Origin of the sequence: Halapricum desulfuricans (assembly GCF_017094465.1) — an archaeon.
GTDB lineage: Archaea > Halobacteriota > Halobacteria > Halobacteriales > Haloarculaceae > Halapricum.
In genome coordinates, this window is record NZ_CP064791.1 from 562,561 (window position 1) to 615,975 (window position 53,415).

Sequence of the window (53,415 nt, forward strand, 5' to 3'; positions counted from 1 at the left end):
CTGGCCGCGGCGACGGAGGCGGGTGTCGATCGGCAGGCCGTCAGTGCTGATTTTGATCCCGAGAGCGCGGTCTGGACGCCGGTGCAGATCCGGAACGAATTCGGGACGGTCGAATGGCGCTCGCCTGACACAGCGCTCCCGAGTCACGTTCTGCAGTTGGCCGACGGGCTCGCCACTGTCGTCCAGCGGCTCGTCCAGACAGACGTCCGTATCGGTGGCAATCGCGGGGAAGTCACTGAGTCTGCAGTCCTGTTGCCCGAATTTGACGCTGTCCTCGAATACGTCGAGGCCGCGATCCGGGACGGACTGCGGTCCAAGGCAGTACGCTCGTATCTCGACCGGATGGGTCTGGATGTCGCGTCCTACGAACCGACTGCAACCCGCATCGATGAGGGTGGAGCTATCGATCCGCACGCAGCCCGCCAGCTGCGACTGGAATACGCGGACCGACTTGAACGCGAAGTGCACCAGCGTTCACCAGCGGTCGCAGATTGATCAGCCACATCCAAGTGGATCGGTTTGTCCGAGCACGGAATACCGGCCGTCGACTTGGACGGCCCGTCGTAGGGACCTTATTGGATCTAGTGTTCACATACTGTCTACCACCAGCTTAGGGTCAGATACAAATACAACGATTGGGAAGAGAAAACCGTACTATGAGTTCGAACGTAGAATCGAATTCCGATATTAGTGTAGAATCTTCAATTGAAGCTGACGAAAAGACTGGTTCTTCAACGAAAATACTCTGTTTCTGGTCGAAAACTGACCCGGACTGGAACGCTGACTGACTGCCTCGGTCACACGAGGTCCGGCAGCGCGTCCAGCGATTCGATATGGTGGGTGGGTTCGGACTCCCCGTCGGGGACGTTTCCGTCCCGGGCCAGCAGCGCGCTATCGATTCCAGCGCGGTCGGCGGCTGCGATGTCCGTGCGCCGGTCGCCGACGAACAGCGCTTCGCCGGCGTCGAGACGGTCGAGCATCCATCGGAGCAAGTGGGCGTCGGGCTTGCGCTTGCCGAACTCCGTCAGCGTCGGATACCGACCGCGGACGGCGTTCAGTGGCCAGTCGAAGTACTCGGCGGCAAACCGAACGGTTCCCTGGCGGTTGTTGCTGACGATGGCAAGTGGATGGTCGTCGGCGAGATCCGCGAGCACGGTGGTATCGTCGAACGGAACGCGATCACCCGCGGCGATCCGTTCGTTCTCGATCGTCGTCGCGGCCCGCTCCCGGTAGGCCCAGACCGATGTGGCTGGCAGCGAGAGATCGTCACAGGTCGTTCGAACTTCCGAGATATCGTCGGGATCGACCAGTCCCGGCGGCGGCTCTCCTTCGTAGTCGATCCCGAAATCCGCGAGCGTCGCGGCGGCCGCCTGGCGGTATACCTCCCGGTCGGTGTGGTATCCGGTCAGCAGCACGCCGTCCATGTCGAACAGGATCGTTTCGTATGTCACAGACTCACTCCGGACGAGGAGGATAAATCAATTCCGCCCACGGTACTGACTGCACGGTCGGCGGTCGATGTCTGCGGCCGCACGACGAGAAACATCCGGTACTCGCCGGTGTGCGGGGACTTATCACGGTCGACCCCTTTCGGAGAGTGATGCGCCCGACCCCGCCACAACCCAAAGGGGAGCCACTGTTCGGCAACGCCAGGCAGTACGCTGACGATCCGTTTCGGTTTCTGACGGCTTGTGAGCGTTCGTACGGTGACGTCGTCAGCCTGGATCTCGGCCCGCTGGAGACGTATCTGCTCACCGACCCCGACGAAATCCAGCGGGTGCTCGTCGCTGACGCAGACAGTTACGTCAAGCCCGATTTTCAGGACGACGCAATCGGCGATCTCCTCGGTGAGGGGCTGCTGTTGAGCGAAGGCGATACCTGGCAGCGCCAGCGCGACCTCGCCAACCCCGCGTTTGCGATGGCGCGGCTGGGTCAGTTCACCGATACTATCGCCGGTCACGCAGAAGCGATGGTCAACGAGTGGCGCGATGGAGACAGCCGCGACATCGAACTGGAGATGACACAGGTGACTTTGGATGTCATCTGTGATCTGATGCTGGACGTCGAGTTGACCGACAGCCAGCGCGAAACCATCCGGGAGAACCTCGGGCCGATCGGCGCGCGGTTCGAACCCGATCCGATCAGGTTTATCACGCCCGACTGGGTGCCGACGCCGGACAACCGGGAGTACCAGGCGGCCATAGACGAGCTGGACCGGGTCGTCTCGGAGATTGTCGCCGAGCGTCGCGGGACTGAGGGTCACGAGGATGACGAGGACCCACCGATGGACGTACTGTCGATTCTGCTGCGAGCGCAGAACCGCGGCGAACAGACCTCCAAGCAGCTGCGTGACGAGGTCGTGACGATGCTGTTGGCCGGCCACGACACGACAGCACTGACGCTGACCTACAGTTGGTATCTGCTGGCGAACCACCCGGAGGTCGAGCGGGCAGTCCAGGCCGAGGCCGATGCCGTCGAAGGGCCGGTCACCTTCGAGGCTGTCCGGGAGTTGGACCTGATTGAACGCGTGATCCAGGAATCGATGCGGCTGTATCCACCTGTCTACGTAATCTTTCGCCAGCCGACGCGAGACGTCGAACTCGGCGGCTACCGTGTCCCGAAAGGGGCGTCAGTTATGCTGCCACAGTGGGCAGTTCATCGGTCGCCCGATTTCTGGGACGAACCCGACCAGTTCGATCCCGACCGCTGGCTTGACCAGGGTGATCGGCCTCGATTCGCGTATTTCCCGTTCGGGGGCGGGCCACGCCACTGTATCGGCAAACACCTCGCGATGCTGGAAGCCCAGGTCATCCTGGCGACCGTCGCCCGTGAGTTCAGCCTCGACACCGACCGAGAGGGGGAACTCGATCTCCTCCCGTCACTGACTGCCCACCCGCGTGGCGGGATGCCGATGACGCTCCGACGACGGTAGTTAGACACTTGCCGAACCGTCGGCACTGGACGGGTCGACTGCGCGTGCGAGCAGGGGCCGCAGCATCTTCACCAGGGGTGCGCGCTCGCTGTCGGTCCAGACCGCACGATGGTTGCTCACGCCGGGCAACGACGAGGCCGCGTCCGCGCTGACGAGCATCGACTCGCCGTCGACCATTAACACTGCACTGACCGCGCCGGGCCGGACGGGATACTCTTCCCACCAGGTCCAGGTCTCGACGACCCGGCTGGTCGCGGCGGTTTCGGCTATCCGGTCGCGGATCGGCTCCCCCGGGGAGCCGACGGTGACCGCGACGCCGCGCTCGGCCGCCGCGTCGATCGCGTCCAGGAGTTCGTCGGTGAGTAACTCCTCGACGGCCAGCGCGAGCAGTACCTCGTCGTCCGCTGCGGAGACGAGTTCACGTAGTCGCTCGCTGACTTCCGTCGATCCCTCCATGACCCAGACGTCGACGCTCTCGTCGTCCCGAGTGGGGGATTCGAGACGGGGAAACAACTCCCGCAGACGGTCGAGATGGCGGGTGTACTGTCGTTCGAGCGTCGCGACCGCTTCGTCCGGATCGGACGCGCGAAAGCGCCGCGGCGTCGACTGCTGGATGTCGACTAGCCCGCGGTCGCTCAGCGTCTCCATACAGTCGTAGACGCGTGCCTGGGGGATGTCGGCGACGTCCGCGATCTCCTTGGCCGTGCCGGTGGCGATCCGGGACAGCGCGACGAAACTCTTCGCCTCGTATTCGGTAAATTCGAACCGTTGAAGCAATCCGACCGATTCCTCGACGACCGCGTCGATCCCGTCCGCTGTGTTCGGTCCTGACATTGTTGTCTCCCCGGTGGTCTGCGCGCCTTTCGGCAGGGATCGGTAAAATCGCTTTGATGTTTCTACTATCTTCGAAACGGACTTCTAGATCCATAGACCGCCACTAACCGCCTGATTACGCCGATCGCGGTGTATGACATCTCCACTGTGTGTCGATCGTCATCTCCGGCGTTGCCGATAGGGATAGACTTATGCCGAAACAGATCTTTTTCTACGATAAGAAAAAATGCCTGGGCGGACCGGGCGCAACTGACCCACAATGTCAGAGACCAACACCCGATTTCGATCACACGCACAGACGCGTACCGCACGCGACGAGCAGCTTGAGCGCTCCGAAGAGACGGACGGCGAGTTGATCTGTCCCGAATGCGGTGCGACCGGGATCGCCGTCGAGAAGCGCGGTGAAACCGTCTGCGAGGAATGTGGCATCGTCATCGAAGACGACATGATCGATCACGGACCCGAGTGGCGGGCCTTCGACTCCCGGGAGCGCGATCGGAAATCCCGCGTCGGCGCGCCCTCGACGAACACGCTGCACGACAAGGGGCTCTCGACGAAGATCGACTGGAAGGACAGCGACGCGACCGGCTCGTCGCTGTCGGCACGCAAGCGCTCCCAGATGGTCCGGCTGCGCACCTGGGACGAGCGGTTCCGAGCCAAAAGCGCCCGCGAGCGCAACCTCAAGCAGGCGCTCGGCGAGATCGACCGCATGGCCTCGGCACTGGGCCTGCCGGAGAACGTTCGCGAGACCGCGGGCGTCATCTACCGGAAGGCACTGTACGACGACCTGCTGCCCGGCCGGTCGATCGAGGCGATGGCGACGGCGTCGCTGTACGCCGCTGCGCGGCAGGCCAACACGCCACGCAGCCTCGACGAGTTCCAGCCGATCAGCCGCGTCGACCGCCAGGAGTACGCCCGCGCGTATCGCTACCTCGGGCGCGAGCTTGGACTCGCGATCGAGCCGGCCGATCCCGCGAAGTACCTCCCCCGGTTCGCCTCGGAACTCGACGTGCCGGAGGCAGTTGAACGCCGCGCCAGGGAGCTGATCGAGACCGGGAAGGCCCAGGGCGTCCACTCCGGAAAGTCACCCGTCGGACTGGCCGCCGGCGCGCTGTACGCCGGTGCCCTGTTGAGCAACGAACGGATCACCCAGCAGACGATCGCCGAAGCGACTGACGTCAGCGAAGTGACGATCCGAAACCGGTATCAGGAACTCCTCGACGCACACGAGCAAGCCGAGCAAACCGGATAGCGGCGACTGCCCGTCCAAACGATAACGACGACCGGAACGCCCGATCAGCGCATCTCCTCGAGCGAACAGAAGTCCTCGGCGTCGGCGGTGAGCCAGTGGGTCGAGCGGTCGTCGTCACTCATCCCCGGTGCGTCGAGATACAGCGTCACGCGATCACCGTCGCGTACCACCCGCACCGTGCCGGTCGACACACTCTCGCTGTCGAACGATCCGTCCTGCGGCGCGTGGTGGATTTCACCCATACATGTGGATTCTTCAGGAACGTTGATAATGATATCGAAACGGGACCGTCGATCCGGACTCGCTTTCCCGTCACTCGAAGTCGCCGAGTCCCGTCTGTCGATCCGGGGTAACCTTTTCGATCACGCCGGGATCGTCGTTCGTCGGATCGTTGACTCGCGTCGAGATCGGATACGACTGCCACTGTTCGGCCGGTGAGGGCTCAAGTAGTCCCTGGTGTGTTTCGGGATCCGCGTTGGACAGCCACGTCGCCTCCTCGTCGGGATCCAAGACGGCTGCCATCCGGTCGTGTAACGGCTCGACGACGGCGTTCGGCTCGGTCGTGACGACGGTGACGGTCTCTTTGACCTGCTCTCCCGATTCCCAGCGTTCGAACAACCCCGCCATCGCGAAGGGCTCGCCGTCCACCCGTTCCACGCGATAGGGCTGGCTCCCGCCGCGAGTATCCCGCCACTCGTAGAACCCGTCTGCCAGGACGAGACAGCGACGCCGTTCGAACGCCTCGGCGAACGTCGGTTTCTCGGTGACCGTCTCTGCGCGGGCGTTGATCGGTTGCGGAGCACCGTCGGGGTCGTCGACCCAGGACGGGATCAGTCCCCACTCCAGCAGGTCGATCGTGTCGGGCGCGTCGTTGCGGACGACGGCAAGATCTTCACGCGGAGCGATGTTGTATCGCGGCTCCAGGGGCTGGTCGGCCGTCGCGTCGAAGCGGGCTTGCACGACCGACTGGGGCGCGAACAGTGAGGTACGACCACACATATCTCGCCGTTAGGTTCGTGGCTCAATAGAGCCGTCGCTACCCCCTATCAGCGAACGGCAGAAGTACCGAGACCGCCCTACAGCAGTTCGGTGACGTCGTCGTGGTCCTCGATCTCGACGCCCTCGTCGGTGACGACGGCGAAGTAGATGCCGTTGCCGGAGCCGGTGTCGCGTTCGGTCGCGGCGTTGACCGCCCGCGCCGCCAGGTCCTTGGCCTCCTCGATGGACAGCTCCGGATCGTACTCGCCCTCCAGCGCACCGTGCGCCAGCTGCATCCCGCTGCCGGTGACGGTGTAGTCGTCCTTCATGACGCCGCCGGCGGGATCGATGCTGTAGACGTGACTGCCGTCCTCGTCGACGCCGCCGAGGATCGGGTTGATCGCGATGAACGGGCCGCCGCGGGCGAAGTTACCCGCGAGCGTCGCCAGCGCGTGGATGCTCATCGGTTCGTCCCGTCGTGCCTCATAGAGGTTCGACTCGACGCGGAGCGAGCGAATGAACGACTGTGCGCCGCCGACGCTGCCCACGAGCGTCAGGGCTGCGGTCGGGTGGATCTGCTCGACCTTCTGGACGTTCTTGTTCGAGACGAAGCGTCCGCCGAGGCTGGCGCGCTTGTCCGTGGCGATCACGACGCCGTCGTCGGTCGCGATACCGACGGTCGTCGTCCCGGTCTTTGCGACCGGCTCGTCGTCGGCTTCGGGGACGTCCTCGAAGCCGCCGAGTTCGGGTTCGTAGGGTGCGAAGTCGTTATTCATCGTCGTCACCTCCGAGGTCGCGGTCGTCGATGTGCTCGGCCAGCGTCGCCTCGTCGACCGCCTCGACCTGTGCGGACTCGACTGGGACGGTCGTCATCTCGACGCCCGAGGCGGTAAGGCCGTCCTCGCTGGCTTCCGCAAGTGCTTCCAGCGCGAGGCCGATTCCCTCCTCGAGCGTCAGATCGTCCTCGTAGTTGTCCTCGAGGTGGGATTGGCTGTCCTCGCGGCCGCCGCCGACGGCGGTCGCCTGCCACTCGTAGGGCGTCCCCGACGGGTCGGTCTCGAACAGACGCGGCTCGCCGTCCTCGACGCCACCGATCAACAGCGCGACGCCGAACGGTCGCGCGCCCCCGGTCTGAGTGTACTCCTGGATGTGGTCGGTGACTGCCTTCGTCAGCGTCTCGACGCCGATCGACTCGTCGTAGCGGAGGTTGTCGATCTGTGCGCGACGCCGGGCGAAGTCGATCAGCTTCCGGGCGTCGGCCACGTGGCCCGCGCTGGCCAGCGCGATGTGGTCGTCGACGCCGTGGATCTTTTCGATACTCTCCTGTTCGATCAGCGGGGATCGAGCCCGCCGGTCGGCCGCCAGGACGACGCCTTCGGGCGTTCGGACGCCGACGCTGGCACTGCCGCGTTTGACTGCCTCGCGTGCGTACTCGACCTGATAGAGCCGGCCGTCCGGCGAGAAGATAGTGATCCCCCGGTCGTAGGCCTGCTGTTCGTGATTTCCTTGCATTGTGACGGTGTTCACTCCGGGTTAGGGGGCGACGTACATAAATCTTTTAGAAAGGTATAAGTATTTGGTTGGGTTGCGGTCGCTAGTACAACGAGAGGTCACCGGTCACGGCGTCGACGCGATCCTCGGCGGCCGGACCCACGGCCAGTGCTGTCACGGTTCCGGGTTCGAGTTGGGTGTGGCCGGCGTCCCGGACGATGGCGTGGGGGATCCCCTCGGTTTCGGCTTTGTCGGCGAGTTCGAACAACTGGGATTCGCCGTCGGCCTGGAGGACGATCTTCTTCTGGCCGCTGCCTTTCCATTCTTTGCGCGTGCTCGCAGTGGCGTCCTCGTAGGCCGACAGCGAGGCGTGGGCGACCTGGGCCGCCAGCTTGCCCTCGCCCATGCCCAGATCGGCGCGAGCGACGATTGCCTGTTTCATACATACGGATACCGGCGGCTCGGTATATCTGTGTTCACTTGGCGCGTCAGGCGGTCGCGGATATCGATAATTTTTCCTTTGTATTCGATATTTGAATAGATATGATCGATCGGGCGCTTTGGATCCCGGAAGGGTTCTTCGAAGCCCGCCGTGATCGGATGAACGGCTTTCGGGCTACTGGTCTCGCGTTCGGCGTCGCCTTACTGTTGACAGCGTTGTCGGGTGTGGCCCTACGGCTGCTCGCCCGCCAGATGACGGGAACGACCGAAATCGACAATCCCGGTCGTCCGTCTGAAATGACGTGTGAAGCGTTTCACGGGGACACACAGCCGAGCGGCTGTGACGAACCGGCAACGATAACAGTCGAGGTTGGAGAGCTGTTCTGGGAGACCGCTGTTGAGCAACTTCCGGCACTGTTCTTTGGGGTGTTACTCCTCTGGTTGTTCACCGGTGTCGGGCTACACCTCCTTGCCGGTGGACACGTCGGAGAGGGATCGTTCGGACAGACGCTGGAGGTTGTCGCGTGGTCGATGCTGATCAACGTCCTCTCAGTTGCGATCAGTGCTGGTCTGTTGTGGCTTGCCTCACAGCAGGTCGATCTCGCCGTCTCTTCCCCCGGGCGACTGCTCTCACAGATGCGGCGAGTGACCACGACACTGCCGGGAATCGGTGCTCGGGTGGTCCAGGGTCTCGCACTCGTCGCCCAGGTCGGCGTCTGGACCGCCGGACTTACAGTTGTCCACCGCAACGAGCGTGCGGTCGCCGCTGTCGGTTCAGTCATCGTCGGCACGGTATCCCTTGCCCTCCTGTTCATTTGATAATCGGTCTGTCCGGTGGTCCTCATGCGGACCTGTCTGACACTCCCTCTGCCCTCTGTCTGAGTCTATCTTTTCTCGGCATCGAGAGCGGGACGCTTTAGACCGCTGGGGTTCCGAATACGGGTATGATCCTCTCCGACGCGGACATCGTCCGTCGCCTCGAAAACGGCGATCTGGTCGTCGAACCGCTCGACGATCCGGACATCCAGATCCAGCCCGCGAGCGTCGACCTTCGGCTCGGCCGGGAGTTCCTGGAGTTCCAGCGGACGAACATCCCGAGCATCCATCCGAACAGCGAGCAGGAAGTCGAGGAATACGTCGAGGAAACCGTCGTCGAGGACGGCGAGGAGTTCATTCTCCACCCCGGCGATTTCGTGCTCGGGACGACCTACGAGCGCGTCGAGATTCCGCCGGACCTGATCGCCCACGTCGAAGGCCGGTCGTCGCTGGGCCGGCTGGCGATCGTCGTCCACGCGTCACTCCCGCACGACGAGGAAGTGTTCCTGTGGACACCGACGGATGGGTTCGGGTTTTACGAGATCGGTGACATCGTCGAAAACGAACGCCCAGCACGAGCTGTGGCGTTCGATCCGCAGACACTTCGGGTCAGCACGCACCGTGTTACCGATTACATTACGAATCCAACACAACGAATATACCGGGTTACGCTCGACTCGGGACGACAGGTTCACGTGACGAAAGATCACAACCTGTTTACACTCGATAGAGACGGTGGCGTCACCCGGATACCTAGTGAAGACGCTGAAGGAACGCAGGTTATGGTCCCGAAACAACTGCCAAGATCACCGACCGAACAGCGTTCGGTCGACATTCTCGATCACGTTGAGCCGACGGAAACGACGCTATATGCCACAGACGGGTTCGGATGGGTCGATGCTGCGGGCATGGCACAGGGTTCGGAGCGACATTACGATGCCAACGGAAGCGCGCCGATGGAAGCGGTACCGAAGATCACGATGCCGGACGATGTTGAAGTCGCGTTCCGACAGAGCGACTATCGTCTCCCGCGTGAACTCCCATTGACCCGCGAATTCGGCTGGATGCTCGGGTTCTATATCGCGGAAGGGTCGGCTCGACGAAAGCAGATCCAGGTGGCAAACACCGAACGACAGTACCTCACACGATTTAGAGAGTTCTTCGAACAGTACGACGCGTCGATTTCGATTCGAGAAACTGATCGTCTCACACGACTTACTATCTGTTCAGCGCTCTGGTCTGCGGTTATTCGTAGTCTCTCAGGTGCCGGCAGCGAGAAAACGATCCCCACGTCGGCATTTAGCTGGCCCCGTGATACCCTCGAAGGGCTACTTGAAGGGTTGCTCGATGGAGACGGCTGCCGTCGCGATGAGCGTGATACCTTCTATACTGCCAACGAGGAGTTAGCGAACAAGGTCATGTATCTCGCGGCTCGCCTTGGAAAGGTCGGCTCCCTCTACAGCAGGGAGCGGAAACAGTATATCGAAATGAGCGATGTCGAATGGGAAGGTGAGATGTGGAGCGTCGACGTGAGTGGTGAACGGCACAAGCGAGGTCAGTATGTACCCGTTCCGAGTCGCTATCTACGCGAACTCCGGAAGCAGGCTGGTCTCACGATGGACGAAGCGGCAGAGCTGATGGGCTATTCGTCGAAGTCCAGTATTTCCAACGTCGAGAACGAGGAGTACGATACCATCAAGCGCGATACGCTCCGTCGGTTCTGTGACGCGTACAGTGAGGCTGGCGTCGATACGGCCCGATTGGATCAGATACTCGATGGTGGTGTACGGTTCGAGGAAGTCGTATCCGTCGAAGAGACCGAACGTGTCGAACCGACGTATGACCTCGAGGTCCAGCCCAACGGCAAGACGATCGAGAACTTCCTTGGCGGGCGTGGCGGCGTATTCCTCTCGAATACGGCCGGACTCTGCGATCCCGGATACAAAGGCCAGATCACCCTCGAACTGTCGAATCTCGGGACCGCGCCGGTGGCGCTTTCCCCCGGGATGCGGATCTCACAGCTCACCTTTACCGAACTGAAGTCACCGGCTGACCGCCCGTACGGCGAGGAACGCGGCTCGAAGTACCAGGACCAGGAGGGGCCGCAGGCTTCGAAGATACAGGGGGACCGGGAGTTCGGAGGCGATCAATGACAGGCGTCTCGTCTCGCGGATCTATCGCCGAGAAGCGACGTGGAGTTCGGAGGCGATCAATGACAGGCGTCTCGTCTCGCGGATCTGTCGCCGAGAAGCGACGTGGAGTTCGGAGGCGACCAATGAGCCGGAGGTGTCTGTAATGCGTTTCATCGAGGAAGTCGTCGTCGAGGAGTTCCTCCCGACGTTCCGATCGATGCTGGCAGAGGAGTTGCGCGATCAGGGACTGACCCAGAGTGAGGTCGCCGATCTGCTGGGAATCAGCCAGAGCGCGGTCTCGAAGTACGTCCACGGGGAAGTCGAGCGCAACGAGCGCCTGCTCGGCGACGACCGATTGGGCGACCTCGTCGAACGGCTGGCCGACGGACTGGCCGGCGGCGAGATGACGTCCGTCCAGGCGCTGATCGAGGCGGAGGTGTTCGTCCGTCGGCTCGAACGCGGGGACCTGCTGGCGGCGCTGCACGAGGAAGCGTTTCCGCCGCTGGCCCAGTACGAGGAGGACTTCGACATCCACGATCCCGAGAGCCAACTCCGACAGACCGAACGGGTGCGTTCCTCGCTGCGACGCGGGCTCCGCGTCCTCGAGAACACGAGCGGCTTCGCCGGGCTGATCCCGGCGGTCGGCTCGAACCTCGTGGAGGCGCTGCCCGACGCCGACGGGATCGACGACGTGGCTGCGGTCCCGGGCCGGATCCTGGATCTGAAGGGGCGCGCTCACGTGCCGGGCGACCCCGAGTTCGGCGTGAGCGAACACGTCGCCAGCGTGTTGCTCGCTGCCCGAGCCGCCGGCAGCGACGCAAGCGCCGCCCTCAACGTCCGCTACACGCCCGAGACGATCGAGCAGCTGCAGGGCCAGGGCCTGACGACGGCGCAGTTCGACGCCGAGAACGAGCCCGAGGCGGCGGTCGGCGAGGCCCTGGCCGAGGTGCCCGACGCGGACGTGCTCTATCAGACCGGCGGGTTCGGCGTCGAGCCGGTCGTCTACGTCCTCGGCCCGGACGCCACGACCGTGGCGACGACCGTCCGCGAGCTGGTATGACCAACTCCGGCGTCGAGCGGTTCTACCGTCGGATCGCCCCCCGCTACGATCTGCTTGCGACGGCACCCGTCGTGCGCCGCTGGCGGGAGACCGCGGTCGAAGCCCTCGACCTCTCTCCCGGGGATACCGTCGTCGAGATGGGGTGTGGCACGGGCGCGAACTTCCCGCCCCTTCGCGAGCGCGTCGGCAGCGAGGGGCGGGTCGTCGGGATCGACCGCACGCAGGGAATGCTCGCGCAGGCACGCGATCGGGTCGAGCGGGCGGGCTGGGCGAACGTCTCGCTGGTTCGGGGTGACGCCACTTCACCGCCGGTTGAGGCGGCCGACGCCGTGCTCGGCTCGTTCGTCGTCGGGTTGCTCGACGATCCGGGGGCGGCCGTCGATCGCTGGCTCGACGTGCTCGAACCGGGCGGTCGGATCGCGATCCTCGAAGCGGGCCGAAGCGACCGTTCGGCTGCCCTGCCGCTGAACCTGGCCTTTCGGGCGTTCGTGCGCGCGTCCTCGCCGGGCGGGTTGACCCGGTGGCGCTCGCCTGCCCGACAGCTGGATCGGAAGATCGCCGCGGCCCAGGACGCGCTCGTCGCCCGGACGGTCGACCGCCGTCACGAGGCTGCCGCGCTGGGGCTGGTCGGTGTCACGTCCGGTCGATCGCCTGTCGACTCCCCGTGACGCTGTCGGCTGTGTCGCTGTCTCGCCCCTCGTCCGGTGTCCGAAACCACTGGATCCGATACAGTTTCCGAGCGAGATCAGGTCGATACGTCCGTACCACGGTTCTCGTCGGTTAGCAGCGTGTGCACCGTCTGTAGATCGTCGAGTTCGGATTCGGCGAGTACGGCGTCCGGTCCTGCGAGGACGCCCGCAGCGATCGCCGCGGCCGTCTCCGCGAGGACTGCTCTTTGCTCGTCGGTGAGGTTCCGCTTCGATTCGAGTCGTGTGATCGCGCGGTCGAGCTCTCGCCGTTCGATCTCGCAGGCCCGCCGCTGCATCGCCCGACGGATAGCTCGCCGATCGAGGTCGGAACCGTCGGCGTCGGACCGCTCTGTGAGTGTCGCCATACTTAGACGTGGACGCGGGTGACGTACCCGCCACAGCCACATCGCTCGACGTATTCGATCTCGACGCTGTCGACGCGTGCTTCGAGCGCCTCGAAGAGGTACGATTCGGGATGGCCGTGATTCTCGTGCGTGACGAGATTGACGTGATGGCCGGACGCGGTCCGTTCCACGGCCTCGACAGCCTGCGAAACCACGAGCTCCCGGTCGTCGGCGTGTTCGGGCCCTTCGAGGTTCGCTGACCACGAGTTGTGATGGACGTGGTCGGTCACCGGGTCGGCGGTATCTGACATATCTACCAGGTCGTCGCGTGTCCGCAAGTGACCGTTCCCGAATGTGTTCGCCCGCCGGGGCTGTGTATCCGGGTCTGTCGACTACGAGACTGCTCTCCGGAGGTACTCGAATTGCCCGGTGATCTCCTTGCGGCGCTGGCGCTTGACCACGGTTCCGTCCAGGATCGACCCGCCGGGTGCGTCGAGAGCGAACTCGGTCCTGGCAGTGACGACCGTCTGTCCGTCCCGATCGGCCAGCGAATACGATGTCGTCATCGACTCGAAGATGCCATCGACCTGCTCGAAGGCCAGCACGGACTCGGGATCGTCGAGACGACGCAGCGTCAGAGAGATCTTGAGCAGTCCGAGCGCTTTGCTGATCTCGAGTACGTCGCCGTCGATCTCGATCTCGTCGAACCCCGACGCCAGCATGAACGGTTCGAGGTCCAGCATCGCCGCTCGCACGTCCCCGATCGGCGCGTCGACCGTCTGTTGGAGTTCGAACGTTTCCATCGTCCGATCACTGCTTGGGCAACGTCGCGACGAAGGTCCTCTCGTCACGCTGTTCGACCTCGTACCCGTCGGCGTCGAAGGAATCGACCTCCGCCTGGAACTCGTAGAACAGCGGTTTCGGTTCGTGATCGTTGACGATCGTCAGCGCTTCGCCACTATCCAGTGCCTGAAAGGCGTCGTGGATCTTCGGATGGCGCTCCGGCGGCGGAACGTCCCTGAGGTCGAGTTCGGTCTCTGTCATCGTCTTAGGCTTCCTGGCCACATCTGCAAGGCCCTTTGCCCGAATGTGTTCGACGACTGACCGGCGCGACGAACACGGTCGTGGGACCGGCGGTGATCGATTGTCCGAACGAGTACGGGCCGAGCGACACCGACCCCGATAGCGAACGCTAGTCGTCAGCGACCGCAGCACTTGGGCTGCTCAGCTCGACCGGCTCGGCCTCGACATCGAGTTCGTCAAGTGCGACCTGAGCAGCGCGTTTCCCGGAGACGAGCATCGCACCGAAGGTCGGCCCCATCCGCGGCAGACCGTACGTGGTCGCGGTCGCCATGCCGGCCACGATCAGTCCGTCGTGGGCAAGTCCCGTGTTCTCGACGACGGCGTCCTCGCTCTCGCCGACCCACATTGAGTCGTGGCCCGGCGAGTCGTGACCGGGTGCACCGTACGCGTCCTCGTCGGTGCTGTCCATCCCGGTGGCCGACTCGGCGGCGTCGCCGATCCCGGGCGCGTCCAGGACGCCACGCTCCTGCAGTTTCGAGACGGCCATCGCCTCGTGACCGGTAGCGTCGATGACGAGATCGGCCTCGACGGCGATGGGGTCGACGCAGGTGATCTCGCGGGGCAGCGAGTGGACCGGCGTCCAGTTCATCACGATCCCGCCGACACGGTGGTCCTCGCGGATCACGATGTCGGTGAACTCCGTCATGTTCTGCATCTTCGCGCCGGCGTCACAGGCCGCCTTGATCAGTCCCGAGCAGGCCTCGGGCCCGTTGGCGACGTACAGCCCCTCGCTCTCCTGGGATTGTTTGTACTCGACTGCCAGTTCCTCCAGCACTTCCTGTGCCGGATCTCGGACGGTGACCTTGTTCATCAGGAAGCCGCCGAGCCAGAACCCTCCGCCGAGGTAGTTGTTCTTCTCGACGACCATCGTCTGCACGCCGCGTTCGGAGAGCTCTTTCGCGGCCATCAGCCCCGACGGGCCGCCCCCGACGATGATCACGTCGCTGTCCGAGAAATCCATGAACTCGTCGGTCCACTCCTGACCGATCGCGCGCGTTACTTCCACTTCGCCGACGTCACTGAACTGGTCGAATCCGTCCATATCACTTGGTGGTACCATTTGGTAGTTAATAGAAGTTTGGAAACGGCAAGCGAGATTTGTGAGGTGAATGAGCAACCGGTATCGGTGCTGTAGGGCCCGATTAGCGACGCCGTCTGCCGGCCATCTCAGGATTGGGCGGCCCCAGAAGCGGTCGGAACAGACCGGGACACTGCTAGAACAGGCCGAACAGGTTCGCGAGAGCGAAGCCCAGCACGGCGGCGAACGCGAAGTGCAGCCCCACTAGCACGAGCGTCGGGACGACGTCGAGGTCGTAGACGCGACTGATCGCCAGCGCGTCGGCCACGAGCGTCGCGACGATGACGATCAACGCGCCGAGTCCGCGCGAGACGAATCCGACGCTTTCGAGCCCGTAGCGACCCAGCAGAATCGAGACGGCCGCCGGAGCGGGAGCGACGGTCGCGGCGCGCTGGGTCGGGACCGAGCCGATGAAAAACGTCGCCGCGAGGTGCAGCGTGACGGCGTAGAACAGCGTCGCCACCACGAACGTCACGAGAAACGCGAGGAGTCCGCGACCGACCGGCGCGGATTGCAGAACGGACGGCTCAACAAGCACGGACAGACCGACCGTAGTCGACACAGCGGCCCACATAGCGGCAGCGACCGGGGGTTACTCGAGCAGGCCGAGTTCTTCGAGCCGGGAGACGATCTTGTCGACGGCTTCCTCGGCGTCTTTGGGTTCCTTGCCGCCGGTGATAACGAGCTTCCCTGAGCCGAACAGTAGCGCGACGACGTCGGGTTCTTCGAGCCGATAGACGAGCCCCGGGAACTGCTCGGGCTCGTACTCGATGTTCTCCAGTCCCAGCCCGATCGCGATCGCGTTGAGGTTGAGGTTGCGACCGAGGTCCGCGGACGTGACGATGTTCTGCACGACGATCTCGGGATCCTCGTCGACCTGAATCTCTAGGTCACGAAGCTTGTCGAAGACGATCCGCAGGCTCTCGTGGACGTCGTCGGTGCTCTTTGCCCCCGTGCAGACGATCTTGCCCGATCGGAAGATCAGCGCCGCGGACTTGGGTTCCTGGGTCCGGTAGACGAGCCCCGGGAACTGCTCGGGATCGTAATCCGCCCCTTCGAGGTCCATGGCCACGCTCTGGAGGTCGAGTTCCTGGCCGATGCCCGTCGAAGCGACGACGTTTTCGATGTTGATGGTTTCCTTGGGGTCAACCATGTCTCGGGCTAACAGTCGTATTTAAGGCTTATAAAGGTTGGTATTTAATGTTTATAAGAGATAGTCGTCGGCTCGATCGGTCGAGGTGCGCCCGGTATCGGGTCGCTTATACTCGTGTCGGGTCGTTGTTTCGGTGTGTACGTCCTCGAACTCGTCGGACAAGACGATCGGTTCGCCGCCGCCGAAGCGGCGACGGCCGCAAGCGACGTGACGCCGATCGCTGCCGGACTGGCGACGGCGCGCGGGCTCGACGACGGCTTCGAGACGCTCGCGCTCACCCACCGGGCGGCCGAACTCGTCGGGACGACTGACGCGTCCCTCGACAGTGCCGCCGTGTTGCTCGAGGCGGCCGGCATCGATCGCGATGGCACGGTCGCGGTACGCGCCCGGGACGTCCGCTCGACGGCCGGGATCGACACCCAGGCCGCCGAACGCCGCCTCGGGCAGGTGCTCGTCGACCGCGGGTTCGAGGTCGACCTTGAGGATCCCGATCACGTGCTGCAGGCGTTCTTCGCCGGTGCTGACGACGCGAGCGCGGTCGATGCCGACCGGGACACGGCTGACATCGAGCCGGTGGCGCCCGGCGATGATGGTCTCTGCGCGCTGGGCTGGCTCGCCGTCGAAACCGATCGGGATTTCGCCGACCGCCAGCCGACCGACCGTCCCTTTTTCCAGCCCGGGAGCATGGACCCGGCGCTGGCTCGCGCGCTGGTCAACCTCGCCGGTGCGGGCCCAGGAACGACGGTTCTCGACCCGATGTGCGGCACCGGCGGTCTCTTGCTGGAGGCCGGACGCGTCGGGGCGACGCCGATCGGTGGGGACGCCCAGCGGAAGATGGTCCGGGGTGCCGGCGAGAACCTCCGCGCCCTGCTGGACGGCCAGTGGCACGTCTATCGCGGCGATGCGGGGCGCGTTCCGATTGCCGACGATAGCATCGACGCCGTCGTGTTCGACGCACCGTACGGTCGCCAGTCGAAGATCGAAGGCGACCTCGACACGCTGGTCGCGGACGCGCTCGCGGAAGCCCGCCGCGTGGCCGCTCGCGCGGTCGTCGTCGGTGACCGCCCCTGGAACGACGCTGCCGAGTCTGTCGGCTGGACGGTCGAGTCGACCTTTCAGCGGCGCGTGCACCGCTCGCTCGTCAGGCACGTGGCGATACTGCAATCACGGACGGACGGCGTCTAAAACAGCCGGCAGGTCGCCGTCCATCCGTTCCAGCAACGATCGAGCGCGATCACGGGCCGATTCGTCGGCAGTCACGAGCACCATCCCTTCCCCGGGTTGGCCGTAGACGACGCTTGCCGCCTCTGGAGCGGCCAGAATTGCCGGTAGAGCCGCCAGATCCTCCTCGCCGTCGACGACGAGCAACGTCGTCGCGTCGCTGGCCACGGCTGCCCGGAGCGCCGAGAGCAACTCGGCGGTCAGCGTCGCGGCCGGGTTCGCGACCGCGATCCGCTCGTCGAACGCCGGCGCGCCGTTGTCGCCGACGACGGCTTTCTTGACCTCGCTGTCGACCGACTCTCGTTTCGTCCGCTCGTCGACCAGTGCGACCGCAGGCGTGTGACCGGCTTCCAGCAAGTGATACGTGACGATGTCCCCGACCGCCACGATCGGCTCGCCGGCGTCCGCGAGCAGCCCCTCGGTGTCGGTGTAGATCGGACCGAGCGGGTCTTTCAGCTCGCCCCGGAGCCCCTCCGGGAGCGTGAGTATCTCCTCGGGCACGTTAGCGGACCTTCAGCGCGTACTGGCCGGGTTCGGTGACTTCCATCTCGCTCGCGATCTCGGACTGTTCGGGGTGGGCGATGATGACGTAGCCGGCCCAGTCTTCCGTCAGCGAGGTCGACCCGCAGGCCTGGCAGGCGTCTTCCTCGGTGATCGAGGAGTCCTGGACGCGGTGGCACTCCCGACAGACCAACCGATCGGCCATCAGTTCTCACCCGCCTGGGCCTCGCGGGCCTTCCGTTCCTCTTCGAGCCAGCCGTGTTTGCCCAGCCCCACCTGCTTTGCGGTGAGGCCGATCTTGCTGTCGCGGGGATTGCGCTCGTCGATGGACTTGGTGACGATCCGGGCGCGGACGGCGTCGCCGACCCCGAGCGTCCGGTTGGAGTCACGCGAGGCCAGCATCTGCCCGTCCTCGTCGTAGGCCAGGTACTCGTCGGAGATCTGGGAGACGTGCAACAGACCGTCGACGGGGCCGATCCCGACGAACGCGCCGAAGTTGACGACCTCGACGACTTCGCCGTCGACGATCTCCTGCATCTGGGGGTCGAACGTCAGCGCGTCGAACTCGGCCTCGTAGTAGACGCCGGGCTGGTTGGGCAGCACCGACCCCTCGCCGATGTCGTGAACTTCGATCACGGAGACGACCGAACCCACGTCTTCGTCCATGCGGCCTTCGAGTTTGTCTTGCAGTAGCTTCTTGACCAGTTCTGGGGACACGTCCGCGAGGTGTTCGGGGGGCACCTCGACCGTGTCGCGGAGTCGCACACGTTTGTACATATGTTATGGGTGAGTGATAGCGAGTTTGTGCTCGCCGCGTAAACTAATTACCGGAACGTCCGCCGCGAGCAGACGCTCCTGGAGCGGTTTGTCGTTCGTCAGTGCGTATTCGACACCGTCGCGCTGTCCGACCGACAGGACGGCGTCGTCGGCGTAGTCCGGCTCGGCCTCGATGACTCGACAGCGGTCGGCCAGATCGAGGCCGACGCTCGCAGCCGTCGCTTCCTCGCCCGCGCCGTCGGATAGCGAGTCGAGTTCCGCCAGCACTTGTTCGGGAACGACCGGGTCGACTGAGCCGAGCAGCCGCTGCAGTTCCTCGAGCACGCGGATATCGCATTCCACGGGCATCATCAGCGCGTTGGTGTCGAACACGACCGTCATTCACGCAGGGTCCCGATGCCGATCAGCCGCCAGCGCGTGCCGACGCGCCGGTTGATCGCGATCTTGTCGCCCTCCCGGGCACAGACCGGCCGCTTGAGCGCGACCTCGGCCTCCTCGTCTCGGGCGCTGGTGACGGTGCCGACGGTCGTGGCGGTTCCGACGGTCAGCATGAGTGGTTCGTTCGTCGAGATGGGCTCGACCTCGTCGGTGTTCTCGCCGACGATCCGATCGAGCAGTTGCACGTCCATCGTGAACTGCTGGTGGACCGGCGGGAGCGTCCCGGGCGGGCCGGCGATCTGTCCGGCGAGGCCGTCGCCTTTCGTCAGGGACGGATCGAGACCGGTGCCGACGCCGAGCAGGCCACCGGGCGTCGCTTCCTCGACGGTGTCACCGCCGGCCTGTAGCGAGCGGATCGTCGTCGTGACCGGCTCCCACTCGCTCTGACCGCCTTCCTCGACCTCGCGACCGGGTCGCAGCTCGATCTCGTCGTCTGGTTCGAGTCCCCCCTGCGAGAGGCTGCCGCCGAGGACGCCGCCCAGAAGCGAGTCCCAGGTCGTCCCGGGTCGATTGATGTCGAAGCTCCGGGCGACCAGCATCTCGGGATCGGCGTCCGGATCGCGTTCCGGAGTCGGAATGTGTTCCTCGACGGTCTCGATCAGCAGGTCGACGTTCGCGCCGGCCTGGGCGCTAATCGGGACGATCGGCGCGCCCTCCGCGACCGTGCCCTCGACGAACTCCTGGATCTGTTCGTAGTTCTCGCGGGCCTGCTCTGCGTCCACGAGGTCGATCTTGTTCTGGGCGATGACGATGTTCTCGATCCCGATGATATCCAGAGCCATCAGGTGCTCTTCGGTCTGGGCCTGGGGGACATCCTCGGTCGCCGAGATGACCAGGACCGCGCCGTCCATGATGGCCGCGCCGGCCAGCATCGTCGCCATCAGCGTCTCGTGGCCCGGCGCGTCGACGAACGAGACCGTCCGCAGGTGCTCGGTCTCGACGCCGTGTTCGTCGCACTCCGCTGCGACCGTGTAGGCCGACTGATCGTCGCACTCGGGGCACTTTCGGAACGTCGCGTCGGCGTAGCCCAGCCGGATGGAGATGCCGCGTTTCATCTCCTCGGAGTGCTGGTCCGTCCACTCCCCTGAGAGGGCCTCGACCAGGGTCGTCTTCCCGTGGTCGACGTGGCCGACGAGTCCGATGTTCACCTCCGGTTGATTGTTCGATGTCATCTCGAAAGTAATCTTGCTGGAACTTGGCCCCGTGCGCCTGATAAACCTACTGTTCCCGATCGGTCCGACGGGTCACTCGGGACCTGGCTCCGATGTGAGAGTCCACCGCGATTCGACGTTTCGGTTGGCGAGTACCACGACGTCCCCGTCGCCGAGCCGAAGACGGCTCTTGCGCAGGCCGATCGATTCGACGACTCCGGTCACGGATTCGGTCGTGACCGTGTCTCCGGGGTTGAAGTCCGGGTCCCGCAGCAGGTACACGCCGGCGACCGTGTCGGCAATCATGTTCGACAGCGCATACGAGATGCCCAGCGCGATGAACCCGGCCGCGGTACCGAGACTGGCGGCGATGGCGCCCATCCCGAGGATACTCAACAACGTCAGTCCGGACCCGAACCACAGGAACACCGTGACGATCAACACCAACAGATCGGCGATCAGCGCCTGGTCGTCGCCGTAGATCCGGCCGAGCGCCGACCGCAGGACGGCCGTCACGATCTCGATGCCGAGGTAGGCGACCACGACAAAGAGCAGCCCCGAAACCACTCGCGGGATCGCTCTCGCCAGGTCGGCCCGGAACGATTCGAAGACTGATTCGACGGTGATGGCCGCGATCGGATCGCCAAACATGCCGGCATATCACTCGCCAGCCGGATAGGCGTAGTGCCGATACGGACCCGTCGATATCCCCGACGTATCCCACCCGGACGGGCCCGTCGATCGGCCGTGGAACGCCGGAGACAGCGACAGTATCATTACGCCCACAGTCCTGATTCAGGACGATGTCGGCAACGTGGAAACGGGACTTCGCGAGCGGCCTGATCGTGCTCCTGCCGCTGCTGGTGACCGTGTTCGTGCTCACCTGGCTGTACAATCGGATCAAACAGGTTCCGCTCCAGGGCGTCGTCAGCTACGAACCGCTGCAGGTGCTGCTCACGATCGTCGTGTTCGTGCTGGTGGTGTTCGCGATCGGGTATCTCATGCGAACAGCCATCGGTTCGCTACTGGAAGCCGGGATCGACAGCCTCATGAATCGCCTGCCGGGGTTGCGGGTCATCTACAACGCCTCGAAGATGGCCGTCGAAACGGCCGTGGGGGGCACTGAAGAGCTTCAGGCGCCGGTCAAGATCGAAACCTGGAACGGCATGCGGATGACCGCGTTCAAGACGGGCCAGGTCGCGTCCGACGGGCGCGAACTCCTCTTTTTACCGACCGCTCCGAACATCACGACCGGGTTCGTCGTCGAGGTCGAACCCGACGAGTACGAGGAACTCGACGAGAGCGTCGAGGACGCGCTGACGCGCGTTCTCAGCGCCGGCTTCGGCGAATCCAACGACCAAGAAGTGTCGCTCGATATCCTCGTCGAAAAGGCCGACGACGGACGGCCCGAGTGAGCGCCGCCGACAGTGTCCCGTCCGACTGACGCTCAGACTGGTGTGAACCACTCGTCGGGCTGTCCCTCTTCGACGACCTCGAAGAAGCGCGTCTGGATCTCGTCGGTGACTGGGCCTTTGGTCCCCGCGCCGATCTCGTTGTCGTCGACGCTACGAATCGGCGTGATCTCCGCGGCCGTCCCCGAGAAGAACAGCTCGTCCGCGGTGTACAGCTCACCGCGGGAGATCGTCGCGTCGTCGTGGACGGTGTAGCCCATCTCCTTGGCCAGTTCGATCACGGTTCGGCGAGTGATTCCGTCGAGGATCGACTCGGCGAGGCCAGTCGTGTGGATCTCGCCGTCCCGGACCATAAAGAGGTTCTCGCCGGGTCCTTCCGCGACGTTGCCTTCCTTGTTGAGGACGATCGCCTCCTCGTAGCCGTTGCCTTTGGCCTCGAGGCTAGCCAGCACGCTGTTGACGTACGTGCCCGTTGTCTTGGCGTTGGTCGGAATCTGACTGGAGGAGTATTTTCGCCACGAGGAGACCGCGACGTCGACGCCCTCTTCGAGCGCCTCGTCGCCGAGATACGCGCCCCACGGCCAGACGGCCAGTGCGACCTGCACGGGCGACGCTTTGGGATTGAGCCCAAGCGGACCGTATCCGTAGAACGCGATCGGCCGGATGTATCCCGAGTCCAGCCCCTCGCGGTCGATGAGTTCGCGCGTGGCCTCGTCGAGTTCGGCCTTCGTGTAGGGAATGTCGATGTCGTAGACCTCCGCGGAGTTGAACAGCCGATCGAGGTGTTCCTCCCAGCGGAAGATAGCTGGCCCCTGGTCGGTGTCGTAACAGCGAACTCCCTCGAAGACGCCCGTCCCGTAGTGTAGCGCGTGGGTCAGGACGTGGATCTGGGCGTCCTCGAAGTCCACGAACTCGCCGTCCATCCAGATCTCCTCGACGCCCTCGAACATCTCCGGTCGGTCACTCATCGGTCGGCCCTCCCATCCGTCGTGCTATCGGCGTGCATATCTCCCCCAAAGAGGGGGACCGTTAAGAACGTTCACGGTCTCCGTCCGCGAGGCGACTGACAACTGCTGACGTATCCGTCCAACCGCGTCGGCGATCAGCCCAGTTGTTCGACGACGTCGCGGCCCTCGACGTAGACGAGATCGTGCTCGGCGGCGTATTCTCGGGCGTCGGCCGGTGACAGGGCGCGACCCGTCCCATCGTCGAGCATCTCACAGACCACGACCGCGGGCGGCAGGTCCGCAGCCGCCGCGAGTGCGAGCCCGAGTTCGGTGTGGCCCTCGCGATCGGCGAGCAGGTTCGGCGCGGCCCGCAACAGGTGGACGTGGCCGGGCGAGCGGAAGTTCCCGGCGAAATCGAACTCCTCCGGAGCCCCGGCGGCCGCGGCCAGTTCGGTGATCGTCAGCGCCCGGTCCTCGTCGGTGATTCCGGTGTAGGTGTCCCGGTGGTTGACCGTCAGCGAGAACGACGATCGTTCGTCGTATCCGAGCTCGTGGTCCGCCGCCGTGGGGTGGTCGATGAGATCCTGTGAGAAGGGCAGATCGAATGCCTCGGCGACGCCGTCCGAGAGGGCCACGCAGATCAACCCGCCGGCGTCGTTTCGCATCCGCGCGACTGCGCCGGGATCGACCGCGCCGGCGGGATAGATCAGATCCGTCTCGCCCTCTCGGTCGGCGGCGTCGTGGACGAGTACCGGCTCGCCCTCGCGCAACGCGGCGATCGCCTGATCGATACTGGCCGATCCGTTGGTAGTGTCGTCACTCGTGGACATGGATAGTGAGGGTGTCGCCGTCGTCGGCGTTGAAGCGCTCGCGGAGCTTCTCCGGGGCGATCAGCTCGAGCTGATCGTCGTCGTGGTGGGTCCGTTCGGGCGCGATGACGTGGGCCTGTTCGTAGGTACCTGCCGGGAACTCGATCGTCGCCGGATAGCAGAAGGCCGGGCCGTACGTGCGCTCGTCGTCCTCCCAGCCGTCGATCTCGATCGGATCCAGCGCGTCCATTCGAGCACGTGCACGGACGCTTCCGTCGTCGAGCTCGACGTTTAGCGTCCCGGCAAAGGGCTCGTAGCCGAGCTTTCGTTCGAACTGGCGCATGTATCCCGGGAGCGTGATATAGTGGCCACCCTCGCTCATCCCGCTGGTCAGCGTCCCCGTCAGCGTCACGCCGACCTGGGACTCGAAGATTCGCTGGTAGTGGGCGTACTCCCGCTGGAGTAGCGATTCGCCGTCCCGGGTGATCGAGACCCACTGGCCGTCGCCGACGATCTCGCGTTCGAGCAGGTCCGCGTCCTCCAGCCCCTGTAGCCGCCGGGAGGCGGTCTGGTTCGACACGTCGAGCTTGCCGGCGAGACCCGAACAGGAGATCTTCGACTCGCCGTCGAGCGCGCCCGCCAGCGCCAGCGTCTTCAGCGTCCGGAGTTCGTCGTACCCGATCGCCCGACCCGACAGTTCCATACCCGAAACTCCGGCATCCCCACGGATAAGCATACCGACTATTGTACGCATCCCAGAAATGGAATGGAGAACCGTGACGGTCGCGGGAAGATCAGTATTCGACGAGCGGATCGTCGGCCCAGAAGTCGCTGTCCTTCTGTAGTTTCGGGACCCAGGTGTCCGAGTCGGGCGCCAGCACGGCCACGTGGGATTCGGGGACGTCCTTGAGCACGTCGTGGTCCGGCAGATACTGCTGGACGGATTCGGCGAACGCGACGACGTCTTCGTGGTCGAGCATCGACGAGCGGTCGACGCGGTCCCGGGAGTGACCGACGTGCATGTATGCTTTTAACTCGAAGAAGTCGGCGCCGGCCCGGTCGGCCATCGCGGCGTACCACGCGGGATTGTGGTCGTTTTCCCCGCCGACCAGCGTCGTCCGGATCACGGTCCGGGTGTCGTCCTTTTCGGCGAGGACGTCGAGTGTCTCGACCAATCGCCCCCAGAGGTCGTCCTCGACGGGTTTGACGGTCTCCTCGAAGGTCCTGCGGTCGGGGGCGTCCACGGAGACGTACAGCTGGGTCGGATCACACCGCTCGAGCATCTCCGGGTTCGTGCCGTTCGAGACGAGGAAGGTGGTGATTCCGCGGTCGTGGAACTCCTCGATGAGCTCCGGCAGGTGGGGATAGAGGGTCGGTTCGCCGTCCAGCGAGATGGCGACGTGTCGGGGTTCCATGGCCTGCTCGAACACGTCACGCGGGACGTCGTCGTGGCCGCCGTAGCCCGACAGCAGTTCCTGCTGGAGTTCGATCGAGGCGTCGGCGACCGCGGCGGGGTCGTCCCACTCGACGTCGCCCAGCTCGTAGGCGTGGCCGGCGTGGTCGCGCCAGCAGAACACGCATCGCTCGTTGCACTTGACCACGGGAGTCATCTGCATACAGCGGTGACTCTCGATCCCGTAGAAGGCGTACTTGTAACATTTTCCTTCCCCCTGAAGGGCGTTGTCGGTCCAGCCACAGGTCTGGGCGGCGGTATGGTTGACGCTGTGGTAGTCGGGGTCGTCGACCTGCCGGGGACCACCCTCGTCGCTCATACTGGCCGATACCGTCTCCCCGTGCATAACCGACACGGAACCGGATCGTCACGTCCCGATCCGGGTCGCTGCCCGCCGGTCGAAACGCACACGAACGCCGGCGACCAAGACCGCGTATGCCGACCGCACATAACGGGTCCGTCGACATCGAGTACGCGGTCCACGGCGACGGCCCGACCGTCGTCTGCTGTAGCGCCGCCGGCCTCGGGGCCTGGCAGTGGAGCTATCTCACGACGCCGCTCGCACGCGAGTACGAGGTCGTCGTCTTCGATTACCGCGGCACGGGCCAGTCGGATACGCCGGACGGGCCCTACACTGTCGCGGACCTCGGTTCCGATCTCGACGCCGTCCTGTCCGATCACGGCGCCCGCTCGGCGCACCTGCTCGGGGCCGGACTCGGCGGTGTCGTCGCCGTCGAATACGCCCGCCAGGCTGGCCGGGTCGACTCGATCGCGCTGATTGGCACGCCGACCTCTCCGGCGGCCGTCTCTTTCGACGCGCTCGAGCAACTCCGTGCGCCACTAGACGACCCGCAAGCCCTGGAGCGGTCGCTGTCAGTCGCGTTCGCACCGGGGACGGTCGAAGCCCATCCCGAGGAGATCAGCCGTATCGCCGACTGGCGGGGCGAGGACGACGCCGGGCCGGCCGGCTGGGACGGGCAGCTGGCCGCGATGCGGGCGGCCGAGTTGACTGACCTCTACGAGGTGACGACGCCGGCACTGGTCTTTCAGGGCGTCGAGGATCGCATCGTCGATCCGGACGCCGGGAGCCGACTGGCCGAGCAGCTACCGCGGGGTGAGTACCGCGCCGTCGAGAGCGGCCACCTCGCACACGTCGAACAGCCACAGGTCGTCGCGGACGAACTTATCGCGTGGCTCGACGGCCAGCGTGACGCGTAGATAGCACGCGACCGGCCCGCTGGCGACGGCAACGCCGCTCCGACACAACGCCTATCCCCGCCGCTCACCTCAGAGTCGGCTATGACCGATTACACGACCGTCTCGATCCCGAAGGACCTGGCCGATCGCGTCGAGGAGACGATCGAGGGGACGAGCTTTTCGAGCACGAGCGACCTCGTTCGGTTTCTCCTCCGGAGCATCGTCATCGAACATCAGCAGGAAGGCGAGTTGACCGAAGCGCAGTTCGCCGAGATCGCCGAGCAACTGCAGGATCTGGGCTATCTGGAGTAGCTACAGCGCGCCGTCGGGCGGTTCGACCGCGAGCGTCTCCAGTCGCAGGCGGCGACCGCTCCGGTCGAACGCGCGGATCGACTCGCGATCCCAGGGCGGCACGGCGACGAACACGACCGCGTGCAGGTCGTCCGTCTCCGAGACGTCCAGCCGGCCGTCCGGATGTGACACGAACCGGCCGTCGGTCTGACCGACCGGCGTCCCCAGGTCCATTCCGAAGACGGCGTTGACCGACGAGCCGGCCTGCGGCAGGTACATGTGCGTGAACACCGGCGTCTCCGGATCCAGCGACGACACGTCGAGCTCGCCGGCCGGTGTGGTATCGAGCGAGAGGGTCACCGACTGTGGATCGCGATCACTGGCGTACTCCAGCAGATACTCGACCAGTCCGTCCGTGACGTAACATTGATCGGTTGTTCCCGAATCCTGTCCGGCCGTCCGGGTCGAATTCCGTTCGGTCATCCGAGTAGCATCGAGCGCGCCGTCTGTGCGTACAGCCGCGGCGCGCTCCGGCGCGACCGGTCGAGCGCGTCCGAGATCTCTTTGGCCGCGTCCTGAAGTACACCCTCCCCGTGTCCGACGAGCAGGCGCTCGGGAGTGAACCGCCGGAGCGTCCGGGGCGGCTTCAGCCGAAGTGCCGGATGCACGCCGAGCGTCGCATCGCCCGCGGTGAAGTACTCGACTGTCCCGAGGGCTTCCGGCACGACGAGCGTGCCGTCGTGTTCGCCGTACAGCGCCGCTTCCTGCCAGAGCGGGTTGTCGATGAGCTTGTGGATCCCGAACCCGGAGTCGCCGAGATCGACGTGTACGCGCTCGATCGGTGCGTCCAGTTCCGAGGCGACGCCGCTCATCCAGTCGGGCACGTACACCGACACGTCGTGTCGGCGCGCGATCGCCGCCGCGTCGCGCTTGTGACGGTCGAGCAGGACGACCACGCCCGCGAGGTCGCCGTACTCCGACAGCAACGCGTCGACCCCGTCGGCGTCGACGGGATCGAGAACCCAGACGCCGCCGTTCTCGCCGACGACGGCGTGGCTGGCGCGTCCCATTCGCTCCTCGGGGTAGGCGATCCAGCCGACCCCGCCGTCGTAGCGATCGATCTCGCGCATCCGGGCCGGTCCCGACTCTTTCATAGGCATACGTGAATGGTAGGTCCCGACGGCTATATATTGTCGGTTCCCGGAGAGGTTCCCGCTCCGTGACTGTCCTGGTCCGGGCCGTCCAGTGTGAATCCCCGGCCGTTAAGTCCGGCCGCTCCGACCGCCCGACAATGGACGTCATCGAGACAGTCGTCGTCGCGTTCTGGGCGATGTTGCCCGCGTATGTACCGAACAACGCGGCCGTCCTGTTCGGCGGCGGTCGGCCGATCGACGGCGGGCGGACCTGGGGAGACAGCCGCCTGCTCGGCGACGGGAAGACCTGGCGTGGCACGGCCGGTGGCACCGCGACCGGACTCGCGCTGGCGCTGGCGCTGAACCGACTGGCACCGACGGCGACTGACGCGCTCGGGATTGGCCTGCCGGAGTTCCGGGTCGTCGCCGCGTTCACGCTTTCGGCCGGAGCGATGGTCGGTGACATCACAGCCTCGTTCATCAAGCGCCGGAGCGGTCGCGAGCGCGGCGCGGCGTTCCCCGGACTCGATCAGCTCGATTTTGTCGTTGGCGCGCTCGTCCCAACCGCCGCGTTCGCCTCGGGCTGGTTCACCGAGACGTTCACCGTCCCCGTGCTCGTGGTCGTGCTCGTCATCACGCCGCTGTTGCACGTCGGGACGAACGTGTTGGCCTACTATCTGGGCCTGAAAGACGAACCCTGGTAAGGATAGACGAACCCTGATACGCGCGCCGGGTACACGGGTATGCTATCGAGCACGGCCGGGCCGAACTGGTGGGCTTTTCACCCCTGACCACCCACGAACGGATAATGACCTCTCGCGACAGCACGCTCCGGCTCGCGACGCGTGGCTCCGATCTCGCGCTTCGACAGGCAGCCACGGTCAGCGAGGCCCTCGAAAGCCGGCGGCGATCGGTCGAACTACTGGAAGTCGAAACGACCGGCGATCAGATCCGCGACGAACTGATCCACCGGCTGGGCAGGACCGGCGCGTTCGTCCGCGCGCTGGACGAACGCGTTCTCGACGGTGACGCCGATGCCGGCGTCCACTCGTTGAAGGACATTCCGACAGAGGGCGGCGAGGAGATGGTCGTCGCGGGCGTCCCCGATCGGGGTCCCGCGGGCGACCTGCTGGTAACTCCCGACGGCAAGACCCTCGACGAGCTGCCCGACGGGGCGACCGTCGGTACGTCCAGCCTCCGCCGCGAGGCCCAGCTGCGGGCCGAACGCCCCGACCTGACCGTCGTACCGCTTCGGGGCAACGTCGACACCCGGGTCGAGAAGTTGCTGGCACCGACGCTCCAGCGCGAACACGAAGCGCGCAGCGACGCCGAAAGCGAGCGAAAGGAACGCGCCGACGACGAGGACTACGAGCATCCATACGACCGCACGGTTGAGGAGTGGTTCAACGACCTCGCTGAGATCGAACGCCGCGCGCTCGAACGGGACGTCGAGACCGAATACGACGCGATCGTGCTCGCGGCCGCGGGACTGCGGCGACTGGGCCTGCACCATCACGTTCGCACGGTCGAACTCGATCCCGAACGGTTCGTCCCGTCGCCCGGACAGGGCGCCATCGCCGTCACGGCGCCCGACGGCGAGGTCGCCGAGACGATCAACGACGCGATCGATCACCCGCCGACGCGGGTCGCGACGACGGTCGAACGCACCGTTCTGGCTGCGCTGGGCGGCGGCTGCGTGGCCCCGATCGGCGTCCACGCGACGGTCCAGGGTAGTACCGTGCGGACCACGGCCCGGATCCTGAGTCGTGACGGGACCGACGAGGTCGCGGCGACGCGTGACTTGCCGATTCATCGCCACCCGGACGCAGCCCGGGAGTTCGCCGAGGAACTCCGCGAGCAGGGCGCGGCCGAGTTGATCGAACGGGCGGTCTCGGAGGCAGAATGACGAACCCGCGCGTGGCGGTCTTCCGGCCCGACGACGGGCGGCTCGCGGACGCCGCCGAGCTGCTTCGGTCGCTGGGCGCGACGCCCGTCGCCGACCCGATGCTCGCGGTCGAACCCGCGGGGACGACCCCGCGCTCGGACGCCGATTTCACCGTGTTCACCAGCACGACCGGCGTCGAACTCGCCGCGGATGCCGGTTGGACCCCGGGGGACACGACCGTCTGTGCCATTGGCGAGACCACGGCCGCGTCGCTTCGGGACACCGGATTCGCGGTCGATATCGTCCCGGAGACCTACACCTCCGACGGCCTCGTCTCGACGCTGGAGGAGTCCGTCGACGGGGCGCGCGTCGAACTCGCCCGGAGCGACCACGGGAGTTCGGTGCTCGTCGAGGGCCTGTTCGATGCGGGCGCGTACGTCCATGAGACCGTCCTCTATCGGCTGGTCCGACCCGACGAGGCCGGCGAGTCGGTCGAGAAGGCGGCCGCGGGCGAGCTCGAGGCCGCTCTCTTCACGTCGTCGCTGACCGTCGAACACTTCCTGGCTGCGGCCACAGACCGCGGTGTGCGCGAGGAGGCCATCGAGGGGCTGAACGCTGCGACCGTCGGCGTGATCGGCCCGCCGACCGAACGGACAGCCAAGTCGGCGGGGATCGACGTCGACGTCGTCCCCGACACGGCTGCCTTCGAACGGCTGGCCCGCGTGACTCTCGACGCTCAGTAGTTACCGTCGCTTGCGTTTTTGGTTGCTGAGTCCACAGGGTCAGTATGGCACGTTCGGAAGCGATACGCGAGCGGATCGCCGGCTCGCCGGTGGTACTGGGCGCGACGGTCATTTCCGCGTTGATCCTCGTCGGCGCTGCACTGGCCAGCAGGATCGGATTGCCACCACGAGAGGCGTTCCTGCCAACGGGTGTTGCTGTGTTCGTGCTGCTGATGGTCGCCTCCGATCTGTATGTGCGTCAGTAATCAACCAATGCACGAGAAATCAATCTCGACACACCGATATGTCTCGCCTACGCAGTACCGGGACGAACCGCGACCGACCACGGTCGCAACCTACCTATGCATATCGGCGTAATCGGCGCAGGGATCTCCGGACTGGCAACGACACACGAACTCCGCGAGCGGGGCGCGACTGTCGACACGTTCGAGGCGAGCGACGAACCTGGCGGGATCGTCCGATCGCGACAGGTCGACGGTCACACCCTTGACCTCGGTCCCCAGCGGCTGCGCGGCTCGAAGTTGGTCGAAGCGTGGATCGACGAGTTCGACCTCCGCGAACAGCGGTTCGAAGGCGATGACGATCAGCCACTCTTTGTCCTCCGCGACGGTCGACTGCGAGTCGCGCCGCTTTCGATCCGTGACGCGATCACGACTGATCTCATCTCCTGGCGCGGGAAAGCCCGGATCCTGGCCGAACCGCTGGCCGGACCACCGAAACCGGACGAGACCGTCGCCGACTTCTTCGCCCGGAAGTTCGGCAGCGAGGCCGAGCGGACGCTGTTCTCGCCGCTGTACACGGGACTATACGGGGCACACGCCGACGAGATGCTCGTCCGCCACTCCGTGGGCAAGGCGCTCGCCAAGCGCGGCATCGATCGGTCGATCCTGCTCGCGGTCGCCCGGAAACTCCTCGAAGGCGTCGATATCCCGCCGATCGTCTCTTTTGAGGACGGGCTGCAAGTGCTCCCGGAGGCGATCGCCGACCGGTACGCCGATTCGCTCCACTTCGAGACGCCCGTCGAGGCCGTTCGTGACGACGGTGATGGGTTCGAGATCGTGACCGCCGACGGAACGACTACAGTCGATCAGGTCGTCGTGACGACGCCTGCGCCCGTGACGGCCGACCTGCTCGAACCACTCGACGGAGATCTCGCAGACGCCCTCGGCGGACTGACGTACAACCCACTCGCTGTCGTCCACCTCGAATCTAACTACGGCCGGGAGGGCCACGGCTGTCAGATCCTCGATGGGGAGGGCTATGAGACGCTGGGATTGACCTGGAACGCGAGCATGCTCGGCCGTGATGGCGTGTTCACGGCGTATCTCGGCGGCTCGCGCTCACCCGAACTGGTCGAGGAGAGCGACGACCGTCTCGGCGAGCTGGCGGCCGAGGAATTCGAATCGATCACGGGTTTTTCCGCGCGGCCGCTGCACGTCGCCCGCTGGACACCCGGTATGCCTGCCTACGACGACAGCTGGAACGCGCTCGATACTGTCTCGTTCCCGGACGGCATCCACGTCTGTGCGACCTATACTGAACGGGCCGGCGTTCTGGGACGGCTCCGGGACGCCCAGCGAACAGCGGCGGATATCTTCGACGACTGAAACCGAAAACAGCCAGTGCCAATCAATTATCCGAGCCGGACCACTCTACGAGCGTCGTACTCGTCGATCCGGAACTCTCCCAGACGAGTTTGACTGTCGCCGTACCGAGGTTGAGATCGGTGCCGGCCGAGAGTGTACTGTTCGACACCGTGATCGAGCTGCCGGCGCTCAACTCCGATTGGGCCACGAGTGAGTCGACGCTGTAGCGCTTGTTGACTCCGGGGAGTGAACTACCATTGGTGGCTTTCGCCTCACTGACCACGAGCGTCAGCCTGGACGTGTCGAGCGCATCCCCGGAATGGTGTGAGAGTGTCACCGTGTCCGAGGTGTCATTCTCGTAGTCGGTGTTGAACGACGCAGTCGGCGTCATATTCGATCCGGAGTCGTTTCCGAATTCGAAGAAGAACACCGCTGCTGTCGAAGCCAGTAAGACCGTGATTGCGACCATCAGGACGACCCCGATGACTGGCGCTACACCGCGGCCGTCTGCGTCCGATGCGTGCATAGTTGCTCCCCCTGTGAGGCGCACGAACCCGGTGTCACGCGGTGGCCGTTCGCCCCACCGAACATGCCGCGTGAACCCCACCGGCGTGCTTGCCTAATACTTTCAAACAGAGCCACTTAAATCCATCTGGCGGCCCTGAAACCTAGTACTTCGGCTCGGCACCGGTCGTCTCGTAGACCCGGTCCAGGAGCGTGTCTCGCTCGTCTTGCCAGTCTTCGAACCCGGACGGATCGGACGGATACGATTCGTAGTGTTCGAGCAACTCGTCGGCGAGCCGTTTCGTTTGATACAGATCGTAGATCGTCCCCCAGTGACCGGCACTTTTCAGCAGCGTCTTGATTTTCAGCCACAGGCCGAGATCAGCAGAACCGGAATACAGCGCCTCCGAGAGCTTGTCCACGGGCATCGACGAGAGCAGTGCCGTCAGATCGTCGATGTCGTACGCGGTCACGAAGATGTTGTAGACGTCGAGCGCGGCGTACCGGGCGCCGAAATGCTCCATGACGCGTTCGTTGTACTCCCACAGCGTCTCCTCGGAGGCGTTATCAGTGGACACGGCTTCGATGGCCCGATCGGCGGCGTACTTGCCGGCGTAGGCCGCTCCGGCGATCCCGCCGCCGGTCGTGGGGTTGACGTGACCGGCAGCGTCGCCGACGGCCATATAGCCCGGCGCAGTCCCCGAGTCGTACGGCCGACGGGTCGGTAGTGCCGCTCCGAGTTTGTCCTCGACGGTCGCGTTCTCGAACTCCGGGCGATTCCGGATGTCTTCTCGCAGTGACTCGACCAGTTGCATCGGCTCCTCGTTCATCTGGAAGCCGAGTCCGACGTTGATCTCCGTCGGCGTCCGCGGGAAATACCAGAGATAGCCGGCCGCTCGCTCAGTCGGTTTGAACACGAGCGCGTCGTCGTATTCGACCGGCTCGTCGACGTGAATAACCTCCCGATACGCCGAACAGAACTGCGAGTACCGGACGTTCGTGTCGAAAGTCGCCTCCGAAAAGTCAGCCTTGTCCTGCAACAGCGACAGCGCGCCGGCGGCGTCGATGACGACCTCGCCCTCGTAGGTCACGTCGTTGCCGTTTCGTTTGGCCTCCAGGCCCGTCACGCGACCTGCTTCGTCCTGACGGACGTCGTTGATGACCGTCTCGTAGTGAAATTCCGCACCCGCGCGCTCGGCGCCGTCGATGATCCGACGACCGTACTCCCAGCGGTCGATAACCGCCAGTTCACCGGGAACCGGGATATCGACAGCGGTGTTCTGGCTCGGCAACTCGAAGCGTCCGTGATCGACGTCCGTGTTCGTGAACGCCGGTTCGATCTGTGATTTCGGGATCGATTCGGGGAACTCGCTGGCTCCCTTCAGCGCGTCGCCACACGCGATGTGACCCGCCTCCTCCTCGTCTTTGCGCTCGACAACGACGACGTCGAGGCCCGCGTTCGCCACCGTCGCAGCCGCGTAACACCCGGCTGTCCCCGCACCCGCAACGACAACATCGTACTCGTGAGTGGGCATAGATGTCCTGAACGCCCCACGAACAAAACGCTTTACTCCCCGGCACGACCGGACATCGCTCTGGGCTGACAGCGCGACCCGCTCGGACGTAAAGCGTTTTGTACCGCTTGGGCCAACGTACATCCATGACCGAGTACACCGTGGAGTTCGTGGGGACCGAAGAGACGGTGACCGTCTCCGAGAAAGAGACGATCCTCGACCGCTGTATCGACGAGGGGATCGCCCAGGAGTACTCCTGTCGCGTCGGGATGTGTCTGGCCTGCTCCGCGAAGATTGTCGAGGGCGAGGTCACCCAACCCGCCTCGCGCGGGCTAACTGAGGAAGAACGCGAAGAGTACGCGCTGACCTGTATGGCCCGACCCCAGTCCGACCTGAAACTCCGTCGTGGGGAGTATCCACCGAGTATCGAGGCCGAAGCGGGCGAGCAGACGGCCGCTGCGGACGACTGACTCTGTCTCACGCTGTACGACGTGCGACGACGCAGACTCGTCGCTTCGCTCCTCGGTTTGCGTCGTCAGAACGTAGCGGGAGGTGGATTTGAACCACGTGGACTTCAGTCGCTTCGCTCCCTTGTCCCCTGGCTCAAATCACCACAGACGAATTCGTCGCTCACGATTTTGTGAGCGACAGAATATAGCGGGAGGTGGATTTGAACCACCGATCTGCGGGTTATGAGCCCGCCGGAATCTCCTGGCTATCCCATCCCGCTACCAGGTCGTAGTTCAGCACCACGATTAAGGGTTGTGATTCGAATGCCGTCCGTGACTTTCTACCGTGGATCACTCGACCATCCGACTGCCACCCGGCGGCAGGAACTCCTGGATCAAGTCGGGGCTGGCGACCTTCCGGACGAAGGTCTCGTCGGCGAACCGCCCTTTGAACTCCCGGTAGAGACGCTTCGCGATGTCGTTCTGGGCGTACTGACCCGGCTCGACCTCGATGCTCGTCTCCGCCTGCGGGGCGATGGCACTCGGCGGGCCACCGATCACCTGGGTCTCGGGCTCGCAGGTGATCCCCACGGCCACGCCGACGGGCGTATCCTCGTAGTACGTGCGGTCGCCGCGGATCGCGAAGCTGCCCTTTTCGAGGTACTCGCCGCTCTCGGGCGTCTTGGTCACCTGATCGTGATCGACCATGTACACGTCGGCGGCGTACTTGCCCTCCTTCCAGACCGTCGAGTACGAGACCGCAAACTGGGCGGCCTCCTCGCGACTCGTCTCGGGGATCTCGATGTCGTCGTCCGGACTCTCGCTGGGCCCGGTCGCTTTCAGGATCGTCGCCGGCGCGCCGTGGGCCTGCGTGTGAAAGAACAGATCCCCGCGATCGAGGTATTTCTTGACGAGCTCCTCGTTGTGGTCGGCGTTGCGCCCGCCGATCACCAGGAAGTCGTCGCTGGTGTGGAACCACCGGAACCGTTCGTACCACTGCTCGCTCTGGCGGATCGGGATCGATGACCGGGTGAGCCAGTCGATCTCTTCGTCTTCGTCTGTTTCGTCCGCCGCCTCGTCCTCGCCGTCGGCCGCTTCCCAGGCGTCCCGCTCGGCTTTGACCTCCTCGAGGCGCTCGCGCGTGTCCTCGATCGCCTCCTTGGCACCCTCCTTTTTGCCCTCGATGCGCTTGGCCTCGGTGTAGAGCCGGTCGGCGTTCTTCTCGACGCCGTCCCCGGCTGCCAGTGTAATTTGCGTCCCCTCGATAGCCATCGTCACTGTCCCTTCGCTGCCGTCGACGCCGACGACGCTCTCGGCGGCGTCGATTCCCCGCTCTGCCCCCGCCTCGAAGGTCGCCTCGATGTCGTCCCAGGCGCGGCCGTCCTCGCGAGCGGACTGGACCGTCGAGAGCACCTTGTCGACGAGATCGTAGTTGGCGTACAGGAGCTCGGCCTTCTCGCGTTCGGCTTCGGCCTCCTGCTCGAAGTCGTCGATCGCCTGCTGTTGTTGCTGGATGATCCGTTTCTGTTTCTCGATCTCGCTCTCGAAATCCGGGCGCTGTCGGCCGCTCCCGCTCTCGCCGCGGTCGTCGTGGTCGGCGTCGACGTTCGCGAAGTAGTCGTCCAGCGCCTCGTTGAACGTCTCGAAGACCTCGCTCTCCCGGTCGGCGTACTCCTCCAGGGGGAACGGCGTCACGTCCACGCGGGCCCGGTCTTCGCCGTCCTCGTAGTAGACCCGTGCGTCCAGATCCCCCTCACTGAGTCGCCGCGACAGGGACTCGATCTCACGGTACAGCGCCTCGAAATCCGAGTCGTCGGTCGCCTCGATGTCCTGGTTGTAGGGGACGCCGGCTCGCGAGCAGAGCTCCTCGCCGTACAGCCCGCCGAAGTTCAGCTGCGTCGCCAGCGTCCGCACCACGTCGCTGTCGGACTGTCCCATTCGTTCGGTGAACGTCTCGTAGTCGACCGTGAGGGGGTTGAACCGGGCCGAGGGATACTCGTAGTGTGAGCCGGGCACGACGGTCCGGGACTTCAGCCTCACCGTCTCCAGGCAGTCGATCACGTCGTCGTTCTCGTCGAGGACCGCCACGTTGCCGTCGCCGAACAGCTCCGCAACGACGGTCGTCGAGTCGGTGTCCCGTTCGAACCGCAGCATGAGAATGCGGTCGAACTCGAACTGTTCGACGGCTTCGAGTGTCGCACCCGACAGCCGATTGCGAAGCATCATCGCGAAGTTCGGTGGCCGCTCGGGAGCGTCCGGAACGCGCTCGGGATCGGCAATGTGTGCGCGCTTGTTCTCGCCGACTTCGATCAGCAGCTCCGTTCGCCCCCGATCGTAGTCGCTCATCCGGAACCGCAGCAGCTCCGCCTCGGGATAGAGATAGACCTTGTCGACGTGCGCGCCGCGGTACTGGCCGAGCTCACCGGCCAGCGCCGCGATGTCGACGCTCGTCAGTTCCCGTTTTTCGTCCATATCCGTATCTGTCGGGGCACGGGGAAAGACGTGACGTTCACGCTTGCATCGCAGGATCTTCGACCGTTGCCAGTAACTCACGGTAGCGACGGTCCACGTCGGACGTGATCGGATCGCCGTGTCCCATCGCGAGAGTCGATATCCGAGGGGTCCGCGACCAGAAATTAGCGATGCTCGCCCGGAGTTCGTCCATGTCGTAGCTATCCAGCCAGACCGGCGGCGTGAGCGTCCCGTCGCGCTCCCAGACGAGGTCGCCGACGAACGCCGCGCCGTCCTCGTGGACGTAGGCCACGTGTCCCGGGTTGTGCCCTGGCGTGTCGAACACGGTGAAGCTCCCGATCCGATCGCCGTCCCTGACGGGGCGGATATCGTCGCCAGCGATCGGAAAGAACGGCCGGACGAGTCGGTGAAACAGACCCTTGTGGTGACATAGCGGCGGATCGAACCCACCGGTTGCGAGGTCGTAGTCGCGCTGGCCGATATAGATCGGGCCGTCGAACGCAGGGGCGAGATGCCTCAAACCGGTCGTATGGTCTAGATCGTAGTGGGTGAGGAGGACGCGGTCGATGTCGGCCGGTTTGTAGCCAGCGTCGGCCAGTTCCGAACGGAGTGACGGCCAGTTGACCCACAGGCCGGTGTCGATCAGTGTGACCGTCCCGTCGTCGACCAGGTAGCTGTTCGTGTCGAACGGCCGAACGAGCCCGACGTCGAGCAACCACGCGTCAGGCTGGAGCTGCTCGGCCATGCGCGCAGTTCGGCTCCCTCGGTCAAGTATGTCCCGGCGCAAGCCGCGTGGATCGCGGCTACAGGCCGAAGCTTTCAGCGAGCAGGTCCCCGTGTCGCTCCCCGTAGACGTGCGTGTCGCCGCCGACAATGTCGACGGTCAGCTGGGCGGGCGCGAACAGTTCGGTCGGGAGTTCTTCGAACGTCCAGTCGACCGATTCGAAGATGGCCTCGAACGGTTCGCCGTACGACTCCGCGGCGGTCGAGACGACCTCGTCGAACCGGTCGGACGGCTCCGAGACGACCAGATGGACCTGCCCGCCGTAGGCGAGCGCGTCGGTCGTGCGGGCCATCGCGGTCGCCTCCCCGTCCGCGACGGGCGCGACCGGTGCCGAGGCCGACGCCGAGAGCACGTCGAGCGGGTCGTATCCCAGCTCCGACAGGCGGAAGACGGCCAGCTCGGCCGCTCTGGCGGCTGCGGTGACGCTACCGGTCAGGCTCGCGGTCGCGTAGGTCGGCAGGAACACGCCGCTTTCGGGGACGCCGGCGCGGTCCGCGACCTCCGAGACGACCCCCTCTTCGGGCAAGCGCTCCGATTCCAGCGCCAGCACTGCGAACTCGAAGTCGTCCTGGTAACCCAGACGCGCGAATTCCTCTTCCTCGGCGACCAGCGCCCGTGCCGGGCCGCTACCCAGTCCTTCGAAGTCGTCGATACTGAGTTCCCAGCCGGCCTTCTGTGAACCAAGCAGGGCAAGCCCGGGATAGTCCGTCGTGAGTTCGACGTGCGTCCGCGGCGTCTGCTCGATGTCACGGAGCGTCGTATCCAGGGTCGCCAGGCCGGCGGTCTGGATCTCCGCGAGCATCAGTCCGGCTTCGATCCCGCCGGGGACGTGGACGCCGAAGTCCAGTACTGTCGCTTCCGAATCGAGCTGCTGGACGGCGATCGCGAGTTCGTCGGCGAAGTCGATCGCTTCGTCGACCAGTTCGGTCGCCATCCGGTTGAGTGGATCCATATCCGGGGAGTCGCTCGGCAGGGACATACGGCTTACCCTCCCGCGCTCCGTCAGCGTCGGGGAGCTGTCACCGTCGGGGCTCTGTATCGAGTTGTGATATGGTGTGCGACACCAGCGTCGTGATACCGCGTCGCAGGCGCTCGGTCACGGCTTGGTCGGAGATGTCGAACTCCTCACCGATCTCCTTCGTCGAGACGCCGCGCGGCAGCGAGTAATACCCGTTCTCGACGGCGTACGTCAGCGTCTCCCGCTGTGGTGGCGTCAGGCCGTACCACGGTCCGGCATCGGGTTTCGTCGGGTTGTAGATCCGCTCGATCGTCACGTCGATGTCTTCCTCGACATAGAACTCCTGGAACTCCGAGAGGGTCTCGTGTGAGGGAAACCGGAGCTCGAACGCCCAGCGGTCCGCGCTCCCGGTCGCGCCGAGGAGTGCGATGTCCTCTTCCAGAATCGTCTTGAAAAGCGTGTCAGTCGAGGGGTTCCATTCGAGCGTGTACAGGACCTCTCCGTCGTGGGTGTTGAGTGGGCGGATGTCAGACACCGCCGCGTGCTCGCGGACGCGCTGTACGAACTCGTCCCGGGCGTTGTGCTTGACGCGGATAAACGGGGTGGGGCGCCCTCCGAGTGGCACCATCGTCTCGAGGGTGACCTGCCCGGGCTCTTCGACGCTGAGGACCCGGCCCAGCTCGAACGCCTCGGACGGGACCGTTAACTCGACGATGACTGTCATCGGATACGAGGCGTTTCGCCGTCCAGTCGTTAAAGACTGCCTCACTCTTCCGGCCGATTCTCCGATCTCACTTGGTGTACCAGGCTTTCCGCCACTCCTATCTGCTGTGGACTCATCTACGTTGGTAGGCCGTCGGGGAAACGACGACACGGTTCGCAGCTGACCCGGTCGTGCCTGGAACCATCCATGACATCTAATCCGGTATTTGACGGCGACATTGAGAGTTCAGCCGATTTCGAGGCCGCTCTCCATGCTCTGTTGGTTGCGGCACTGGAGAACGGCGTCGACCCGCGGGGATCGTGGGAATACCGCAGTGACGGACCCTCCTCGGACTGGGAGGTCATGGTCGCGGAACTCCAGCCCCGTGACGCAGACATATAAACTCCCTGGCAGACAATGCATAATGCGGATCGGTACCGCTGTTGATAATCACACATGAACACGTCCGATAGCGGGCAGTCCCGTCCGGAACGACCGGACAGCGTCCCGTCGGACGAGGTCATCCAGGGGATCAGATCGCACGCTATCTTCGTCCTTGATCCGGATGGAATCGTTTCGGAGTGGTCTGCATCCGCACGAGCGCTCTATGGCTACGAGGCCACGTACGTGGAGGGGAATCACGTGCGTACGTTGTTCGCCGAGGAGCGAACGGGCGACGGTGACCCGGCGAACGCGGAGACCTTTGCCGACGCGTCCGAACGGCCCGTCGAGATCGAAGGCTGGCACGAGCGAGCCGATGGCTCGGTGTTCTGGGCGACGTTGACGCTCTCACCGCTCGGGGACGAGCAGTCCCGCGGGTTCACGGCGATCAGCCAGGACACGACCGAGATCAAAGAATACGAGCAGATGCTCGAACGCCAGAACGACCGCCTCAAGGAATTCACCGATATCCTCGCACACGACCTCCAGACTCCCCTGCAGATCATCGATAGACGCCTGACGCTGTACGACGAGACCGGCGACGACGAGCACATCGAATCCATCGGCGAGACAGTCGATCGGATGGCACGGCTGGTCGACGATCTGCTCCGGGTTGCCAGACAGGGCGACGTACTCGAGGACCCGGAGCCGACCGGCCTGGAACCGATCGTCGAATCGGCCTGGGACGGGGCGACGCACGCGTCGGACGCGACGCTGCGGTACGAGGATGTCCCGTCGGTCAGTACGGATCCTGACAGGCTTCACGAGTTGTTCGAGAACCTCTTTTGCAACGCCGTGGAACACGCTGGCGAGGACGTGACGGTGCGGGTCGGCCCGCTCGACGACGGATTCTACGTCGCGGACGACGGTCCCGGCATTCCCGAGGAAATTCGCGACCGGGTCTTCGATCACGGCGTCACGACTAGCGACGACGGCAGCGGCTACGGGCTCTCGATCGTCCGGACGATCGCCAACGCTCACGGCTGGGATATCGGCGTGGCAGAGAGCGACGATGGCGGCGCCCGATTCGCTGTCACCGGGATCGAGTTCATCGATTGACTCGATATCTCGACCACCAGTGCTGTTTTGTCGTTTCCGTGAGTGCGTGTGCGTATGGCGGACGAATACCGAACGGAATCCGACAGTCTCGGCGAGATGCAGGTGCCGGCCGACGCCTACTGGGGGGCCCAGACCCAGCGCGCCGTCGAGAACTTCCCGATCAGCGACCGCAGGTTCGGGCGGCGCTTCGTGCGCGCGCTCGGGGTCGTCAAGAAGGCCGCTGCGCAGGCCAATCGCGACCTGGAGACGATCCCCGAAGGGAAAGCCGACTGTATCATCCAGGCTGCTGAGGAGGTCATCGCCGGTGACCACGACGACCAGTTCCCGGTGGATGTCTTCCAGACCGGCAGCGGCACCTCGACGAACATGAACGCAAACGAGGTCATCGCAAATCGCGCGACCGAGATTTACGGCGGGGAGATCGGCACGCGGGAGATCCACCCCAACGATCACGTCAACTTCGGCCAGTCGAGCAACGACGTGATCCCGACGGCGATGCACGTCGCGGCACTGGAGGCCGTCGAGCGCGACGTCATCCCCGGCCTCGAGACGCTCCGGGAGGAGCTGGAAGCGAAGGAGAACGAATTCGACGACGTGGTCAAGACCGGTCGGACCCACCTCCAGGACGCCACGCCGATCCGACTGGGCCAGGAGTTCTCGGGCTATCGGGCGCAAGTCGAGAAGGGCATTTCCCGCGTCGAGGACTCGACCGAACGCCTCGCGGAACTCGCACTCGGCGGGACCGCGGTCGGCACCGGCCTGAACACTCATCCCCAGTTCCCGGAGCTGGCTGCCGAGTACATTAGCGAGGAGACGCTGTTGCCCTTCCGTGAGGCTGACAACCACTTCGAGGCCCAGGCGGCCCACGACGCGATGAGCGAGGCCCACGGCGCGCTTCGGACTGTGGCCGGTTCGCTGCACAAGATCGCCAACGACCTCCGCTTGCTTGCGTCGGGGCCGCGCAACGGGTTCGGCGAGATCGACCAGCCCGAGAACCAGCCCGGCTCCTCGATCATGCCCGGGAAGATCAACCCGGTCGTCGCCGAGTCGGTCAATCAGGTCTACGCGCAGGTCGTCGGCAACGACGCCGCGGTCTCGACGGGCGCGGCCAACGGACAGGTCGATCTTAACCTCTACAAGCCGGTGATCGCCTCGAACTTCCTGGAGTCGGCCCGACTGCTCGCGAACGCCGCCGGGACCTTCGCCACGAAGTTCGTCGCGAAACTGGAGGCCGACCGCCAGCACTGCGAGCAGCGCGTCCAGCAGTCGATGGCGCTGGCGACCGCACTGAATCCCGCAATCGGCTACGACAAGGCCGGCAAGGTCGCCAAGCAGGCCCTCGCGGAGGACAAGACGATCCGCGAGGTCGTCCTCGAGGAGGGGTATCTCGACGAGGAGGAGGTCGACGAGGTGCTCGATCCGGCGAAGATGACCGAACCGGGGATTCTGGGCGAGGAGTAGCCGTCCGGTTGCCGTCCCGGAACGCCCCGACCCGGAAGGATGCGTTTTTTGCCCCCTGGACTCCCAGCCTTCTACAATGACGGAGTTCGACTACGACGACCTGGGGCTGGTGGCCGGCCTGGAGATCCACCAGCAACTCGACACGGCGACGAAGCTCTTCTGCGCGTGTTCGACCGAGTTGCGCGAGCCCGAGGAATCGACCCGGCGACTGACCCGCTATCTCCACCCGACCCGGAGCGAACTGGGCGAACTCGACGAGGCCGCCCTCGAGGAGAGCCGCGTCGAGCGCGAGTTCGAATATCTGGCCTACGACTCGACGTGTCTCGTCGAGGAGGACGACGAACCGCCCCACCGGGTCGACGACGAGGCCATGACCGTGGCCCTGGAGATCGCCCAGTTGCTGGACATGGAGCCGGTCGATCAGGTCCATCCGATGCGCAAGCTTGTCATCGACGGCTCGAACACTTCCGGGTTCCAGCGCACGATGTTGATCGCGGGCGAGGGCGAGATCGAAACCGACGAGGGTCCCGTCGGGGTCGAGGACCTCATGCTCGAAGAGGAGAGCGCCCAGCGCGTCGCGGAGACCGACTCGGGGGTTCGCTACTCGCTGGATCGACTCGGCATCCCTCTCGTCGAAATCGGCACCGATCCCGACATCCGCTCGCCCGAACAGGCCCGGGAGGCCGCCGAGCGGATCGGCATGCTGTTGCGCTCGACCGGGAAGGTCAAGCGTGGCCTGGGCACGATCCGCCAGGACGTCAACGTCTCGATCGAAAATGGTGCCCGCGTCGAACTCAAAGGCGTCCAGAGCCTGGACGACATCGACGATCTCGTCCGCAACGAGGTGCGCCGGCAGGTCGAACTGCTGGATATCGCCGCGGAGCTCGACGACCGTGACGCCGCAGTCGGCGAACCGCGGGACGTGACGGACGTGTTCGCGGACACCGATTCGGGGGTCATCCGCAGCGCGCTCGACGCCGGCGGCGAGGTCCGGGCCGTTCGCCTGGAGGGGTTCGACGGCCTCGTCGGCCGGGAAATCCAGCCCGATCGCCGCCTCGGAACGGAATTCTCGGATCACGCCAAGCGCCACGGTGCGGGCGGGATTTTCCACACTGACGAACTCCCTGCCTACGGCGTCACCGAAGCAGAGGTCGAGGCGCTGCGCGAGGCTGTCGAGGCGGACTCCGAGGACGCTGTCGCGATCGTCGCCGACGATCCCGAAACGGCAGCGCTGGCGATCGACGCCGTCGCCGAGCGGGCAGAGACGGCGCTCGAGGGCGTCCCTGAAGAGACTCGCGACGCCAACGAGGACGCGACCTCGCGATATCTCCGGCCGCTCCCGGGCGCGGCGCGGATGTACCCCGAGACGGACGTGCCGCCGGTCGAGCCCGACGCCGGCGAGATCGAGACGCCCGAGCTCCTGACCGAGAAGGTCGATCGCTACCAGGCACAGTTCGATCTCGATGCCGGACTCGCCGAACAGGTCGCCTACGGCGAGTACATGCCGCTGTTCGAGCGGGTCGTCGAGGCGGGCGTCGATCCGACCCTTGCCGCCGACACCGTCGAATCGACGCTGACGGCGCTGCGGCGCGACGACGTGCCGGTCGGGGACCTGACCGACGAGCACATCGAGGACGCGCTACTGGCGGTCGAGGACGGCGACGTGCCGAACGAGGGCCTCGAGGACCTGCTGACGGCACTGGCCGAGACCCCCTCGCTGTCCGCCGAGGAGGCCGTCGAACAGGAGGGCCTGGGCGGCGTCGCCGAGGACGAGGTCCGGGAGGCCGTCGTCGAGGTCGTCGAGCGCAACGCCGAGCAGGTCAGCGAGGAGGGGATGGGCGCGTTCTCCGGGCTGATGGGCGAGTGCATGGGGCAGCTCCGCGGGAAGGCCGATGGCGACCTCGTCAGCAGCGTCCTCCGCGAGGAGATCCAGAAGCGAGCGTAGCGTGTACTCGAAAGCCCACGGCGCGATCTCGTTTGCGCTCGGAGTCGCGCTCGTCGCCGCCGGCGTCACCGTCGTCCACCCGGCGTTCGTCGTCGGTTACGCGACGGCCCTGGGCGTGTTGATCGACCTCGATCACTTCCTGTGGGCCCGGTACAACACCGGCGACTGGGCGGCGCTGCGGTACGTCCTCACGAACCCGATCGCCGCGGTCACCCATCAGGACTCGATCTTCCGCGAGGACGACCTCGAACACCTCGAACGACTGCTGAGCCACGTCGTCATCGCCGGCGTCGTGATCCCGCTGACGTGGTGGGTCGAGCCCAGTCTGGGGCTGGTGACCGGCCTGACGCTGTACGCACACGTGTTGGCGGACCTGATCGAAGATGTCCGCGAGATTCGCGTGTCCCACTAGTCTCGCTCGCGTCTGTCGATCCGCTGCTGCGCGCGCCGGAAGATCCCCCTGAGCGAGACCGCCTCCCGGTCGGTCGGGTGGGCGCGGCCGACCAGTCGCCGGAAGAGCCGGCCGGCCTTGGCGCGTTTCTCCTCGGGGTGATCGATCGCTTCGAGGAACGACCCGAACTGGTCGTGCAGCCCCTCGATCTCCCGCTCGGTGGCTCGCTCGTGATCCGGGTCCGGCAGCTGTGTCGATTCGAGGGTCAGCGAGCGCATCTCGTAGAGGACGACCGTCGCGGCCTGCCCGAGATTCAAGACCGGGTAGTCCGCGGCCGCGGGAATCGAGCACACCTCGTCGAGACCGGCGAGTTCGTCGTTCGTCAGCCCGACCCGTTCGCGGCCGAACACGAGACAGGTGTCGGCCCGGATGTCGGTCAGGCTGTCGGCCAGCTCGCGGGGCGTCTTGAACGGATACCGGACGTGCTTGCGGGCGTCCTCGTTCGTGACGGCCGTACAGCCGACGGTGTGGTAGTTCTCACGTAGATATTCGAAGGGGACTTCTCGCGCGTTCGGGAGAATGTCCTCGCGGGCCCGGCCCGCGAACCCGTAGGCCTCGCCGTCGGGATCCAGTTCGGGCGGGTCCACCAGCAACAGCTCTTCGAGGCCGAAGTTCTTCATCGCGCGGGCGATCGTTCCGATGTTCCCCGGGGTCTCGGCGTCAACGACGGCAACGCTGATCATATATCGAGGTCACTCAGGTCCACGTCCAGCGCTTCGCGCTCGCCCTCGTCCATCTCTTCGAGTTCGTCTTCAAGTGACGGGATCTCACCGGTCACGGCCGCGTTCGGGAGCGCGTCCGGCTCGGAGTCGACGTGTTCGATCCCGGCGTACTCGTCCGGAGCGCGTCCGCCGTCGGCGATCCACTCGAGGAACCGGTCTTTCATCGCCGCGTTGCCGGCGTACTCGTCGCCGCCCTCCTCGCGGAACCAGTACAGAAAGTCCGGTTCGTGCTCCTCACAGAGCAGTACTTCGCTCATCGGTTCGCCGTAGACCGCGAGCGCGACGTTACAGTGGCGTTCGTCGTCCTCGAGGAGCATGCAGGCGTCACAGGCGTTGCCGATAATCGCCGTCAGTCGGGAGACGCGCTGGCGAGGTTCCGGTGGCATCTCCGCCAGCGGCTTGATCGAACCGTCCGAGTCGAAGACGTCCGCTTCGTCGAACCGCCAGCCCCGAAGACCGATACTGACCTTGCCCATGACCGTGGATTGGTGAGCGGGCGGTAAAAACCGCCTGCTGTGTGACGCCCCGGCAGTGGGGAAGCGAGCCGCGCTTCCCGGGCCGCGAAACGAAAGTCCGAGTTATAAGGGTCTCGACGCCTACGGACGAGACACCATGAACACAGGGACGACGATGGCATCGATGACGTCGTATGCCATCCTCGGCTGCGGGAGCGTGGGGCACGCGGTCGCGGAGGACCTCGTCGAAGCGGGCAAGGACGTGCTCATTCTCGACAAAGACGAGGGGCGCGTGGAAGCGCTTCGTGATCAGGACCTCAACGCACAGATCAGCGATATTCGGGATCCGGAGGTCGTCGAACACGTCGAGGGTCGCGACGCGGTGTTGATCCTCTCCTCGGACGTCGAGGCGAACAAAGCCGCGACGGAGACGCTGATGGAGGTTGACGACGATCACTTCGTCGTCGCGCGAGCGTCCGATCCGGTCTCCGCGGACGAACTTACTGCGATGGGTGCCGACGTCGTCATCAATCCGTCGGCGGTCATCGCCGATTCGGCGCTCCGGTCGCTCGAAACGGGCGAACTCGAACACCGGGCCGAACAGCTGTCGTCGTTGATCGACGGTACTGAGTCCCGACTCGCCATCCTAATCCACCGCGGCCCGGACCCCGACTCGATCGCCAGCGCCGCAGCGCTGCAGGCGATCGCGCGACACCGTGACGTCGAGGCGGATATCGTCTACCAGGGCGAAATTGGCCATCACGAAAACCGGGCGTTCGTCAACCTGCTCGGCATCGAACTTGTCTCCCGGGGCGAGGTCGAACTCGACGACTACGATACGATTGCGCTAGTCGATTACTCCAAGACTGGCGACACCGAATCCGCCCCCGATATTGACGTTGATATTCTCATCGACCACCTCGAACCCGAATCTGAGATCGACGCCGGTTTCTCGGACATCCGACCGAACGTCTCCGCGACGTCGACGATCCTCACCAAGTACGTTCAGGAGTTCGATCTGAATCTCAGCCAGGAGGTCGCGACCGCGCTGCTGTACGGTATCCGCGCCGAGACGCTCGATTTCAAGCGGGACACGACACCGGCGGATCTGACCGCCGCGGCGTATCTGTACCCCTTTGCCGACCACGACACGCTCGAACAGGTCGAGTCTCCGTCGATGAGCCCCGAGACGCTGGACGTGCTCGCCGAGGCGATCCGCAACCGCGACGTCCGCGGCAGTCATCTCATCTCCAACGCCGGGTTCATCCGCGACCGCGAGGCACTGACCCAGGCCGCCCAGCAACTCCTGAATCTCGAAGGGATCACGACGACGGCCGTCTTCGGCATCGCTGACGAGACGATCTATCTGGCCGCGCGCTCGAAGGACATCAGGTTGAACATCGGGAACGTCCTCGGCGACGCCTTCTCCGATATCGGCGAGGCGGCGGGCCACTCGACCGACGCCAGCGTCGAGATCCCGCTGGGGATCTTCACGGGCATCGACTCGAACGAGGACAACCGGGACCTGTTGCTGTCGTTGACCGAGGAAGCAGTCAAAACGAAACTGTTCGAGGCGATGGGCGTCGAGAGCAGTAGCGACAGTTCCAACGGGAGCTAGGCAACGACCTCGTCGTCGGAGTCGTCTGATCCGGGCTGTTTGAGCTGTTCGATGATGCCGTTGATGATGACGATGTCCCCGACCGCCTGTACCCACCGGTAGGGGACGATGACGCCACGCGACTGGTTGATCTCCTGGTCGAACAGTTCTCCATTGAGCTGGTGCAGCGCGAGCCCGGTAACGTTCTCCGTCGAGAGATCGAGCCGCAGATCCTCGATCTCGCCGACGAACACACCGTTGTTCGAATAGACCTCGCGACCGACCAGCGTCGTGATTTCCGACGGAGGGGTCTCCCTATCGACAGCCATATGCGGTCTCTCGGGGTGCGGGGCCTTAACTCTTGATAGCCGTCCGGCTCACGCGGACCTGGACTCGATCTCGGCCCGGAGCTTCCGGCCGACCGGGATGACGATCCAGAACGTCAGCGCGCCGAGGATGGCGAACCAGAACAGCGCGTCGCCGATCGTCAGCGCGATCTCCGCGTAGACGCCCGGATCCGACGGGCGTTCGCCGAACAACTGTGCGCCCTCGAAACTCGGTGTCAGGTACCAGCCGGCGATGATCATCCAGCCGAGCCCTGCCGTTACCAGAATACCGAACCCTTTCGCGAATTCGTCAGCCATTGGTTTGCTCCTGTGTGTTCGTGTCGTCCGTTCGGTCGTCCGTTTCGGCCGTCCCGCCGTCGATCATCTCGGCCGTCTTGAACCGCGTGCCGAGGATATACGACCCGGCACCGACCAGCAGTACGGCCACGCCGAGCAGGCCGAAGGCGACGTTGACCACGCCTGTCGAGGGCGTCCAGCCCGTGAGCCCGACCGCCCAGACGGCCGCCTCGCGAATCGGGTTGTCCAGCCGGGTTGCCGCGTCGAACATGAAGAACCCGAGCACGACCAGCGCCGTCGCCAGCAGCGTCGAGAAGACGGTGATCCCCTTGTAGACGCGCAGCGGGACGACGACCGATCCGTCGGGCGTACGCTGGGGTTGGGTATCGCTACTCATGGATCACTTGGGTGGCCTGAGCCGGTAGTACCGGCGGTTGAGGTTGAACATGTACCCTTCGCGCATCGATTTCAACACGGCGTAGCTGATGAACCCGGCGACGATTGGCAACAGGAAGGTCAGGTCGTTCAACAGCCCTTCCCCGATCGGAACGAGGTTCTTGATCGAGAGGACCGCGATGGTGAACGCGAAGACGACGCCGGCGACCCCGACCGAGGCCCAGAACGGCTGCTCGACCGGCCTGCGGGCGCTTCCCTTGTTCAGGAATGGGACGATCGCGACGAACCCGACGACGACGAGGTTCGCGACGACGCCGTATGTTCGGTCGGACATCAGCTTCTCGCCGCCCAGAAGCGACAGGTCGGGATTGAGGAAGCCGAGCTTGAGCAGGCCGAACGACCAGTAGAGGTACCAGTCCGGCAGGATGACCGCCGGGGTAGTGCTGGGGTTGGCGGGCGCGTCGATGTGCGGGGGAAGCGTCGCCGCAAGGACGATGATCATCCCGACGAAGAAACTCGCCAGCGAGAGGTTGCGGACCGTCTCGTGGGGCCAGGCCGGAAAGCCCAGCACGTCCCGTTCGACGTAACTGGACTGCTGGCGCAGATCCTGGTCCTCGCGTCGGGCCCGCTCGAAGTACTCGTAGGTGAGTCGCGACAGCCCCTGCTTGCGAGCCTTGCGCTCGCTCCAGGTTGGCGTCTCGTCGTCGGGGGGCACGATGCCCGTTCCCCCGCCGTCGGTGCGTTCGTCGGTCGTGTCTGTGTCGTCAGTCATGGGTGATCAGTGTGGTTCCGCGATGCCCTGCATCCAGACGATGCCGATGTGGATCGCGATCAGCGTCGTCACGATAAAGGGCAGGAAGAACACGTGCAGGATGTACATCCGCTGGAGTGTCGCCGGATTCGGCGTGAATCCGCCGAACAACAACTGGGCGACCCACTCGCCGATGAGCGGGATCGAGAGGCTCATCTCGACGCCGATCTGGCCGGCCCAGAAGGCCAGCTGGTCCCACGGCAGCAGGTACCCCGTGTACCCGAAGACCATCGTCAGGCTGATCAGCACGATCCCGAGCAGCCAGTTGAGCTCCCGCGGTTCCTTGTATGCGCCCGTGAAGTAGACCCGCAGCATGTGCAGGAACACGGCCGCGACCATCACCTGCGCGGACCAGCGATGGAGGCTCCGCAGGAAGAAGCCGAAGTTCAACTCGACCATGATGAACTCGATCTGGGTGTACGCCAGCGAGGCCGATTCGCTCGCGCCGGCACCGGGCGTGTAGTAGAACCCGAGCAATGCACCGGAAATAGCCGCGACGATATACGCGAGCGTCGAGAACGAGCCCAGCGCGTACAGCGGGTACCAGTACCAGAACTTATTGTCCAGGCCGTACTGTTCGGTGTGGCTCTTGGGCATCTGCATGTTGACCTTGTAATACAGGTTCTCCAGCATCTCCAGGTAGTCCACGATGCGGAGTCGCCTGTCGAGCCACATCAGCACGGTCAGATAGACAGTCTCGATGTGCGAGAGGTCGTCTCGACTCTCCAGCCAGGCGTCGTGGTCGTGATCGTCTTTGCGTTCGAGACTCATGGTATCACTCGGTCCGTGGCAGCGCGGTGAAGGTCCGTCTCACCGGGCTGAAAGGGTCGTAAATCGACTGATGGCACTGGCAGTAGACGGAGTTCTCGCCCCCGAAACTGGCGCTCCCCTCGTTGGCCTTGAACCCCGGGACACAACAGAAGTGCGTGCACTTGTTGAGCCAGGCCATGACGTCGTTTTCCGTCGCCGCCTCCAGGAAGCTGCGCGCCTCGCCGGACAGCGAGCTGTACTCGCCCTCGCCGGCGACCATCTTGCTCACCTCGGGGCTGCGCATGACCTGTACCGGGATGGTCTGGACGTCACCGTCGGATCGCCAGTTCGCGACGGCCGGCTTGCCGAGGCCGTCCCGGCCGATGCCGTTGCCCCACTTTTCGTAGTCCTGGAACATATCCAGCGTCAACACCGATCCGTCGTCGACGTCGTCCTGCCAGGCGTACGTGCCGCCGGTCGACCGGAAGGCGTTGTCCTGGTCGGCGTCGGGCTGGATCCCCTCGTAGGTCTGGACGCCGCAGTACTGGAACCAGGTGGTACTGTAGGTCGTCCCGCCGATGTCCGTTTCGGCGACGGTGACTTCTTTGCCCTGGATCTCCTGGGTCTCCGGCTCCGGCCAGACGCCGTAGATTTCGTTGTCGTTTCTGATCTCGATAGGGATGATCGGCATCCCGCGCGGGGCCGGACCGTCGGTGTTCTCGATGGCAAAATACTCCGTGATCCCGCCGCCGGCGCCGGCGGCGGAGGTGGCCATCTCGACAGTCGCCGCGGTCCCGGTCGCGACCGACCCGAGAGCGGCACTCCCGACGACGCCTTTCACGAACCGCCGGCGTCCCGATTCGCTCGGATATTTGTCTTCGTCTGTGGACATAGTTATCGTTTGTAGTACGGATACAGCGCGCGTTTTGCGTTCTCGAGAGCCCCGTCGGTCACGGACGTTCCGTCGACGTCCTCCTCACGGACGTACAGATCCTCCCACTTGCGTCGGCGTTTCTTGACGATCATCACGTCCGGCAGGAACTCCTTGCGATACAACAGCAGGATGAACGAGAGGTCGATGAAGATGACTCCGAGGACGCCGCCGAGGAACATGTTCCCCTCGGCCGTCAGTCCCCAGCCGCTGATTAGCCCCCAAGTGAACAGCCCGACGAAGACGATCTCGACGATCGTCAACAGGACGATTGCCAGCGCCGCCGCCGGACTCTCACGGGGCTGTTCGTACCGGTGGATATCACCGTAGGTGCTTCCGGACGAGGACATCAGTTCCGACCTCCATTCGTGTGTACCGATTCACCGTACTTCACGAAGAAGAACGTGAACACGAGCGACGCGCTCATCATCAGCAGCGTCGCGATTCCCACGTAGTGGGGCTGGAACGGCACGCCCATGTGCTCCGGATTCTGTTCGCCGCCGCCGGATTCGACCTCGACGGTGGCAATGTCGTCGCCGACGGCGACGGCGCCGAGCATGCCGAGGTTCTGATGGGGGTCACAGTAGTAGGTGACGATGCCTGATTCTTCGAAGGTCTGTTCGTAGGTGTAGCCTTCCTCGCCGACGGGATCGCCCGAGGAGAAGTCGGTGTTTTCGCCGACGACGTTGTGGTCACCGCCGTTGCCGGTCCACTCCCAGGTGATCGTGGTGCCGGGATCGACCCAGACGGCGGCCGGGTTGAACGCGTAGCCGTCACTGCCGGCCCCGACTTCGATCGTGACCGCGTCCTGGCCACGGAGATCAGTCGTCGAGCCGTTGAACCCGTTCGCTCCCTCTAGATAGCCGCCGTAATCCGGCTGGACGTTTGCCTGAGCGGCCGCCGATCCGCTCGCCGCGAGTGCGCCTGCCCCGCCGGCCACGCCACCGGCCGTCCGGAGAAAGTCCCGCCTGTGCATATACATGACATTCTGGGCACCTACTCTGTATAAACTCACCGAAACCCCCGATATATGGGGGGAAATGCGACGGCGACCCGGGTACCTTTATAACCTCTTCGCCAGGTGGGCCCAACTTATTGGGGGTGGCGATGTCGATTCTCCGGGCAGTATTGCGATTCACGGCACTGGGATCTCTTATCACCGCTGTATGAGGGCGTGTATCAAATTTAATTCATAAAGGCGTCACCATGCGTTCGACAAATACAGCTCGTGCTCCCTGTCCCGCCCGACTCAGGAGTTCATCGGTCGGCAGGGTATCGTCACGGGGGTGTATCGGCAGTGTCATCCATCTTGGTCGGAACGGGGCGGTAACACAGTCTCTCGCTCGTCTTCTCGTTCCTCGGTTTCGATGCGACCGTCCTCGTCGATCGGCAGGAAATCCGGTCGTTCGCCGCCGACGTTGACCGCTCGCAGGCGGTCGCGAAACTCCTCGGAACGGAACCGATCGGACAGCCGCGCGTTGGCCACCACGAACAGCAGGCCGATACCGATGACCAGGAACCCGAGTCCGGCGACAATCGAAATTGGTTCCATCCCGAACGCCATCCCGGCACCGACCAGTGCGACGCCGGCCAGCAGCTGCACGACTGCGATGGCCTGTACCATCAGGTTCCCCAGTTCGCCTCCGCCCTCGGGCACCTCCTGGGGGTCGGGCAGTATCTCGCCGTCCGGCATCTCCGGGGGATCGTAGCTGTCCATCGAACACAGCGCGATGACCGGCTTGACGTCCCGCAGGACTGTCCCTTCGCCCTCGACGCTGCCGTCGGGATAGACGACGGCGAACCCCCCGTCGGAGTACGCAAGCAGGTAGTCCTCCTCGCGCTCGATCCGGGCGAAGACGTCCCGATCGAGTACGCGCTGCTTGAGGTCGGCCTCGACGCGGTCGAGCAGCTCTTGACCGGTGATCCAGCTGTCGGCGTCGAACGCCGCCTCCCACTCTTCGGCGGTCATCTCGGCCATGTCGGTCGGGCCGAAATCGTCGAAGTCGTACTTCTGCTCGACCCGATCGCGGAGCTGTCCAGTCGAGAGCTCTTCCCCGTCGGTGCTCGACTCGCCTGTATCTCCCGTCTCCGCACTGGCCGCCGACTCGTCTGGGTCTGGCGGCGTGGAGCCGGACGCGTCCATCGGTCCGGGATTCGATTTCCGTGGCCTTACGCGTATCGTTCGTCACAGTCCGAGGAACGTGCGTTAGGTCGACACTACTGACATCTCCGTTCGCCGGGTCGGCGATACGATGTGTGTTGCCAGGACACGCAGCTCTCAGTGTTGCCGAATGTTCTGTAATTCCCGGAAAGCCATCTCATTAGTAACAAAATAATTATTGCAACCCATAATTTTGGAGAACTTACCAAAACTGGTTAATACAGAGTGGTCATCTATTCTTGCAATGGCAGTTGACTTATCAGAAATACGTAGGAACTTGTTCGAAGTAGAGCTGCTGGAGCGTCTGAATTTGAAATTCAACATCACGGCTGACGAATACAAGAGTAGTCATTCGGTGGATGGCAAGGTACGCGGGAAGATCGATCCGGACAACAACGCCA

At 64.6% G+C, this 53,415-nt stretch carries 67 protein-coding genes, 1 tRNA gene and 1 pseudogene (2 of these 69 cut by a window edge); 25 read left to right on the plus strand and 44 right to left on the minus strand.

Annotated elements, in window-relative coordinates; translation table 11 throughout:
* A protein-coding gene (locus HSEST_RS02825; protein WP_229122058.1) for a glutamate-cysteine ligase family protein crosses the window boundary here: on the plus strand, positions 1–495 show its end. Its footprint begins 606 nt before the window's first position; 495 of the gene's 1,101 nt are visible here — the last part of the coding sequence; its start codon lies off the left edge, out of view; the stop codon is at positions 493–495.
* 302 nt (positions 496–797) lie between these two features.
* On the opposite strand, the gene HSEST_RS02830 is transcribed toward HSEST_RS02825, so the two are convergent.
* A complete protein-coding gene (locus HSEST_RS02830) occupies positions 798–1,451 on the minus strand; it encodes an HAD family hydrolase (RefSeq protein WP_229122059.1) in 654 nt (217 codons plus the stop codon).
* A 149-nt stretch (positions 1,452–1,600) separates the two neighbouring features.
* On the opposite strand from HSEST_RS02830, the gene HSEST_RS02835 reads away from it, so the two are divergent.
* Complete coding sequence (locus HSEST_RS02835) at positions 1,601–2,932, plus strand: cytochrome P450 (protein ID WP_229122060.1); 1,332 nt, start codon at positions 1,601–1,603, stop codon at positions 2,930–2,932.
* Here HSEST_RS02835 and HSEST_RS02840 read toward each other — a convergent pair whose 3' ends face one another.
* The gene (locus HSEST_RS02840; protein WP_229122061.1) at positions 2,933–3,766 is read right to left on the minus strand and encodes a TrmB family transcriptional regulator; all 834 of its coding nucleotides are present in this window, start codon (positions 3,764–3,766) and stop codon (positions 2,933–2,935) included.
* Between the two features lie 259 nt (positions 3,767–4,025).
* Between HSEST_RS02840 and HSEST_RS02845 the strand changes: the two genes are divergently transcribed.
* A complete protein-coding gene (locus tag HSEST_RS02845; protein ID WP_229122062.1) occupies positions 4,026–5,018 on the plus strand; it encodes a transcription initiation factor IIB in 993 nt (330 codons plus the stop codon).
* Positions 5,019–5,062: 44 nt separating this feature from the next.
* On the opposite strand, the gene HSEST_RS02850 is transcribed toward HSEST_RS02845, so the two are convergent.
* The 5 genes from HSEST_RS02850 to pth2 form a co-directional block, all read right to left on the minus strand.
* The gene (locus tag HSEST_RS02850; RefSeq protein ID WP_229122063.1) at positions 5,063–5,260 is read right to left on the minus strand and encodes a DUF7511 domain-containing protein; all 198 of its coding nucleotides are present in this window, start codon (positions 5,258–5,260) and stop codon (positions 5,063–5,065) included.
* 70 nt (positions 5,261–5,330) lie between these two features.
* Positions 5,331–6,017: an SOS response-associated peptidase gene (locus HSEST_RS02855; RefSeq protein WP_229122064.1), complete on the minus strand. Its 687-nt coding sequence runs from the start codon at positions 6,015–6,017 to the stop codon at positions 5,331–5,333.
* Between the two features lie 77 nt (positions 6,018–6,094).
* Positions 6,095–6,772 (minus strand): archaeal proteasome endopeptidase complex subunit beta, encoded by a 678-nt coding sequence (gene psmB, locus HSEST_RS02860; protein ID WP_229122065.1) that lies wholly within the window; start codon positions 6,770–6,772, stop codon positions 6,095–6,097.
* Positions 6,765–7,508 carry an archaeal proteasome endopeptidase complex subunit alpha gene (psmA, locus tag HSEST_RS02865; protein ID WP_229122066.1) on the minus strand — a complete coding sequence of 248 codons (744 nt, stop codon included), beginning with the start codon at positions 7,506–7,508 and terminating at the stop codon, positions 6,765–6,767. The genes psmB and psmA overlap by 8 nt, the downstream gene beginning before the upstream one ends.
* 82 nt (positions 7,509–7,590) lie before the next feature.
* Positions 7,591–7,929: a peptidyl-tRNA hydrolase Pth2 gene (gene pth2 / locus HSEST_RS02870; protein ID WP_229122067.1), complete on the minus strand. Its 339-nt coding sequence runs from the start codon at positions 7,927–7,929 to the stop codon at positions 7,591–7,593.
* A 101-nt stretch (positions 7,930–8,030) separates the two neighbouring features.
* Here pth2 and HSEST_RS02875 point away from each other — a divergent pair, with 101 nt between their 5' ends.
* The 5 genes and pseudogenes from HSEST_RS02875 to HSEST_RS02900 all read left to right on the plus strand — a co-directional run bounded on the left by HSEST_RS02875 (position 8,031) and on the right by HSEST_RS02900 (position 12,604).
* On the plus strand, positions 8,031–8,747 hold the full coding sequence (locus tag HSEST_RS02875) for a YIP1 family protein (protein WP_229122068.1): 717 nt from the start codon (positions 8,031–8,033) through the stop codon (positions 8,745–8,747).
* Between the two features lie 125 nt (positions 8,748–8,872).
* Positions 8,873–9,226, plus strand: a pseudogene (gene dcd / locus HSEST_RS02880) (dCTP deaminase); the annotation flags it as partial.
* Between the two features lie 18 nt (positions 9,227–9,244).
* The gene (locus HSEST_RS02885) at positions 9,245–10,897 is read left to right on the plus strand and encodes a dCTP deaminase domain-containing protein (protein ID WP_418886538.1); all 1,653 of its coding nucleotides are present in this window, start codon (positions 9,245–9,247) and stop codon (positions 10,895–10,897) included.
* Between the two features lie 142 nt (positions 10,898–11,039).
* Complete coding sequence (locus tag HSEST_RS02895) at positions 11,040–11,936, plus strand: thiamine-phosphate synthase family protein (protein WP_229122069.1); 897 nt, start codon at positions 11,040–11,042, stop codon at positions 11,934–11,936.
* Positions 11,933–12,604 (plus strand): class I SAM-dependent methyltransferase, encoded by a 672-nt coding sequence (locus tag HSEST_RS02900; RefSeq protein ID WP_229122070.1) that lies wholly within the window; start codon positions 11,933–11,935, stop codon positions 12,602–12,604. Before HSEST_RS02895 ends, HSEST_RS02900 begins: the two co-directional genes overlap by 4 nt.
* Before the next feature lie 77 nt (positions 12,605–12,681).
* Here HSEST_RS02900 and HSEST_RS02905 read toward each other — a convergent pair whose 3' ends face one another.
* From HSEST_RS02905 to HSEST_RS02935, 7 genes are all read right to left on the minus strand, one after another.
* Positions 12,682–12,990: a hypothetical protein gene (locus HSEST_RS02905; RefSeq protein WP_229122071.1), complete on the minus strand. Its 309-nt coding sequence runs from the start codon at positions 12,988–12,990 to the stop codon at positions 12,682–12,684.
* Between the two features lie 2 nt (positions 12,991–12,992).
* Positions 12,993–13,280 (minus strand): CGCGG family rSAM-modified RiPP protein, encoded by a 288-nt coding sequence (locus HSEST_RS02910; RefSeq protein WP_229122072.1) that lies wholly within the window; start codon positions 13,278–13,280, stop codon positions 12,993–12,995.
* 81 nt (positions 13,281–13,361) lie between these two features.
* Positions 13,362–13,772: an SRPBCC family protein gene (locus HSEST_RS02915; protein ID WP_229122073.1), complete on the minus strand. Its 411-nt coding sequence runs from the start codon at positions 13,770–13,772 to the stop codon at positions 13,362–13,364.
* A gap of 7 nt (positions 13,773–13,779) precedes the next feature.
* Complete coding sequence (locus tag HSEST_RS02920) at positions 13,780–14,013, minus strand: DUF2249 domain-containing protein (protein WP_229122074.1); 234 nt, start codon at positions 14,011–14,013, stop codon at positions 13,780–13,782.
* 148 nt (positions 14,014–14,161) lie between these two features.
* The gene (locus HSEST_RS02925; RefSeq protein ID WP_229122075.1) at positions 14,162–15,094 is read right to left on the minus strand and encodes a sulfide-dependent adenosine diphosphate thiazole synthase; all 933 of its coding nucleotides are present in this window, start codon (positions 15,092–15,094) and stop codon (positions 14,162–14,164) included.
* Positions 15,095–15,266: 172 nt separating this feature from the next.
* Positions 15,267–15,692, minus strand: a complete 426-nt coding sequence (locus HSEST_RS02930) for a DUF7473 family protein (protein ID WP_418886531.1) — start codon at positions 15,690–15,692, stop codon at positions 15,267–15,269.
* Between the two features lie 30 nt (positions 15,693–15,722).
* Complete coding sequence (locus tag HSEST_RS02935) at positions 15,723–16,283, minus strand: TATA-box-binding protein (protein ID WP_229122077.1); 561 nt, start codon at positions 16,281–16,283, stop codon at positions 15,723–15,725.
* A 135-nt stretch (positions 16,284–16,418) separates the two neighbouring features.
* Here HSEST_RS02935 and HSEST_RS02940 point away from each other — a divergent pair, with 135 nt between their 5' ends.
* Positions 16,419–17,468 carry a methyltransferase domain-containing protein gene (locus tag HSEST_RS02940; protein ID WP_229122078.1) on the plus strand — a complete coding sequence of 350 codons (1,050 nt, stop codon included), beginning with the start codon at positions 16,419–16,421 and terminating at the stop codon, positions 17,466–17,468.
* On the opposite strand, the gene HSEST_RS02945 is transcribed toward HSEST_RS02940, so the two are convergent.
* The 6 genes from HSEST_RS02945 to HSEST_RS02970 form a co-directional block, all read right to left on the minus strand.
* Positions 17,448–18,005, minus strand: a complete 558-nt coding sequence (locus HSEST_RS02945; protein WP_229122079.1) for a GTP-dependent dephospho-CoA kinase family protein — start codon at positions 18,003–18,005, stop codon at positions 17,448–17,450. The genes HSEST_RS02940 and HSEST_RS02945 overlap by 21 nt on opposite strands.
* A 1-nt stretch (position 18,006) precedes the next feature.
* A complete protein-coding gene (gene spt4, locus HSEST_RS02950; RefSeq protein WP_418886539.1) occupies positions 18,007–18,213 on the minus strand; it encodes a transcription elongation factor subunit Spt4 in 207 nt (68 codons plus the stop codon).
* Complete coding sequence (locus HSEST_RS02955) at positions 18,210–18,782, minus strand: DNA-directed RNA polymerase (RefSeq protein ID WP_229122081.1); 573 nt, start codon at positions 18,780–18,782, stop codon at positions 18,210–18,212. Before HSEST_RS02955 ends, spt4 begins: the two co-directional genes overlap by 4 nt.
* 3 nt (positions 18,783–18,785) lie before the next feature.
* Positions 18,786–19,163, minus strand: a complete 378-nt coding sequence (locus HSEST_RS02960) for a PIN domain-containing protein (RefSeq protein ID WP_229122082.1) — start codon at positions 19,161–19,163, stop codon at positions 18,786–18,788.
* Entirely contained in the window at positions 19,160–20,392 is a 1,233-nt protein-coding gene (locus tag HSEST_RS02965) for a translation initiation factor IF-2 subunit gamma (protein WP_229122083.1), read from the minus strand. Before HSEST_RS02965 ends, HSEST_RS02960 begins: the two co-directional genes overlap by 4 nt.
* 72 nt (positions 20,393–20,464) lie before the next feature.
* A complete protein-coding gene (locus HSEST_RS02970; protein WP_229122084.1) occupies positions 20,465–21,022 on the minus strand; it encodes a mechanosensitive ion channel family protein in 558 nt (185 codons plus the stop codon).
* 152 nt (positions 21,023–21,174) lie between these two features.
* Between HSEST_RS02970 and HSEST_RS02975 the strand changes: the two genes are divergently transcribed.
* The gene (locus HSEST_RS02975; RefSeq protein ID WP_229122085.1) at positions 21,175–21,786 is read left to right on the plus strand and encodes a DUF502 domain-containing protein; all 612 of its coding nucleotides are present in this window, start codon (positions 21,175–21,177) and stop codon (positions 21,784–21,786) included.
* A 32-nt stretch (positions 21,787–21,818) separates the two neighbouring features.
* On the opposite strand, the gene HSEST_RS02980 is transcribed toward HSEST_RS02975, so the two are convergent.
* From HSEST_RS02980 to twy1, 4 genes are all read right to left on the minus strand, one after another.
* A complete protein-coding gene (locus HSEST_RS02980; RefSeq protein WP_229122086.1) occupies positions 21,819–22,751 on the minus strand; it encodes a branched-chain amino acid transaminase in 933 nt (310 codons plus the stop codon).
* A 134-nt stretch (positions 22,752–22,885) separates the two neighbouring features.
* Positions 22,886–23,560, minus strand: a complete 675-nt coding sequence (ribB, locus tag HSEST_RS02985; RefSeq protein WP_229122087.1) for a 3,4-dihydroxy-2-butanone-4-phosphate synthase — start codon at positions 23,558–23,560, stop codon at positions 22,886–22,888.
* Positions 23,547–24,242, minus strand: a complete 696-nt coding sequence (locus HSEST_RS02990) for a CTP-dependent riboflavin kinase (protein WP_229122088.1) — start codon at positions 24,240–24,242, stop codon at positions 23,547–23,549. The genes ribB and HSEST_RS02990 overlap by 14 nt, the downstream gene beginning before the upstream one ends.
* 91 nt (positions 24,243–24,333) lie before the next feature.
* Entirely contained in the window at positions 24,334–25,311 is a 978-nt protein-coding gene (twy1, locus tag HSEST_RS02995) for a 4-demethylwyosine synthase TYW1 (RefSeq protein WP_229122089.1), read from the minus strand.
* Between the two features lie 116 nt (positions 25,312–25,427).
* On the opposite strand from twy1, the gene HSEST_RS03000 reads away from it, so the two are divergent.
* Both HSEST_RS03000 and HSEST_RS03005 read left to right on the plus strand, forming a co-directional pair.
* Positions 25,428–26,210, plus strand: a complete 783-nt coding sequence (locus HSEST_RS03000; RefSeq protein ID WP_229122090.1) for an alpha/beta fold hydrolase — start codon at positions 25,428–25,430, stop codon at positions 26,208–26,210.
* Between the two features lie 81 nt (positions 26,211–26,291).
* Positions 26,292–26,501, plus strand: coding sequence for a ribbon-helix-helix domain-containing protein (locus HSEST_RS03005; protein WP_229122091.1), 210 nt, complete (start codon positions 26,292–26,294; stop codon positions 26,499–26,501).
* Here HSEST_RS03005 and HSEST_RS03010 read toward each other — a convergent pair whose 3' ends face one another.
* Together HSEST_RS03010 and HSEST_RS03015 are read right to left on the minus strand one after the other, a co-directional pair.
* On the minus strand, positions 26,502–26,963 hold the full coding sequence (locus HSEST_RS03010; RefSeq protein WP_229122092.1) for a hypothetical protein: 462 nt from the start codon (positions 26,961–26,963) through the stop codon (positions 26,502–26,504).
* A complete protein-coding gene (locus HSEST_RS03015; RefSeq protein WP_229122093.1) occupies positions 26,960–27,640 on the minus strand; it encodes a hypothetical protein in 681 nt (226 codons plus the stop codon). Before HSEST_RS03015 ends, HSEST_RS03010 begins: the two co-directional genes overlap by 4 nt.
* Before the next feature lie 131 nt (positions 27,641–27,771).
* On the opposite strand from HSEST_RS03015, the gene HSEST_RS03020 reads away from it, so the two are divergent.
* The 5 genes from HSEST_RS03020 (at position 27,772) to hemG (ending at position 31,848) form a co-directional block, all read left to right on the plus strand.
* Entirely contained in the window at positions 27,772–28,317 is a 546-nt protein-coding gene (locus tag HSEST_RS03020; RefSeq protein WP_229122094.1) for a CDP-2,3-bis-(O-geranylgeranyl)-sn-glycerol synthase, read from the plus strand.
* A gap of 104 nt (positions 28,318–28,421) precedes the next feature.
* Positions 28,422–29,519: a hydroxymethylbilane synthase gene (hemC, locus tag HSEST_RS03025; RefSeq protein WP_229122095.1), complete on the plus strand. Its 1,098-nt coding sequence runs from the start codon at positions 28,422–28,424 to the stop codon at positions 29,517–29,519.
* The gene (locus HSEST_RS03030; RefSeq protein ID WP_229122096.1) at positions 29,516–30,241 is read left to right on the plus strand and encodes a uroporphyrinogen-III synthase; all 726 of its coding nucleotides are present in this window, start codon (positions 29,516–29,518) and stop codon (positions 30,239–30,241) included. The genes hemC and HSEST_RS03030 overlap by 4 nt, the downstream gene beginning before the upstream one ends.
* A gap of 44 nt (positions 30,242–30,285) precedes the next feature.
* Positions 30,286–30,486 (plus strand): hypothetical protein, encoded by a 201-nt coding sequence (locus HSEST_RS03035; protein ID WP_229122097.1) that lies wholly within the window; start codon positions 30,286–30,288, stop codon positions 30,484–30,486.
* Between the two features lie 96 nt (positions 30,487–30,582).
* Complete coding sequence (hemG, locus tag HSEST_RS03040) at positions 30,583–31,848, plus strand: protoporphyrinogen oxidase (protein WP_229122098.1); 1,266 nt, start codon at positions 30,583–30,585, stop codon at positions 31,846–31,848.
* 22 nt (positions 31,849–31,870) lie between these two features.
* Here hemG and HSEST_RS03045 read toward each other — a convergent pair whose 3' ends face one another.
* Together HSEST_RS03045 and HSEST_RS03050 are read right to left on the minus strand one after the other, a co-directional pair.
* Positions 31,871–32,353, minus strand: a complete 483-nt coding sequence (locus tag HSEST_RS03045; protein WP_229122099.1) for a type IV pilin — start codon at positions 32,351–32,353, stop codon at positions 31,871–31,873.
* Between the two features lie 142 nt (positions 32,354–32,495).
* Positions 32,496–33,866, minus strand: a complete 1,371-nt coding sequence (locus HSEST_RS03050) for a geranylgeranyl reductase family protein (protein WP_229122100.1) — start codon at positions 33,864–33,866, stop codon at positions 32,496–32,498.
* A gap of 125 nt (positions 33,867–33,991) precedes the next feature.
* Between HSEST_RS03050 and HSEST_RS03055 the strand changes: the two genes are divergently transcribed.
* Positions 33,992–34,315: a 2Fe-2S iron-sulfur cluster-binding protein gene (locus tag HSEST_RS03055; RefSeq protein WP_229122101.1), complete on the plus strand. Its 324-nt coding sequence runs from the start codon at positions 33,992–33,994 to the stop codon at positions 34,313–34,315.
* A 185-nt stretch (positions 34,316–34,500) separates the two neighbouring features.
* Here the strand turns inward: HSEST_RS03055 and HSEST_RS03060 are convergent.
* The 5 genes from HSEST_RS03060 to HSEST_RS03080 form a co-directional block, all read right to left on the minus strand.
* A tRNA-Met gene (locus HSEST_RS03060) sits at positions 34,501–34,575 on the minus strand.
* 70 nt (positions 34,576–34,645) lie between these two features.
* Positions 34,646–36,766: a ribosome rescue protein RqcH gene (gene rqcH / locus HSEST_RS03065; RefSeq protein ID WP_229122102.1), complete on the minus strand. Its 2,121-nt coding sequence runs from the start codon at positions 36,764–36,766 to the stop codon at positions 34,646–34,648.
* A 37-nt stretch (positions 36,767–36,803) separates the two neighbouring features.
* Complete coding sequence (locus HSEST_RS03070; protein WP_229122103.1) at positions 36,804–37,511, minus strand: MBL fold metallo-hydrolase; 708 nt, start codon at positions 37,509–37,511, stop codon at positions 36,804–36,806.
* 58 nt (positions 37,512–37,569) lie between these two features.
* Complete coding sequence (gene mch, locus HSEST_RS03075; protein ID WP_229122104.1) at positions 37,570–38,502, minus strand: methenyltetrahydromethanopterin cyclohydrolase; 933 nt, start codon at positions 38,500–38,502, stop codon at positions 37,570–37,572.
* Positions 38,503–38,569: 67 nt separating this feature from the next.
* Positions 38,570–39,232 (minus strand): helix-turn-helix domain-containing protein, encoded by a 663-nt coding sequence (locus tag HSEST_RS03080; RefSeq protein ID WP_229122105.1) that lies wholly within the window; start codon positions 39,230–39,232, stop codon positions 38,570–38,572.
* A 186-nt stretch (positions 39,233–39,418) separates the two neighbouring features.
* Between HSEST_RS03080 and HSEST_RS03085 the strand changes: the two genes are divergently transcribed.
* The 5 genes from HSEST_RS03085 to HSEST_RS03105 all read left to right on the plus strand — a co-directional run bounded on the left by HSEST_RS03085 (position 39,419) and on the right by HSEST_RS03105 (position 44,529).
* Positions 39,419–39,613, plus strand: a complete 195-nt coding sequence (locus HSEST_RS03085; RefSeq protein ID WP_229122106.1) for a hypothetical protein — start codon at positions 39,419–39,421, stop codon at positions 39,611–39,613.
* Positions 39,614–39,667: 54 nt separating this feature from the next.
* A complete protein-coding gene (locus HSEST_RS03090; RefSeq protein ID WP_229122107.1) occupies positions 39,668–40,711 on the plus strand; it encodes a two-component system sensor histidine kinase NtrB in 1,044 nt (347 codons plus the stop codon).
* 54 nt (positions 40,712–40,765) lie between these two features.
* Positions 40,766–42,172: a class II fumarate hydratase gene (locus HSEST_RS03095; RefSeq protein ID WP_229122108.1), complete on the plus strand. Its 1,407-nt coding sequence runs from the start codon at positions 40,766–40,768 to the stop codon at positions 42,170–42,172.
* Between the two features lie 76 nt (positions 42,173–42,248).
* Positions 42,249–44,117 (plus strand): Glu-tRNA(Gln) amidotransferase subunit GatE, encoded by a 1,869-nt coding sequence (gatE, locus tag HSEST_RS03100; RefSeq protein WP_229122109.1) that lies wholly within the window; start codon positions 42,249–42,251, stop codon positions 44,115–44,117.
* Between the two features lies 1 nt (position 44,118).
* Positions 44,119–44,529 (plus strand): hypothetical protein, encoded by a 411-nt coding sequence (locus tag HSEST_RS03105; protein ID WP_229122110.1) that lies wholly within the window; start codon positions 44,119–44,121, stop codon positions 44,527–44,529.
* On the opposite strand, the gene HSEST_RS03110 is transcribed toward HSEST_RS03105, so the two are convergent.
* Both HSEST_RS03110 and HSEST_RS03115 read right to left on the minus strand, forming a co-directional pair.
* On the minus strand, positions 44,526–45,251 hold the full coding sequence (locus tag HSEST_RS03110; RefSeq protein ID WP_229122111.1) for an RNA methyltransferase: 726 nt from the start codon (positions 45,249–45,251) through the stop codon (positions 44,526–44,528). The genes HSEST_RS03105 and HSEST_RS03110 overlap by 4 nt on opposite strands.
* Positions 45,248–45,766: a hypothetical protein gene (locus tag HSEST_RS03115; protein ID WP_229122112.1), complete on the minus strand. Its 519-nt coding sequence runs from the start codon at positions 45,764–45,766 to the stop codon at positions 45,248–45,250. The genes HSEST_RS03110 and HSEST_RS03115 overlap by 4 nt, the downstream gene beginning before the upstream one ends.
* Positions 45,767–45,902: 136 nt before the next feature.
* Here HSEST_RS03115 and HSEST_RS03120 point away from each other — a divergent pair, with 136 nt between their 5' ends.
* The gene (locus tag HSEST_RS03120) at positions 45,903–47,363 is read left to right on the plus strand and encodes a DHH family phosphoesterase (protein ID WP_229122113.1); all 1,461 of its coding nucleotides are present in this window, start codon (positions 45,903–45,905) and stop codon (positions 47,361–47,363) included.
* Here the strand turns inward: HSEST_RS03120 and HSEST_RS03125 are convergent.
* The 9 genes from HSEST_RS03125 to HSEST_RS03165 form a co-directional block, all read right to left on the minus strand.
* Entirely contained in the window at positions 47,360–47,671 is a 312-nt protein-coding gene (locus HSEST_RS03125) for a PRC-barrel domain-containing protein (RefSeq protein WP_229122114.1), read from the minus strand. The two genes, HSEST_RS03120 and HSEST_RS03125, sit on opposite strands and share 4 nt — an antisense overlap.
* Before the next feature lie 48 nt (positions 47,672–47,719).
* Positions 47,720–47,986 (minus strand): DUF7314 family protein, encoded by a 267-nt coding sequence (locus HSEST_RS03130; RefSeq protein ID WP_229122115.1) that lies wholly within the window; start codon positions 47,984–47,986, stop codon positions 47,720–47,722.
* Positions 47,979–48,362 carry a DUF7315 family membrane protein gene (locus HSEST_RS03135; protein WP_229122116.1) on the minus strand — a complete coding sequence of 128 codons (384 nt, stop codon included), beginning with the start codon at positions 48,360–48,362 and terminating at the stop codon, positions 47,979–47,981. Before HSEST_RS03135 ends, HSEST_RS03130 begins: the two co-directional genes overlap by 8 nt.
* A 3-nt stretch (positions 48,363–48,365) precedes the next feature.
* Positions 48,366–49,133: a cytochrome bc complex cytochrome b subunit gene (locus HSEST_RS03140; RefSeq protein WP_229122117.1), complete on the minus strand. Its 768-nt coding sequence runs from the start codon at positions 49,131–49,133 to the stop codon at positions 48,366–48,368.
* 6 nt (positions 49,134–49,139) lie between these two features.
* The gene (locus tag HSEST_RS03145; RefSeq protein WP_229122118.1) at positions 49,140–49,943 is read right to left on the minus strand and encodes a cytochrome b; all 804 of its coding nucleotides are present in this window, start codon (positions 49,941–49,943) and stop codon (positions 49,140–49,142) included.
* A 4-nt stretch (positions 49,944–49,947) separates the two neighbouring features.
* On the minus strand, positions 49,948–50,814 hold the full coding sequence (locus HSEST_RS03150; protein ID WP_229122119.1) for a ubiquinol-cytochrome c reductase iron-sulfur subunit: 867 nt from the start codon (positions 50,812–50,814) through the stop codon (positions 49,948–49,950).
* A 2-nt stretch (positions 50,815–50,816) separates the two neighbouring features.
* Positions 50,817–51,203 (minus strand): DUF7318 family protein, encoded by a 387-nt coding sequence (locus HSEST_RS03155; protein ID WP_229122120.1) that lies wholly within the window; start codon positions 51,201–51,203, stop codon positions 50,817–50,819.
* Positions 51,203–51,829 carry a halocyanin domain-containing protein gene (locus HSEST_RS03160; RefSeq protein WP_229122121.1) on the minus strand — a complete coding sequence of 209 codons (627 nt, stop codon included), beginning with the start codon at positions 51,827–51,829 and terminating at the stop codon, positions 51,203–51,205. Before HSEST_RS03160 ends, HSEST_RS03155 begins: the two co-directional genes overlap by 1 nt.
* A gap of 324 nt (positions 51,830–52,153) precedes the next feature.
* A complete protein-coding gene (locus HSEST_RS03165) occupies positions 52,154–52,996 on the minus strand; it encodes a DUF7319 domain-containing protein (RefSeq protein ID WP_229122122.1) in 843 nt (280 codons plus the stop codon).
* A gap of 373 nt (positions 52,997–53,369) precedes the next feature.
* Between HSEST_RS03165 and HSEST_RS03170 the strand changes: the two genes are divergently transcribed.
* Positions 53,370–53,415 carry the 5' portion of a hypothetical protein gene (locus HSEST_RS03170; RefSeq protein WP_229122123.1) on the plus strand. It continues 1,511 nt past the right edge of the window, so the window shows 46 of its 1,557 coding nt (coding positions 1–46); it begins with the start codon at positions 53,370–53,372; the stop codon falls past the right edge of the window.

Coding starts and splice junctions, on each gene's coding strand:
- HSEST_RS02835 (WP_229122060.1), top strand. CDS start 1,601: ATGCGCCCGACCCCGCCACAACCCAAAGGGGAGCCACTGTTCGGCAAC.
- HSEST_RS02840 (WP_229122061.1), bottom strand. CDS start 3,766: ATGTCAGGACCGAACACAGCGGACGGGATCGACGCGGTCGTCGAGGAA.
- HSEST_RS02845 (WP_229122062.1), top strand. CDS start 4,026: ATGTCAGAGACCAACACCCGATTTCGATCACACGCACAGACGCGTACC.
- HSEST_RS02850 (WP_229122063.1), bottom strand. CDS start 5,260: ATGGGTGAAATCCACCACGCGCCGCAGGACGGATCGTTCGACAGCGAG.
- HSEST_RS02855 (WP_229122064.1), bottom strand. CDS start 6,017: ATGTGTGGTCGTACCTCACTGTTCGCGCCCCAGTCGGTCGTGCAAGCC.
- psmB (WP_229122065.1), bottom strand. CDS start 6,772: ATGAATAACGACTTCGCACCCTACGAACCCGAACTCGGCGGCTTCGAG.
- psmA (WP_229122066.1), bottom strand. CDS start 7,508: ATGCAAGGAAATCACGAACAGCAGGCCTACGACCGGGGGATCACTATC.
- pth2 (WP_229122067.1), bottom strand. CDS start 7,929: ATGAAACAGGCAATCGTCGCTCGCGCCGATCTGGGCATGGGCGAGGGC.
- HSEST_RS02875 (WP_229122068.1), top strand. CDS start 8,031: ATGATCGATCGGGCGCTTTGGATCCCGGAAGGGTTCTTCGAAGCCCGC.
- HSEST_RS02895 (WP_229122069.1), top strand. CDS start 11,040: ATGCGTTTCATCGAGGAAGTCGTCGTCGAGGAGTTCCTCCCGACGTTC.
- HSEST_RS02900 (WP_229122070.1), top strand. CDS start 11,933: ATGACCAACTCCGGCGTCGAGCGGTTCTACCGTCGGATCGCCCCCCGC.
- HSEST_RS02905 (WP_229122071.1), bottom strand. CDS start 12,990: ATGGCGACACTCACAGAGCGGTCCGACGCCGACGGTTCCGACCTCGAT.
- HSEST_RS02910 (WP_229122072.1), bottom strand. CDS start 13,280: ATGTCAGATACCGCCGACCCGGTGACCGACCACGTCCATCACAACTCG.
- HSEST_RS02915 (WP_229122073.1), bottom strand. CDS start 13,772: ATGGAAACGTTCGAACTCCAACAGACGGTCGACGCGCCGATCGGGGAC.
- HSEST_RS02920 (WP_229122074.1), bottom strand. CDS start 14,013: ATGACAGAGACCGAACTCGACCTCAGGGACGTTCCGCCGCCGGAGCGC.
- HSEST_RS02925 (WP_229122075.1), bottom strand. CDS start 15,094: ATGGACGGATTCGACCAGTTCAGTGACGTCGGCGAAGTGGAAGTAACG.
- HSEST_RS02935 (WP_229122077.1), bottom strand. CDS start 16,283: ATGGTTGACCCCAAGGAAACCATCAACATCGAAAACGTCGTCGCTTCG.
- HSEST_RS02955 (WP_229122081.1), bottom strand. CDS start 18,782: ATGTACAAACGTGTGCGACTCCGCGACACGGTCGAGGTGCCCCCCGAA.
- HSEST_RS02960 (WP_229122082.1), bottom strand. CDS start 19,163: ATGACGGTCGTGTTCGACACCAACGCGCTGATGATGCCCGTGGAATGC.
- HSEST_RS02965 (WP_229122083.1), bottom strand. CDS start 20,392: ATGACATCGAACAATCAACCGGAGGTGAACATCGGACTCGTCGGCCAC.
- HSEST_RS02970 (WP_229122084.1), bottom strand. CDS start 21,022: ATGTTTGGCGATCCGATCGCGGCCATCACCGTCGAATCAGTCTTCGAA.
- HSEST_RS02975 (WP_229122085.1), top strand. CDS start 21,175: ATGTCGGCAACGTGGAAACGGGACTTCGCGAGCGGCCTGATCGTGCTC.
- HSEST_RS02980 (WP_229122086.1), bottom strand. CDS start 22,751: ATGAGTGACCGACCGGAGATGTTCGAGGGCGTCGAGGAGATCTGGATG.
- ribB (WP_229122087.1), bottom strand. CDS start 23,560: ATGTCCACGAGTGACGACACTACCAACGGATCGGCCAGTATCGATCAG.
- HSEST_RS02990 (WP_229122088.1), bottom strand. CDS start 24,242: ATGGAACTGTCGGGTCGGGCGATCGGGTACGACGAACTCCGGACGCTG.
- twy1 (WP_229122089.1), bottom strand. CDS start 25,311: ATGAGCGACGAGGGTGGTCCCCGGCAGGTCGACGACCCCGACTACCAC.
- HSEST_RS03000 (WP_229122090.1), top strand. CDS start 25,428: ATGCCGACCGCACATAACGGGTCCGTCGACATCGAGTACGCGGTCCAC.
- HSEST_RS03005 (WP_229122091.1), top strand. CDS start 26,292: ATGACCGATTACACGACCGTCTCGATCCCGAAGGACCTGGCCGATCGC.
- HSEST_RS03010 (WP_229122092.1), bottom strand. CDS start 26,963: ATGACCGAACGGAATTCGACCCGGACGGCCGGACAGGATTCGGGAACA.
- HSEST_RS03015 (WP_229122093.1), bottom strand. CDS start 27,640: ATGCCTATGAAAGAGTCGGGACCGGCCCGGATGCGCGAGATCGATCGC.
- HSEST_RS03020 (WP_229122094.1), top strand. CDS start 27,772: ATGGACGTCATCGAGACAGTCGTCGTCGCGTTCTGGGCGATGTTGCCC.
- hemC (WP_229122095.1), top strand. CDS start 28,422: ATGACCTCTCGCGACAGCACGCTCCGGCTCGCGACGCGTGGCTCCGAT.
- HSEST_RS03030 (WP_229122096.1), top strand. CDS start 29,516: ATGACGAACCCGCGCGTGGCGGTCTTCCGGCCCGACGACGGGCGGCTC.
- HSEST_RS03035 (WP_229122097.1), top strand. CDS start 30,286: ATGGCACGTTCGGAAGCGATACGCGAGCGGATCGCCGGCTCGCCGGTG.
- hemG (WP_229122098.1), top strand. CDS start 30,583: ATGCATATCGGCGTAATCGGCGCAGGGATCTCCGGACTGGCAACGACA.
- HSEST_RS03045 (WP_229122099.1), bottom strand. CDS start 32,353: ATGCACGCATCGGACGCAGACGGCCGCGGTGTAGCGCCAGTCATCGGG.
- HSEST_RS03050 (WP_229122100.1), bottom strand. CDS start 33,866: ATGCCCACTCACGAGTACGATGTTGTCGTTGCGGGTGCGGGGACAGCC.
- HSEST_RS03055 (WP_229122101.1), top strand. CDS start 33,992: ATGACCGAGTACACCGTGGAGTTCGTGGGGACCGAAGAGACGGTGACC.
- rqcH (WP_229122102.1), bottom strand. CDS start 36,766: ATGGACGAAAAACGGGAACTGACGAGCGTCGACATCGCGGCGCTGGCC.
- HSEST_RS03070 (WP_229122103.1), bottom strand. CDS start 37,511: ATGGCCGAGCAGCTCCAGCCTGACGCGTGGTTGCTCGACGTCGGGCTC.
- mch (WP_229122104.1), bottom strand. CDS start 38,502: ATGGATCCACTCAACCGGATGGCGACCGAACTGGTCGACGAAGCGATC.
- HSEST_RS03080 (WP_229122105.1), bottom strand. CDS start 39,232: ATGACAGTCATCGTCGAGTTAACGGTCCCGTCCGAGGCGTTCGAGCTG.
- HSEST_RS03085 (WP_229122106.1), top strand. CDS start 39,419: ATGACATCTAATCCGGTATTTGACGGCGACATTGAGAGTTCAGCCGAT.
- HSEST_RS03090 (WP_229122107.1), top strand. CDS start 39,668: ATGAACACGTCCGATAGCGGGCAGTCCCGTCCGGAACGACCGGACAGC.
- HSEST_RS03095 (WP_229122108.1), top strand. CDS start 40,766: ATGGCGGACGAATACCGAACGGAATCCGACAGTCTCGGCGAGATGCAG.
- gatE (WP_229122109.1), top strand. CDS start 42,249: ATGACGGAGTTCGACTACGACGACCTGGGGCTGGTGGCCGGCCTGGAG.
- HSEST_RS03110 (WP_229122111.1), bottom strand. CDS start 45,251: ATGATCAGCGTTGCCGTCGTTGACGCCGAGACCCCGGGGAACATCGGA.
- HSEST_RS03115 (WP_229122112.1), bottom strand. CDS start 45,766: ATGGGCAAGGTCAGTATCGGTCTTCGGGGCTGGCGGTTCGACGAAGCG.
- HSEST_RS03120 (WP_229122113.1), top strand. CDS start 45,903: ATGAACACAGGGACGACGATGGCATCGATGACGTCGTATGCCATCCTC.
- HSEST_RS03125 (WP_229122114.1), bottom strand. CDS start 47,671: ATGGCTGTCGATAGGGAGACCCCTCCGTCGGAAATCACGACGCTGGTC.
- HSEST_RS03130 (WP_229122115.1), bottom strand. CDS start 47,986: ATGGCTGACGAATTCGCGAAAGGGTTCGGTATTCTGGTAACGGCAGGG.
- HSEST_RS03135 (WP_229122116.1), bottom strand. CDS start 48,362: ATGAGTAGCGATACCCAACCCCAGCGTACGCCCGACGGATCGGTCGTC.
- HSEST_RS03140 (WP_229122117.1), bottom strand. CDS start 49,133: ATGACTGACGACACAGACACGACCGACGAACGCACCGACGGCGGGGGA.
- HSEST_RS03145 (WP_229122118.1), bottom strand. CDS start 49,943: ATGAGTCTCGAACGCAAAGACGATCACGACCACGACGCCTGGCTGGAG.
- HSEST_RS03150 (WP_229122119.1), bottom strand. CDS start 50,814: ATGTCCACAGACGAAGACAAATATCCGAGCGAATCGGGACGCCGGCGG.
- HSEST_RS03155 (WP_229122120.1), bottom strand. CDS start 51,203: ATGTCCTCGTCCGGAAGCACCTACGGTGATATCCACCGGTACGAACAG.
- HSEST_RS03160 (WP_229122121.1), bottom strand. CDS start 51,829: ATGCACAGGCGGGACTTTCTCCGGACGGCCGGTGGCGTGGCCGGCGGG.
- HSEST_RS03165 (WP_229122122.1), bottom strand. CDS start 52,996: ATGGACGCGTCCGGCTCCACGCCGCCAGACCCAGACGAGTCGGCGGCC.